The organism is Rhodopseudomonas palustris, assembly GCF_003591005.1.
GTDB classification, from domain to species: domain Bacteria; phylum Pseudomonadota; class Alphaproteobacteria; order Rhizobiales; family Xanthobacteraceae; genus Rhodopseudomonas; species Rhodopseudomonas palustris_K.
The window spans coordinates 1-55,095 of sequence record NZ_QYYD01000017.1 but is presented as its reverse complement, the minus strand read 5'-3'; the positions used below and the strand labels follow the sequence as shown (position 1 = coordinate 55,095).

55 protein-coding genes, 1 tRNA gene, 1 pseudogene and 1 riboswitch (1 of these 58 only partly in view) are annotated in these 55,095 nt (G+C 65.7%); of the genes and pseudogenes, 25 read left to right on the top strand and 32 right to left on the bottom strand.

Annotation, left to right across the window (positions count from 1 at the left end; translation table 11 throughout):
• The 3 genes from lysA to argH form a co-directional block, all read right to left on the bottom strand.
• Positions 1-1,190 carry the 5' portion of a diaminopimelate decarboxylase gene (gene lysA, locus D4Q52_RS16815; RefSeq protein ID WP_119857724.1) on the bottom strand. It extends 76 nt beyond the left edge of the window, so the window shows 1,190 of its 1,266 coding nt (coding positions 1-1,190); it begins with the start codon at positions 1,188-1,190; its stop codon lies off the left edge, out of view.
• A gap of 6 nt (positions 1,191-1,196) precedes the next feature.
• Positions 1,197-1,451, bottom strand: coding sequence for an LPS translocon maturation chaperone LptM (gene lptM, locus D4Q52_RS16810; protein ID WP_119857723.1), 255 nt, complete (start codon positions 1,449-1,451; stop codon positions 1,197-1,199).
• Between the two features lie 91 nt (positions 1,452-1,542).
• Complete coding sequence (argH, locus tag D4Q52_RS16805) at positions 1,543-2,928, bottom strand: argininosuccinate lyase (RefSeq protein ID WP_119857795.1); 1,386 nt, start codon at positions 2,926-2,928, stop codon at positions 1,543-1,545.
• Between the two features lie 113 nt (positions 2,929-3,041).
• Between argH and tlpA the strand changes: the two genes are divergently transcribed.
• Positions 3,042-3,707, top strand: a complete 666-nt coding sequence (tlpA, locus tag D4Q52_RS16800) for a thiol:disulfide interchange protein TlpA (protein ID WP_119857722.1) — start codon at positions 3,042-3,044, stop codon at positions 3,705-3,707.
• 105 nt (positions 3,708-3,812) lie between these two features.
• A complete protein-coding gene (locus D4Q52_RS16795; protein WP_119857721.1) occupies positions 3,813-4,163 on the top strand; it encodes a DUF1428 domain-containing protein in 351 nt (116 codons plus the stop codon).
• Between the two features lie 15 nt (positions 4,164-4,178).
• Here the strand turns inward: D4Q52_RS16795 and D4Q52_RS16790 are convergent, their stop codons facing one another.
• Positions 4,179-4,379, bottom strand: coding sequence for a hypothetical protein (locus D4Q52_RS16790; protein ID WP_182915345.1), 201 nt, complete (start codon positions 4,377-4,379; stop codon positions 4,179-4,181).
• A gap of 23 nt (positions 4,380-4,402) precedes the next feature.
• Positions 4,403-5,248 carry an NAD(P)H-dependent oxidoreductase gene (locus tag D4Q52_RS16785; protein WP_119857720.1) on the bottom strand — a complete coding sequence of 282 codons (846 nt, stop codon included), beginning with the start codon at positions 5,246-5,248 and terminating at the stop codon, positions 4,403-4,405.
• 93 nt (positions 5,249-5,341) lie between these two features.
• Between D4Q52_RS16785 and D4Q52_RS16780 the strand changes: the two genes are divergently transcribed.
• Entirely contained in the window at positions 5,342-6,256 is a 915-nt protein-coding gene (locus D4Q52_RS16780) for a LysR family transcriptional regulator (RefSeq protein WP_119857719.1), read from the top strand.
• 107 nt (positions 6,257-6,363) lie between these two features.
• Here D4Q52_RS16780 and D4Q52_RS16775 read toward each other — a convergent pair whose 3' ends face one another.
• From D4Q52_RS16775 to D4Q52_RS16755, 5 genes are all read right to left on the bottom strand, one after another.
• A complete protein-coding gene (locus tag D4Q52_RS16775; RefSeq protein ID WP_119857718.1) occupies positions 6,364-7,245 on the bottom strand; it encodes a 3-hydroxybutyryl-CoA dehydrogenase in 882 nt (293 codons plus the stop codon).
• A gap of 157 nt (positions 7,246-7,402) precedes the next feature.
• Positions 7,403-8,353, bottom strand: coding sequence for an electron transfer flavoprotein subunit alpha/FixB family protein (locus tag D4Q52_RS16770; protein WP_119857717.1), 951 nt, complete (start codon positions 8,351-8,353; stop codon positions 7,403-7,405).
• A 1-nt stretch (position 8,354) separates the two neighbouring features.
• Complete coding sequence (locus D4Q52_RS16765; RefSeq protein WP_119857716.1) at positions 8,355-9,104, bottom strand: electron transfer flavoprotein subunit beta/FixA family protein; 750 nt, start codon at positions 9,102-9,104, stop codon at positions 8,355-8,357.
• A gap of 100 nt (positions 9,105-9,204) precedes the next feature.
• Positions 9,205-9,777, bottom strand: coding sequence for a cob(I)yrinic acid a,c-diamide adenosyltransferase (locus D4Q52_RS16760; protein WP_119857715.1), 573 nt, complete (start codon positions 9,775-9,777; stop codon positions 9,205-9,207).
• Between the two features lie 63 nt (positions 9,778-9,840).
• Positions 9,841-10,035 carry a twin transmembrane helix small protein gene (locus tag D4Q52_RS16755; protein WP_119857714.1) on the bottom strand — a complete coding sequence of 65 codons (195 nt, stop codon included), beginning with the start codon at positions 10,033-10,035 and terminating at the stop codon, positions 9,841-9,843.
• A 119-nt stretch (positions 10,036-10,154) separates the two neighbouring features.
• Between D4Q52_RS16755 and D4Q52_RS16750 the strand changes: the two genes are divergently transcribed.
• The gene (locus tag D4Q52_RS16750; RefSeq protein WP_119857713.1) at positions 10,155-11,048 is read left to right on the top strand and encodes a YihY/virulence factor BrkB family protein; all 894 of its coding nucleotides are present in this window, start codon (positions 10,155-10,157) and stop codon (positions 11,046-11,048) included.
• Here D4Q52_RS16750 and D4Q52_RS16745 read toward each other — a convergent pair.
• Positions 10,975-12,195: an ATP-binding protein gene (locus tag D4Q52_RS16745; protein WP_119857712.1), complete on the bottom strand. Its 1,221-nt coding sequence runs from the start codon at positions 12,193-12,195 to the stop codon at positions 10,975-10,977. The two genes, D4Q52_RS16750 and D4Q52_RS16745, sit on opposite strands and share 74 nt — an antisense overlap.
• Positions 12,196-12,286: 91 nt before the next feature.
• Positions 12,287-13,168 (bottom strand): tRNA glutamyl-Q(34) synthetase GluQRS, encoded by an 882-nt coding sequence (gene gluQRS, locus D4Q52_RS16740; protein WP_119857793.1) that lies wholly within the window; start codon positions 13,166-13,168, stop codon positions 12,287-12,289.
• A gap of 126 nt (positions 13,169-13,294) precedes the next feature.
• On the opposite strand from gluQRS, the gene D4Q52_RS16735 reads away from it, so the two are divergent.
• Positions 13,295-13,951, top strand: coding sequence for a DNA-3-methyladenine glycosylase family protein (locus tag D4Q52_RS16735; protein WP_182915348.1), 657 nt, complete (start codon positions 13,295-13,297; stop codon positions 13,949-13,951).
• A gap of 410 nt (positions 13,952-14,361) precedes the next feature.
• Here the strand turns inward: D4Q52_RS16735 and D4Q52_RS16725 are convergent, their stop codons facing one another.
• Positions 14,362-15,414, bottom strand: coding sequence for an N-acetyltransferase (locus D4Q52_RS16725; RefSeq protein WP_119857709.1), 1,053 nt, complete (start codon positions 15,412-15,414; stop codon positions 14,362-14,364).
• Between the two features lie 122 nt (positions 15,415-15,536).
• Between D4Q52_RS16725 and D4Q52_RS26810 the strand changes: the two are divergent.
• From D4Q52_RS26810 to D4Q52_RS16710, 3 genes and pseudogenes are all read left to right on the top strand, one after another.
• Positions 15,537-15,680, top strand: a pseudogene (locus D4Q52_RS26810) (DNA-3-methyladenine glycosylase 2 family protein); the annotation flags it as partial.
• A gap of 378 nt (positions 15,681-16,058) precedes the next feature.
• Complete coding sequence (locus D4Q52_RS16715) at positions 16,059-16,412, top strand: PRC-barrel domain-containing protein (RefSeq protein ID WP_119857708.1); 354 nt, start codon at positions 16,059-16,061, stop codon at positions 16,410-16,412.
• Positions 16,413-16,547: 135 nt separating this feature from the next.
• The gene (locus D4Q52_RS16710) at positions 16,548-18,239 is read left to right on the top strand and encodes an alpha-amylase family protein (RefSeq protein ID WP_119857707.1); all 1,692 of its coding nucleotides are present in this window, start codon (positions 16,548-16,550) and stop codon (positions 18,237-18,239) included.
• Between the two features lie 309 nt (positions 18,240-18,548).
• Here the strand turns inward: D4Q52_RS16710 and D4Q52_RS16705 are convergent, their stop codons facing one another.
• Complete coding sequence (locus tag D4Q52_RS16705) at positions 18,549-20,165, bottom strand: alpha-amylase family glycosyl hydrolase (RefSeq protein ID WP_119857706.1); 1,617 nt, start codon at positions 20,163-20,165, stop codon at positions 18,549-18,551.
• A gap of 453 nt (positions 20,166-20,618) precedes the next feature.
• On the opposite strand from D4Q52_RS16705, the gene D4Q52_RS16700 reads away from it, so the two are divergent.
• Entirely contained in the window at positions 20,619-21,143 is a 525-nt protein-coding gene (locus tag D4Q52_RS16700; RefSeq protein WP_119857705.1) for a hypothetical protein, read from the top strand.
• A 244-nt stretch (positions 21,144-21,387) separates the two neighbouring features.
• Positions 21,388-22,011 carry a hypothetical protein gene (locus D4Q52_RS16695; RefSeq protein WP_119857704.1) on the top strand — a complete coding sequence of 208 codons (624 nt, stop codon included), beginning with the start codon at positions 21,388-21,390 and terminating at the stop codon, positions 22,009-22,011.
• A 60-nt stretch (positions 22,012-22,071) separates the two neighbouring features.
• Here the strand turns inward: D4Q52_RS16695 and D4Q52_RS26535 are convergent, their stop codons facing one another.
• From D4Q52_RS26535 to D4Q52_RS16665, 7 genes are all read right to left on the bottom strand, one after another.
• On the bottom strand, positions 22,072-22,209 hold the full coding sequence (locus D4Q52_RS26535; RefSeq protein WP_182915344.1) for a hypothetical protein: 138 nt from the start codon (positions 22,207-22,209) through the stop codon (positions 22,072-22,074).
• Positions 22,210-22,377: 168 nt separating this feature from the next.
• On the bottom strand, positions 22,378-23,394 hold the full coding sequence (locus D4Q52_RS16690; RefSeq protein ID WP_182915343.1) for a ketopantoate reductase family protein: 1,017 nt from the start codon (positions 23,392-23,394) through the stop codon (positions 22,378-22,380).
• A gap of 20 nt (positions 23,395-23,414) precedes the next feature.
• Positions 23,415-24,167 carry a class II aldolase/adducin family protein gene (locus D4Q52_RS16685; protein ID WP_119857702.1) on the bottom strand — a complete coding sequence of 251 codons (753 nt, stop codon included), beginning with the start codon at positions 24,165-24,167 and terminating at the stop codon, positions 23,415-23,417.
• Positions 24,168-24,232: 65 nt separating this feature from the next.
• Positions 24,233-24,994: an ABC transporter ATP-binding protein gene (locus tag D4Q52_RS16680; protein WP_119857701.1), complete on the bottom strand. Its 762-nt coding sequence runs from the start codon at positions 24,992-24,994 to the stop codon at positions 24,233-24,235.
• Positions 24,991-27,855, bottom strand: coding sequence for a branched-chain amino acid ABC transporter permease/ATP-binding protein (locus D4Q52_RS26965; RefSeq protein WP_119857792.1), 2,865 nt, complete (start codon positions 27,853-27,855; stop codon positions 24,991-24,993). The genes D4Q52_RS16680 and D4Q52_RS26965 overlap by 4 nt, the downstream gene beginning before the upstream one ends.
• Before the next feature lie 107 nt (positions 27,856-27,962).
• The gene (locus D4Q52_RS16670) at positions 27,963-29,108 is read right to left on the bottom strand and encodes an ABC transporter substrate-binding protein (RefSeq protein ID WP_119857700.1); all 1,146 of its coding nucleotides are present in this window, start codon (positions 29,106-29,108) and stop codon (positions 27,963-27,965) included.
• Between the two features lie 297 nt (positions 29,109-29,405).
• On the bottom strand, positions 29,406-29,882 hold the full coding sequence (locus tag D4Q52_RS16665) for a MarR family winged helix-turn-helix transcriptional regulator (RefSeq protein WP_119857699.1): 477 nt from the start codon (positions 29,880-29,882) through the stop codon (positions 29,406-29,408).
• Positions 29,883-30,337: 455 nt separating this feature from the next.
• On the opposite strand from D4Q52_RS16665, the gene D4Q52_RS16660 reads away from it, so the two are divergent.
• The 8 genes from D4Q52_RS16660 to D4Q52_RS16625 are packed head-to-tail and all read left to right on the top strand — an operon-like array spanning position 30,338 to position 35,864.
• A complete protein-coding gene (locus D4Q52_RS16660) occupies positions 30,338-31,498 on the top strand; it encodes an acyl-CoA dehydrogenase family protein (protein ID WP_119857698.1) in 1,161 nt (386 codons plus the stop codon).
• A 53-nt stretch (positions 31,499-31,551) separates the two neighbouring features.
• Entirely contained in the window at positions 31,552-32,823 is a 1,272-nt protein-coding gene (locus D4Q52_RS16655) for an aromatic ring-hydroxylating oxygenase subunit alpha (RefSeq protein ID WP_119857697.1), read from the top strand.
• Positions 32,824-32,837: 14 nt separating this feature from the next.
• Entirely contained in the window at positions 32,838-33,335 is a 498-nt protein-coding gene (locus tag D4Q52_RS16650) for an aromatic-ring-hydroxylating dioxygenase subunit beta (RefSeq protein ID WP_234831226.1), read from the top strand.
• Between the two features lie 8 nt (positions 33,336-33,343).
• Entirely contained in the window at positions 33,344-34,093 is a 750-nt protein-coding gene (locus tag D4Q52_RS16645) for an SDR family NAD(P)-dependent oxidoreductase (RefSeq protein ID WP_119857695.1), read from the top strand.
• Between the two features lie 8 nt (positions 34,094-34,101).
• Positions 34,102-34,614 (top strand): flavin reductase, encoded by a 513-nt coding sequence (locus D4Q52_RS16640; protein WP_234831225.1) that lies wholly within the window; start codon positions 34,102-34,104, stop codon positions 34,612-34,614.
• A 15-nt stretch (positions 34,615-34,629) separates the two neighbouring features.
• Positions 34,630-35,196: a nuclear transport factor 2 family protein gene (locus D4Q52_RS16635; RefSeq protein WP_119857693.1), complete on the top strand. Its 567-nt coding sequence runs from the start codon at positions 34,630-34,632 to the stop codon at positions 35,194-35,196.
• Positions 35,197-35,232: 36 nt separating this feature from the next.
• Complete coding sequence (locus D4Q52_RS16630; protein ID WP_119857692.1) at positions 35,233-35,640, top strand: DUF4440 domain-containing protein; 408 nt, start codon at positions 35,233-35,235, stop codon at positions 35,638-35,640.
• The gene (locus D4Q52_RS16625; RefSeq protein WP_147407815.1) at positions 35,637-35,864 is read left to right on the top strand and encodes a hypothetical protein; all 228 of its coding nucleotides are present in this window, start codon (positions 35,637-35,639) and stop codon (positions 35,862-35,864) included. Before D4Q52_RS16630 ends, D4Q52_RS16625 begins: the two co-directional genes overlap by 4 nt.
• A 117-nt stretch (positions 35,865-35,981) precedes the next feature.
• Here D4Q52_RS16625 and D4Q52_RS16620 read toward each other — a convergent pair.
• Positions 35,982-36,055 (bottom strand) — tRNA-Gly (locus D4Q52_RS16620).
• A 205-nt stretch (positions 36,056-36,260) separates the two neighbouring features.
• Here D4Q52_RS16620 and D4Q52_RS16615 point away from each other — a divergent pair.
• Positions 36,261-36,839 carry a methylated-DNA--[protein]-cysteine S-methyltransferase gene (locus D4Q52_RS16615; RefSeq protein ID WP_182915342.1) on the top strand — a complete coding sequence of 193 codons (579 nt, stop codon included), beginning with the start codon at positions 36,261-36,263 and terminating at the stop codon, positions 36,837-36,839.
• Positions 36,840-36,848: 9 nt separating this feature from the next.
• Here the strand turns inward: D4Q52_RS16615 and D4Q52_RS16610 are convergent, their stop codons facing one another.
• Together D4Q52_RS16610 and D4Q52_RS16605 are read right to left on the bottom strand one after the other, a co-directional pair.
• Positions 36,849-38,297, bottom strand: a complete 1,449-nt coding sequence (locus tag D4Q52_RS16610; protein ID WP_119857689.1) for an MATE family efflux transporter — start codon at positions 38,295-38,297, stop codon at positions 36,849-36,851.
• Between the two features lie 113 nt (positions 38,298-38,410).
• Positions 38,411-39,451: a hypothetical protein gene (locus D4Q52_RS16605; protein ID WP_119857688.1), complete on the bottom strand. Its 1,041-nt coding sequence runs from the start codon at positions 39,449-39,451 to the stop codon at positions 38,411-38,413.
• A gap of 143 nt (positions 39,452-39,594) precedes the next feature.
• On the opposite strand from D4Q52_RS16605, the gene D4Q52_RS16600 reads away from it, so the two are divergent.
• The gene (locus D4Q52_RS16600) at positions 39,595-40,938 is read left to right on the top strand and encodes a PQQ-dependent sugar dehydrogenase (protein WP_119857687.1); all 1,344 of its coding nucleotides are present in this window, start codon (positions 39,595-39,597) and stop codon (positions 40,936-40,938) included.
• A gap of 77 nt (positions 40,939-41,015) precedes the next feature.
• On the top strand, positions 41,016-41,660 hold the full coding sequence (locus tag D4Q52_RS16595; protein ID WP_119857686.1) for a Uma2 family endonuclease: 645 nt from the start codon (positions 41,016-41,018) through the stop codon (positions 41,658-41,660).
• A gap of 94 nt (positions 41,661-41,754) precedes the next feature.
• Here D4Q52_RS16595 and D4Q52_RS16590 read toward each other — a convergent pair whose 3' ends face one another.
• The gene (locus tag D4Q52_RS16590; protein ID WP_119857685.1) at positions 41,755-42,363 is read right to left on the bottom strand and encodes a Uma2 family endonuclease; all 609 of its coding nucleotides are present in this window, start codon (positions 42,361-42,363) and stop codon (positions 41,755-41,757) included.
• A gap of 64 nt (positions 42,364-42,427) precedes the next feature.
• A complete protein-coding gene (locus D4Q52_RS16585) occupies positions 42,428-43,534 on the bottom strand; it encodes a 2'-deoxycytidine 5'-triphosphate deaminase (RefSeq protein WP_119857684.1) in 1,107 nt (368 codons plus the stop codon).
• Between the two features lie 102 nt (positions 43,535-43,636).
• Positions 43,637-43,716: riboswitch (SAM riboswitch) on the top strand.
• Between the two features lie 75 nt (positions 43,717-43,791).
• Between D4Q52_RS16585 and D4Q52_RS16580 the strand changes: the two genes are divergently transcribed.
• On the top strand, positions 43,792-45,018 hold the full coding sequence (locus D4Q52_RS16580) for an O-succinylhomoserine sulfhydrylase (protein ID WP_119857683.1): 1,227 nt from the start codon (positions 43,792-43,794) through the stop codon (positions 45,016-45,018).
• 621 nt (positions 45,019-45,639) lie between these two features.
• Positions 45,640-46,287, top strand: a complete 648-nt coding sequence (locus D4Q52_RS16575) for a L,D-transpeptidase (protein WP_119857682.1) — start codon at positions 45,640-45,642, stop codon at positions 46,285-46,287.
• Positions 46,288-46,302: 15 nt separating this feature from the next.
• Here D4Q52_RS16575 and D4Q52_RS16570 read toward each other — a convergent pair whose 3' ends face one another.
• From D4Q52_RS16570 to D4Q52_RS16560, 3 genes are read right to left on the bottom strand one after another with little or no spacing between them, the layout of a single operon-like run.
• Positions 46,303-47,271 carry an SGNH/GDSL hydrolase family protein gene (locus D4Q52_RS16570; RefSeq protein ID WP_119857681.1) on the bottom strand — a complete coding sequence of 323 codons (969 nt, stop codon included), beginning with the start codon at positions 47,269-47,271 and terminating at the stop codon, positions 46,303-46,305.
• 1 nt (position 47,272) lies between these two features.
• Positions 47,273-48,058 (bottom strand): SGNH/GDSL hydrolase family protein, encoded by a 786-nt coding sequence (locus D4Q52_RS16565; protein WP_234831224.1) that lies wholly within the window; start codon positions 48,056-48,058, stop codon positions 47,273-47,275.
• Positions 48,055-49,320: an OpgC domain-containing protein gene (locus tag D4Q52_RS16560; protein WP_119857679.1), complete on the bottom strand. Its 1,266-nt coding sequence runs from the start codon at positions 49,318-49,320 to the stop codon at positions 48,055-48,057. The genes D4Q52_RS16565 and D4Q52_RS16560 overlap by 4 nt, the downstream gene beginning before the upstream one ends.
• A 316-nt stretch (positions 49,321-49,636) precedes the next feature.
• On the opposite strand from D4Q52_RS16560, the gene apaG reads away from it, so the two are divergent.
• Positions 49,637-50,029, top strand: coding sequence for a Co2+/Mg2+ efflux protein ApaG (gene apaG, locus D4Q52_RS16555; protein WP_119857678.1), 393 nt, complete (start codon positions 49,637-49,639; stop codon positions 50,027-50,029).
• Between the two features lie 105 nt (positions 50,030-50,134).
• Here the strand turns inward: apaG and D4Q52_RS16550 are convergent, their stop codons facing one another.
• The 3 genes from D4Q52_RS16550 to D4Q52_RS16540 all read right to left on the bottom strand — a co-directional run bounded on the left by D4Q52_RS16550 (position 50,135) and on the right by D4Q52_RS16540 (position 53,679).
• Entirely contained in the window at positions 50,135-51,148 is a 1,014-nt protein-coding gene (locus tag D4Q52_RS16550; RefSeq protein WP_119857677.1) for an Hsp33 family molecular chaperone, read from the bottom strand.
• Positions 51,149-51,529: 381 nt separating this feature from the next.
• Entirely contained in the window at positions 51,530-52,468 is a 939-nt protein-coding gene (argF, locus tag D4Q52_RS16545; protein ID WP_119857676.1) for an ornithine carbamoyltransferase, read from the bottom strand.
• A complete protein-coding gene (locus tag D4Q52_RS16540; protein WP_119857675.1) occupies positions 52,468-53,679 on the bottom strand; it encodes an aspartate aminotransferase family protein in 1,212 nt (403 codons plus the stop codon). Before D4Q52_RS16540 ends, argF begins: the two co-directional genes overlap by 1 nt.
• A 458-nt stretch (positions 53,680-54,137) precedes the next feature.
• On the opposite strand from D4Q52_RS16540, the gene D4Q52_RS16535 reads away from it, so the two are divergent.
• Positions 54,138-54,647 (top strand): GcrA family cell cycle regulator, encoded by a 510-nt coding sequence (locus tag D4Q52_RS16535; protein ID WP_119857674.1) that lies wholly within the window; start codon positions 54,138-54,140, stop codon positions 54,645-54,647.
• Positions 54,648-55,095: the final 448 nt, after the last annotated feature.

Sequence of the window (55,095 nt, the reverse complement as noted above, 5' to 3'; positions counted from 1 at the left end):
TCGTCCTTGACCAGGACTTCCGGCACCAGCGCGCGGGTGTTGTAAGTACACGCCTGGACGGCGCCGTAGGCGCCGGCCGTCATGATGGCGATCAGGTCGCCGGCTTTCAGCTCCGGCAGCTTGCGATCGAGCGCCAGGTAATCGCCGGTCTCGCATACCGGGCCAACGACGTCGGCGACCATCGTGGCGCTGCCCGGCGCCGGCTCGGCCACCGGCAGGATCTCGTGATACGCCTCGTACAGCGTCGGCCGGATCAGGTCGTTCATCGCGGCGTCGATGATCACGAAGGTCTTGCCGTCGCCGTGCTTCACATAGATCACCTGCGCGACCAGGATGCCGGCATTGCCGACGATCATCCGGCCCGGCTCGAACAGCAGCGCGCAGCCCAGATTGTGCGTCACGCGCTTGACCATCTCCGCATAGGCGAACGGCTCGGGCGGCGCGTCGCGATCCTCGTAGTACGGGATGCCGAGGCCGCCGCCGAAATCGACGTGGCTGATGGTGTGACCGTCACCGCGCAGCACATGGACGAATTCGGCGACCAGCCTGAATGCCGCTTCCATCGGCGCCAGGTCGATGATCTGGCTGCCGATATGCACGTCGACGCCGCTGATCTGGATGCCGGGCAGCTTGGCGGCACGGGCATAAACCTCGCGCGCATGCGCCAGCGGAATGCCGAACTTGTTCTCGGACTTGCCGGTCGAGATCTTGGCGTGCGTGCCGGAATCGACGTCCGGATTGACCCGGATCGAAATCCTGGCGGTGCGGCCCATCTCGACCGCTAGCCGCGATAGCAGTTCGAGTTCAGGCTCGGACTCGACGTTGAGGCACTTGATGTCGTGGCCGAGCGCGGCGCGCAGTTCAGCCTCGGTCTTGCCGACGCCGGAGAACACGATCTTGCTCGGCGGAATGCCGGCCGCCAGCGCCCGCTGCATCTCGCCGCCCGACACCACGTCGGCGCCGGCGCCCAGCTTCGCCAGCGTTCGCAGCACCGCCTGGTTGGAGTTCGCCTTCATGGCGTAGCAGATCAGCGCGTCGGTCCCGGCGAAGGCTTCGCTGAACACGCGGTAGTGCCGCTCCAGCGTCGCGGTCGAGTAGCAGTAGACCGGCGTGCCGACCTCGCGCGCCAGCACGGCAAGGCTGACGCCTTCGGCGTGCAGCACGCCGTTGCGATAGTCGAAATGGCGCATCGCTAATCAGTCCAGCAGCGGGTCGAGAATGATGCGTTTCTTTTGGCCTTTGCCGGCGACCGGCGGCGCATTGGTGCCGTAGGACGGGTCGAACACGTCGCCTTTGGCGGCCGGCGCGGCAGACGCCGTCGGCGCGCCGGGCGTATCGGCGGCGCCGGCCGGAAGATCCAATCCGCCCTTGCGGCCGCAGCCCGCGAGGGCCAGCGTCGCCGCGGCGATCACAACAAGCGCCCATCGGGATGGGCCGGCAGTGCGGTTCACGTCGATTTCCCCAATTGCGGCGGCACCATACAAAGATTGCCGGGCTCTGGCGAGAGCCGGCGCGCAACACCGGGCGGCGGCCGACCCAGGATCAGCGGGATTTCTGCTCTTTTTCGAGGCGCTTGAGCCAGCTCTTGGCCTGGGCGCGAACGTTTTTCGGCGCGGTGCCGCCATAGCTGGTGCGGCTTTTCACCGAGGAGTCGACGCTGAGCACCGCCAGCGCGTCCTTGGTGATGCGCTTTTCCACCGCCTGCATCTCTGCGAGCGGCAGTTCGTGCAACGCCACCCCGGCCTTGGCGGCGAGGCCGACGATGCGGCCGGTGACGTGATGGGCGTCGCGGAACGGCATCTTCAGCGTCCGCACCAGCCAGTCGGCCAGATCCGTCGCGGTGGCATAGCCTTCGCCGGCGGCGGCGCGCATCTTGTCCGGCTCGGGCACGATGTCGCGGACCATGCCGGTCATGGCGCGGATCGCCAGCGACAGCGCCGCAAAGCCTTCCATGGCGCCCTGTTTGTCTTCCTGCATGTCCTTCTGATAGGCCAGCGGCAGGCCCTTCATCACGATCAACAGGCCGTTCAGCGCGCCGATGACGCGGCCGGTCTTGGCGCGGACCAGTTCGGCGGCGTCGGGATTGCGCTTCTGCGGCATGATCGACGAGCCGGTCGTGAACTTGTCGGAGAGCCGCACCAGTCCGACCAGCGGCGAGGTCCAGATCACGATCTCCTCGGCGAAGCGCGACAGATGCACCGCGCAGATCGACGCCGCCGACAGCGTCTCCAGCACGAAGTCGCGGTCCGACACCGCATCCAGCGAGTTGGCCATCGGCCGGTCGAAGCCGAGCTTCTGCGCCGTCGCATGGCGGTCGATCGGGAACGAGGTGCCGGCCAGCGCCGCGGCGCCGAGCGGACTTTCATTGAGCCGCTTGCGGGCGTCCTGGAAGCGCCCGCGGTCGCGCGCCGCCATCTCCACATAGGCCATCAGATGATGCCCGAAGGTCACCGGCTGCGCGGTCTGGAGATGCGTGAAGCCCGGCATCACGGTGTCGGCGTGCTCGAGCGCGCGCTCGGCCAGCGCGTGCTGGAATGCCGCCAGCGCCGCGTCGGTCTGGTCGAGCACGTCGCGAACATACAGCCGGAAGTCGGTCGCGACCTGATCGTTGCGCGAGCGCGCGGTATGCAGCCGCCCGGCGGCCGGGCCGATCAGCTCGGACAGCCGGCTCTCGACATTCATATGAATGTCCTCGAGCGCACGCTTGAACGTAAATTTGCCGGCGCCGATCTCTGACAGAATCGTGTCTAGACCCTTGCCGATATTTTTCGCATCGTTCGCGGTGATGATGCCCTGCGCGGCGAGCATGGCGGCATGGGCCTTGGACGCGGTGATGTCCTGGGCATAAAGATGCCGATCGACGTCGATCGAGACGTTGATCTCTTCCATGATGGCGTCGGGGCTCTCGGCGAACCGGCCGCCCCACATCTTGTTGCTTTGTTCGCCGCTCACTGCCTGCTGCTCACGATCATGCCCGCCTCACCTTTGCCTCAACCCCACCAGCCGGCGATTGCGTCCGCGCTGCCGAGTCCGAGTGCCCGATGACTGATAGCCGACCCGACCTCGTCCCGCCACGCCGCAAGGGCCGCAAGACGTTGATTTTGGCCGCGATGGCCGTGCTGGTGGTCGCCGGAGCAGCGGGGGTATACGGGATCGGCGCCCTGCAGCGCAATGCAGGCGATCCCACTTGCCGCCCCGCCGTCGCGCTGGCGCAGCAGCTGAAGCCGCTGACTCGCGGCGAAGTCGCCGCCGTGACGGTCGCGACCAAGCCGCTGAAGCTGCCGGATCTGGCGTTCGAGGACGGCAGCGGCCAGCCCAGGAAGCTGTCGGATTTCCGCGGCCGCACCGTGCTGGTCAACCTGTGGGCGACCTGGTGCGTGCCGTGCCGCAAGGAGATGCCGGCGCTCGACAATCTGCAGGCCAAGCTCGGCAGCCCGCAATTCGAAGTGGTGGCGATCAACATCGACACCCGCGACCCGGCCAAGCCGAAGAAGTTTCTCGACGACGAAAAGCTGACCAAGCTGAACTTTTTCAGCGACGCTTCGGCCCGGGTGTTTCAGGAGCTGAAAGGCGTCGGCCGCGCCCTCGGCATGCCGACTTCGGTGCTGGTCGACGGCGAAGGCTGCGAACTCGCCACCATCGCCGGTCCGGCCGAATGGGACAGCGCCGACGCGCAGGCCTTGGTGAAGGCCGCGCTGCCGAAGTAACTGCCGCGACAATCAGCCCCGGCAGTCGCGATGTCGGATTTCTGTACGCTCGATCGTCCTGCTGAGAGCCGCCTGCGCGGCGCAGACAGATCGGGAGGAGAACAGATGTCCTATGTCGACGGCTTCGTCGTGCCGGTGCAAAAGGCCAAGCTCGCGGACTACAAGAAACTGGCGCGCATGGCCGATAAGGTGTTTCGCGACCACGGGGCGATCGATTATCGCGAGTGGGTCGCCGACGACGTGCCGCCGGGCAAGATTACGTCGTTTCCGCGCAGCGTAAAGCTGAAGCCGGACGAGGTCGTGGTGTTTTCCTACATTGTCTACAAGTCACGCAAGCAGCGCGACAGGGTGATGACGAAAGCCATGCAGGACCCGCGGCTGGGCGGCATGGATCCGAAGCTGATGCCATTCGACACCAAGCGGATGTTCTACGGCGGCTTCAAAAAGCTGGTGTAGCAGTCGGCTGGAGAATCAGGCGGTGACGTTGAGGTTGCCGCCGACGCCGGCGCCGACATTGGCGAGCGACGGCGCTCCGCCCTGGCCGATGCCGAGCAATGTCTGCACCGTGTCGCGCTCCATCCGCGCGTTCGACGCCTGGATCGTCGTCGCGATCTGCATCTGCGTGCTCGACGCCTGCATCGCAAGCGCCGCACTGACCATGCTCATGTCCATGACCGCAACCTAGCGACGAGGCGTTAACAATCCTTGGCTTTGTCGCCCGCAGTCGTTCCGCGGTCGATAGCAGGATGCGCTGTCGGGCCCTCTCCGAGGTGGAGCGCAAAGCCATTCGTACCTGGAGCGCCCAGGCCGGCGCGCAGCTCCATGCTGGGGATCAGATAGTCGCCGCCGTTCTGGCGCCGGTACGGGATCGGCGGCGCGGTCGCCAGCGTGCGCATCCGTTCGCGCAGTTGCTCGGCTGTGGCTGCGAACTTCGCCTCGTCGATGCGGCCGGCCTGGTACGCGACGAACGGCGGCAGCACGTCGAAGCCCGGGTAGAACAGAATGCCGTGATTGATCGGAAACAGCAGGTCGTCGATTGGGCCGTTGACGCCGCGGGCGCCGTAGTGCGTCTCCCAGCCGCCGGTGGTGACGATCAGCATCGCGCGCTTACCGGCGAGGTTGCCTTCGCCATAGCGGTCGCCCCACCGCTTGTCGCTGTGCTCGCCGACCCCATAGGCGAAGCCGCGGGCATAGACGCGGTCAACCCAGCCTTTCAGGATCGCCGGCATGCTGAACCACCACAGCGGGAATTGCAGGATCACCGCGTCGGCCCAGCGCAGCTTGTCGATCTCGCCCTGGACGTCCGGCGTCAGCTCGCCGGCCTTGAACGCCGCTTTGGAGGCGTCGGAGATCGCCAGCCGCTCGTCGGCCGCGAGCGTGGGGAAATCGGCGCGGTCGATCGCCGCCTTCCAGCCCATGGCATAAAGGTCGGAGACCTGCACCTCATGGCCCAGGCACTGCAGCTCCGCGACCGCGACGTCGCGCAATGCGCCGTTCAACGAGCGCGGTTCGGGATGGGCATACACCAGAAGAACGTTCACGGCGGGCTCCTTGTTTGAACACTCGAAGCTTCGACGTAGACGCGCGACGACTATTCCAGAAGCCATTGGATTTCGATATCATTATGCCGAGAAATGGATAAATCAGCCGTCACGATCGAGCGCATCCGCACCTTCGTTCGGGTTGCCGAACGCGGCAGCCTGTCGGCGGTCGCGCGCGACCTGAATGTCGGCCAGTCCACCGTGACCCGTCAGTTGCAGGAGCTCGAGGCGGCGATCGGCGCGCCGCTGATGAGCCGGACTACGCGCCGGTTGACGCTGACCGAAGAGGGCAGCCGCTATTACGCCCGCGCGGTGCAGATCCTGCGGCTGGTCGAACAGGCCAGCGACGAAGCGCTCGGCTCATCGGGAGCGCCGGCCGGCACTATCCGGATGTCGTGCACGGCGTCGTTTGGCGTGCTGCACGCCAGCCGGCTGATCTTCGCGTTTCAGGCCCGCTATCCGGACATCGGCATCGATCTCGGCCTCACCGATCATCGCATCGATCTGGTCCGCGAGGGCGTCGACCTCGCGCTCCGCCTGGCGCCGCTCACCGACAGCTCACTGAAGCTACGGCCGCTCGGCCAGAGCCAACGTCTCATGGTGGCATCGCCGGACTATCTGGCGGCTCACGGCCGGCCGACGACCCCGCAGGATCTGTCGCGCCATCAAGGCATCCGCATGCTGAACGTTGCCGGCAGCGATATGTTGGTGCTCGAAGGGCCGGACAGTGAGACGCACCGCGTGCCGTTCGGCGGCCGGCTTCGAATCGACCATGGCCTTGTGGCCCGGGAGGCTTTGATCGCGGGGCGCGGCATTGCGGCGTCGCACCGCTGGCTGGTCCACGACTTGCTGGCCGACGGCCGCCTCGAAGTAATCCTGCCGGAGTATCGCCTGCCGCCGGTGCCGCTCAACCTGCTGATCGTGCCCGAGCGCGCCGATATCGCGCGCGTGCGGTTGCTGATCGACTTTCTGGCGGAGCAGATCAAGACCGTGCCAGGGATCGAATGAACGATGACCCCAGATAGTTCGTCATGCCCGGACTTGTCCCGGCCATGACGGAAGTAACTGATGATGACTTGCCGCCCGGTCTGGCAGGCCGGCAAGAAGCGCCGCGCTCAGCGCGTCGGGACCGGCTTCTCGCCGCGGTAGTCGTAAAAGCCGCGGCTGGCCTTGCGGCCGAGCCAGCCCGCTTCGACGTATTTCACCAGCAACGGGCACGGCCGATATTTGGAGTCGGCGAGGCCCTCGTGCAGCACCTGCATGATCGACAGGCAGGTATCGAGGCCGATGAAGTCGGCCAGCTCCAGCGGGCCCATCGGATGATGCGCGCCGAGCTTCATGGCCGCGTCGATCGCCTCGACGTTGCCGACGCCTTCGTACAGCGTGTAGATCGCCTCGTTGATCATCGGCAGCAGAATGCGGTTGACGATAAAGGCCGGGAAATCCTCCGAAACCGCGATCTGCTTGCCGAGCTGAGCGACGAACGCCTTGGCGGTTTCGAATGTCGCGTCGTCGGTGGCGATGCCGCGGATCAGCTCGACCAGCTCCATCAGCGGCACCGGATTCATGAAATGAATGCCGATGAAACGCTCCGGGCGGTCGGTCGAGGCGGCGAGCCGGGTGATCGAGATCGACGAGGTGTTGGAGGCAATGATCGCCTCGGGCTTCAGCGTCGCGCACAGGTCGTGGAAGATCTTGCGCTTGACCTCTTCCTTCTCGACCGCGGTTTCGATCACCAGATCGCAGTCCGCCAGGCCTTCGAGTTGTTCGGTCGCGGTGATGTTTGCGAGCGCCTGCTTGCGCTGCTCGTCGGTGATGACTTTCTTGGAGACCTGTCGCGACAGATTGCCGTTGATGGTGGCCATTGCCGACTTCAGCCGATCGGCCGCGACGTCGTTCAGTACCACGGCGAAACCACCGAGCGCGGCAACATGCGCGATGCCGTTGCCCATCTGCCCCGAGCCGATTACGCCGACCTTCTTGATTGTGAACGCCATCTGTCATCTCGTTGAGGCTCGGTCGCGCAACGCGCCTGACCGGCCTATGGTGGCCTTGTCCGCACCGGGCATCCGCCGGCTGGAGAGCAGTATCGCAACAACACTTATAATATGACAACGGATCCGGCCGTGGCCGGATCCGTCTGCCAGCTGGCGATCACTTGCCGAGCTTGCCCAGTTGTTCGGTCAGTTCCGGCACCGCCTGATACAGGTCGGCGACCAGGCCGTAATCGGCCACCTGGAAGATTGGCGCGTCCTCGTCCTTGTTGATCGCGACGATCACCTTGGAGTCCTTCATGCCGGCGAGATGCTGGATCGCGCCGGAAATGCCGATCGCGACATAAAGCTCCGGCGCCACGACCTTGCCGGTCTGACCGACCTGCCAGTCGTTCGGCGCGTAGCCGGCGTCCACCGCGGCGCGCGAGGCGCCGACACCGGCGCCGAGCTTGTCGGCGAGCGGTTCGATATATTTGGTGAAGTTCTCCCGGCTCTGCATCGCACGGCCGCCGGAGACGATGATCTTGGCCGAGGCCAGCTCCGGACGATCACTCTTGGCGACTTCCTCGCCCACGAAGGTCGACAGGCCGGGATCTTCCGCCGCCGCCACGGACTCCACGGTGGCGCTGCCGCCCTCGCCGGTCGCCTGGAAGGTCGAGGTGCGGACGGTGATGACCTTCTTGGCGTCCTTCGACTTCACGGTCTGGATCGCGTTGCCGGCATAGATCGGCCGCTCGAACGTGTCGGGCGCCACGACCTTGATGATCTCCGACACCTGCATCACGTCGAGCAATGCTGCGACGCGCGGCATTACGTTCTTGAAGCGGGAGGTCGCTGGCGCCACGAGGGCGTCGTAGTTGCCGGCGAGCGAGACGATCAGCGCGGCCATGGGCTCGGCAAGATCGTGCCCATAGGCCGGACCTTCGGCGACCAGCACCTTGGCGACGCCCTGCAGCTTGGCGGCGGCTTCCGCGGCCGCCTTGGTGCCTTCGCCGCCACCGGCGACGAGGACGTGAACTTCGCCACCCAGCGCAGCGGCCGCAGTCAGCGCCTTGTTGGTCGCGTCCTTGAGCTCGGCGTGGTCGTGTTCGGCAATCAGCAGCGTGGCCATATCAGATAACACCCGCTTCGTTCTTGAGTTTCGAGACCAGTTCGGCGACGTCCTTGACCTTCACGCCGGCCTTGCGGCCACTCGGCTCGACGGTCTTCAGGACTTCCAGACGCGGCGCGATATCGACGCCGTAATCTGCCGCGGTCTTTTCCGCGATCGGCTTCTTCTTGGCCTTCATGATGTTCGGCAGGCTGGCGTAGCGCGGCTCGTTGAGCCGCAGGTCGGTGGTGACGATCGCCGGGCCCTTCAGCCGCAGGGTCTGCGAGCCGCCGTCGACTTCGCGCGATACCTTGAAGTCCGAGCCTTCGACCTCGAGCTTGGACGCGAAGGTCGCCTGCGACCAGCCGAGCAGCGCGGCCAGCATCTGGCCGGTCTGGTTGCTGTCGTCGTCGATCGCCTGCTTGCCGAGGATGATCAGTCCGGGCTGCTCTTCGCCGGCGATGCCCTTGAGGATCTTGGCGACCGCGAGCGGCTCGACGTTGCCGTCGACCTTGACCAGGATGCCGCGATCGGCGCCCATCGCCAGACCGGTGCGGAGCGTCTCGGACGCCTGCGCAGGGCCGATCGAAACGACGACCACTTCGGTCGCCTTGCCGGCTTCCTTCAGCCGCAGCGCTTCCTCGACTGCGATTTCGTCGAACGGATTCATCGACATCTTGACGTTGGCGAGTTCAACGCCCGATCCGTCGCTTTTGACCCTGATCTTGACGTTGTAGTCGACCACCCGCTTGACCGGCACCAGAACCTTCATCGATCCTCTTTCGTTTTCGCTGGGTTTACTTGTCGTGGCGGCGGAACCTAAAGCCCCGGATATCGGCGGTCAACGCGGCTGAGCCGAAAACGACCCAAACCTAGCGGTTTTGACCCGGAACCCAGAGCACGTCGCCGGCACCGTCATTATTCACCGCGCGGCTGGCGACGAACAGGAAATCCGACAGCCGGTTGACATACTGCACGCCCGCCGGATTGACCCGTTCTTCCGGTCGCGCCGCCAGTTCCACCATCACGCGTTCTGCGCGGCGGCAAATCGTGCGCGCCAGATGCAGATAAGCAGCGCCGGGCTGGCCGCCAGGGAGCAAAAACGAGGTCAGCGGCGCGAGCCGCTCGTTCAACTGATCGATTTCGGCCTCAAGACGTTCCACCTGCGTCGAAACGACCCGCAGCCGCTCGGCCTTGCCGTCCCGGTCCGGGACCGCCAGATCGGCGCCGAGGTCGAACAGATCATTCTGGATCCGCCCCAGCATGGCATCGATCTCCGGGAGGCCGCCGAGATGCACCCGCGCCACTCCGATCGCCGCGTTGGTTTCGTCGACCGTGCCATAGGCGGCGATGCGCAGATCGTATTTCGGCCGCCGCTCGCCGCTGCCGAGCGCGGTGGAGCCGTCGTCGCCGGTCCGGGTATAAATTCGATTGAGAACGACCATGGCGCAAACCCTCGGCGAGCTACCGGCTTGTCGGAAAGAAGAAGAATGGGGACCGACTGTTGGCTAGCGGCCCAGCGCCCAGATCGCAAGCATCGTCACCACAATCGCCGCGAACTGCAGGAGGACGCGCATCCGCATCAGCTTTTGCGACCGGTTCGGCGAGCCGCCCCGCATCATATTGATGAGGCCGAGCAGCAGAACAAGCGCCACCGCGCACAGCGCAATCGGGAGTAGAAGCGTGCTCAGAAACGTCGCCATTCTGGTCTCATAGCACCGCCCTCTTAGCTGCGCCACCCGGCCAGGCGCAACGAAGTCGATTGGAACGGGTTGGTACCCGATGCTACACTCCCGCGCCGCAACCGTCAGTCAGGTGACCTGTGAGGCATATCCGCTACGTCTATGCGGTCGTGATGGACGCGTTCTATACGTTTCTAGCCGATGACGGGTGGGCGATCGCCAGCCATATTGCGCTGTCGTCGCTGATGGCGCTTTTCCCTTTTTTGATCGTGCTGACCTCGCTGGCCGGCTTCGTCGGCTCGCGGGAGCTGGCCGACAAGGCGGCGGAGCTGATGCTGGACATCTGGCCGGCGCAGGTGGCCAGCACGCTGTCGGGTGAAATCCACGACGTGTTGACCACCACCCGCGGTGGCGCGCTGACCATCGGGTTGCTGCTGGCTCTGTACTTCGCCTCCAACGGCGTCGAGAGCCTGCGCGTCGCACTCAACCGCGCCTATGCGGTGATCGAGGTCCGGCCCTGGTACATGTTGCGGCTGGAATCGATCGGCTACACGCTGGTGGCGGCGTTCACGGCGCTGGCAATGGCGTTTCTGATCGTGCTGGGCCCGCTGATCCTGGCGACCGCGCGGCACTACGTTCCGCTGATGGTTGAGGACAATCAGATGCTGCTGACCGTCGCCCGCTACGGCATCGCGGTCGGCGCGCTGACCGTCGCGCTGTTCATCCTGCACGCGCGGCTGCCCGCCGGGCGCCGCTCGATCCGGCAGATCGTGCCGGGCATCGTCTTCACCATCGTGGCCTCGGTGCTGTCCGGCGTCGGCTTCGGCATGTATCTGGCGCGGTTCGCCAACAACTACGTGACGATGTATGCCGGGCTCGCCTCGGTGATCATCGCGCTGGTGTTTCTGTATTTCATCGCCGCGATCTTCGTGTATGGCGGCGAACTCAATGCCGCGATCATCAAGTCGCGGCTGCCGGACGGCGTGACGCTGCAAGCAGCGCAGTTGCGAGCGCGCGCGGAGAAACCGGCTTGAGCAGGAACGCGTCGGCCCCCGCCTGGCGCGCTGCTGCCTCGTCCTGTTCGCGCCCCGAAACGCCGATGATCGGCACCCCGCCGAGCGGCGGTGCGAGCGCCCGGATGTTGCGGATCGCCTCCGGACCACTGATGCCGGGCAGCACCATGTCCATCAGCACCGCGTCGTAGTCGGCGTGGGCCAGGCGCTCCGGCGCCGCTTCGCCGCTGCCGACGAATTCGGTGTGATGGCCGAGCTCGGTCAGGATGGCGTTGAGCACGACCCGGCCGAATGGGTTGTCCTCGACGCTGAGCAGCCGCAGCGGTCGGCTCCAGCTGCCGGCCGAGGCAAACTCGTCGGACGTTGCCAGTTTCGGCGGTTTGGCACGGGCCAGTTTGACCGTGAGGGTGAACACCGCGCCGCCTTTGGGCCGCTGCGTCACCGCGACATCGCCCTGCATGGCGCGGGCGATCTGGCGGACGGACGACAGGCCGAGGCCGGCGCCGCCGAACCGCGATGCGATGCTGACATTGGCCTGCGAGAACGGCCGGAACAGCCGCTTGATCTCGGCCAGGGTCAGGCCGATGCCGCTGTCCGAAATGGCGAAGCTGACCAGCACGGCGTCTTTGCCGGCACCGGCGGAGCTGACCTTGAGGGCGACGTCGCCGTGCTCGGTGAACTTCACCGCGTTGTCGATGAGATTTTCCAGCGCCGCCCGCAGCCGTACGGCGTCGCCGACGACGAAGGCCGGCAGCCGCGACGAGATCGTCACCGCGGCGCGCAGCCCCTTGGCGGCGGCGCGGCCGGACAGCGAATCGCCCGCATGACGCGCCAGTGCGCGCAGATCGAAGAAGTCGTGACGGGCCCCTAGCCCGGTCGCGCCCAGCCGCGCCGCGTCGACGAACAGGGTCGCCAGCCCGGACAGATGCTCGGCGCCGGCCTTGATGGTGTCGACCCAGCGGCGCTCGCGTTCGCCGAGGTCGGAGGTGGCGAGCAGATCGCTGACTGCCAGGATCCCCGTAAGCGGCGTGCGAACCTCGTGAGCAAACGCCGCCAGCGCCGTCTCGACCATACTGGAGGTCTCGGCCTTCTTGTTGCGCGCGCGTTTGAGCGGCGCCCGCTTGAGCGCCGTTCGCCCGCTCCGCAGGGCGCGCGACTTCACTGCCATAGCTCCCCCACCCAAACGGGCGGCACCATGCCATGAGGCCGTTAACAGAGTCACCGTTGAAAACGGCGGCAGGCCCGGCGGCGCGGCACAATTAGGAGGCAGCCGGCAGCCCGACCATGCGTCTGATTTGCTCGGGCGTGACGCCATCGGCGCGCAATTCGCGCAGCCCGGTCGCGGCGGTGGATTTCGACAGCTTGCGCCCGTCGGAATCGCGGATCAGCCCGTGGTGGCGATAGCGCGGTGCCGGCAGCCCGAGCAGCGCCTGCAGCAGCCGGTGCACGCTGGTGGCCCAGAACAGATCGGCGCCGCGCACCACCTCGGTCACGCCCTGCAGCGCGTCGTCGATCACCACCGACAGATGGTAGCTGGTCGGCGTCTCCTTGCGGGCGATGATGACATCCCCCCAATCCAGCGGCCGCGCGGCCACTATCCCGGCCTCGCCGCCGGGGCCTTCGCCGAGCTCGCACCAGTCCAGCTCGCCGGCGATCTGGCGCGCGGCTTCGATGTAGAGCCGGAGCGCGTAAGGGGCGCCCGATGCCTGCGCCCGCGCCTGCTCCGCCGCGCTCAGTCGCTTGCCGGCGCCGGGATACAGCGGTGCACCGTCAGGATCGCGCGGCCACGGCGCGTCCGCGTCCTTGGCGGCGACCAGCCGAGCGATGTCGGCGCGGCTTTCGAAAGCCGGATAGATCAACCCGCGCGCCGCAAGCTGCTCGACGGCGTCGCGATAAAGATCGAGGTGATCCGACTGCCGCCGCACCTGCGGCTCCCAGGAGATGCCGAGCCAGGCCAGATCCTCATAGATCGCCTGCTCGTAGTCAGGCCGGCAGCGGCTGGCGTCGATGTCCTCGATCCGCAACAGCAGCCGGCCGCCGACGGCCCGCGCCAGATCGGCGTTCAGCAGCGCCGAATAGGCGTGGCCGAGATGCAGGTAGCCGTTCGGGCTCGGCGCGAAACGGAAAACGGGTGGCGGCATCGAATCCTTCGCCGTCATTGCCGGGCTTGATCCGGCAATTTATCGGATGACAGTGTCTTCTTACGATAGCGGATGGATGCGCGGGTCAAGCCCGCGCACGACGCCCGCGGAAAGCCCTACCGCCCGATGACCATCCACCTCGACACCCAGGACGACCTCGAAGCCGCGATCATGACGCTGGTGAAGCAGGACCCGCGGCTGCGCCCGGTGCTGAAGACCGCCGGCATGCCGCCGCTGCGCAGACGCGACCCCGGCTTCAAGGGCCTGGCGGCGATCGTCTGCGGCCAGCAATTGTCGGTGGCGAGCGCGGCGGCGATCTGGACGCGGGTCAGCGATGCGTACGATCCGTTCGACCACACGGCGATCAAGCGGGCGCGCACCGACCGGCTCGGTCGGCTCGGCCTCTCGGCCGCGAAGATCAAGACGCTGAAGGCGCTCGCCAAGGAATTGCACGACGAGCGACTCAATCTGGATGTCCTCGCCAATGAGGACGCCGATGTCGCGCATGCGACGTTGACGGCGCTGCACGGCATCGGACCGTGGACGGCCGACATCTATTTGCTGTTCTGCCTCGGCCATGGCGACGCCTGGCCGGCGGGCGATCTGGCGGTGCAGGAAGCGATGCGGATCGGGCTCGGGCTGAAGGCACGGCCGACGCCGAAGCAGATGGCGCCGCTCGCCGAACCCTGGCGGCCGCTCCGCGGCGCGGCGGCGCATTTGTGGTGGGCGTATTATCACGCGGTGAAGAAGCGCGAGGGCGTGATCATTAGGACTACGTTGTAACGTCAAGCTATATCGCCAACGAATATTGCTCAGACACCCGACGTGCAGGCTGTAGTTGGTCATCGAGATACATGTAAGATTGTGGAGCCGTGAAATTTGCTATCAGCTTAGACGGATTAATTGGGCGAGAGTACTCTCGAACATCCCCTATGGCTAATGCGACCGCCCTAGTTCGTCCGGAAAAATAATCCCAGAAAAAAGCTTCACTTATGCCAGCGTATTCTTTTGTGCGGCTCCACAAGCGAGACGGCTCGTCCGACAATATCTCAACAACGTCAAACTCGCCCACAATTTTACATACCGGACTCGTTACATAAACGACAACGATCTTTACCCGATCATCCTTGAATGCCGACTTTCTGAACTCAAAGCGCTTCTCTCCTTGGAAAATTCGCGCTGCGAATTCCGGCTTAATCGACAATAAGACGCGCATTGACCTCACCCAACTCCATAATTCTATCGAACTGTTCCCGCGTCAGGGGCTTCAAATCCCAACGAGGCTGCTCTGGAATTCCGACTTCATCCAAGAGTCTGCCCCGAATCGTCCTACGTTCGAAGGCGGCGTTATAGGTCATCTTTACAGCATAAACCCGCTGCTCTTTAAAGAAATCGCGCAATTCATCCCTAGTGAAGACACTGTGAGGCAGTGCAAATCGCACGAACGACTTCTCATCTGGAAATTCCTTCTTTGATCTGACTTCCTCCACTACACACACTGAGGTCACGACGGAACGGAAACGGGCCTGCCCTTCACGATCCGTGGTTCGATAAATTACAACGACATCCCCCGGCTTCATCCTAGTAAGAGCGAGCTTAGCAATGTAAATCTTATGAATTGTATTTGTGTACGACACGTCTTCGAGAATGTCGGACTTCTCATTCCGAAGAATTGAATCTGGAAAAAGCTGCGTGTGATAATCTGGATAGACAGCTAACAAGAAAAATTTGCGATCCTTGACGTGTACGAACGGATAGTCCTTTACGATATCGCCGACAAATACCCCCATATCTCGTACGAGAACCAACTCCTCTCCATTTTTCGAAGTCTTGACGCCCGACACAGCAAATCCGTAACGTTCCAAGAGCTTGATAAGCGCCTTATGCTGAGGAAAGACCGTCACGTATATTTCGGTGACGTTTGCATCGATCGCGTGATCGAAGATCTTTTTTATCACTCGCTCGCCCAACTTTGTCCCATGGGCGTCGATTTTCAGCGTACCAACCTTAAGCCGAGCCGCAGCCTTCCGCGGCGGGTCGACGTCATCGAGCTGACCAACCTCTTTCTTGAGGTACACAAATCCAGAGAGCTTTCCCGACGACGTCTTCACGGTGTACGCTGGCTCGGCAACTTTCGCCTTCTTTGCAAACCAGCTGTCAAACTCTTCATAATCTGCTCTCAGAGAATCAAAAAACGGATCTTTTGGATCGATCTTATCGAAACTTATCCGCTCCAAACCAGCCACTTGAGCCCCCCCGAATCACTAAAAAGAAATTTGAAATCTAATCACAATTCCAGGTTGATAAAGACAGCAATTACTCCTAGTCGGGTTACATAGTCGTTGCCCGGGAAGGGACGTCGATTACCAGGAGACGCGGCACGGTCAAGCAGACAACGCCGCTCGCCGAACCCTGGCGCCCGCTGCGCGGCGCCGCGGCGCATCTGTGGTGGGCGTATTATCACGCGGTGAAGAAGCGCGAGGGGGTGATTGCGGGCAAAGCGGCCTCGTAGCCCGCATGCAGCGAAGCGGAATGCGGGGTTAAGGTCCGCGACTGCGCTGCGCTTCATCGCGGCTGCAGGAAATTTGAGTACTTCACAAACGACAAGGCGCGCCGACGGTGTCCGCCGACGCGCCCCTCGTTCTCGCTGGTTCCCAGGCGCCGGGGCGCCCTGGCTGAGCGGCTCAATCAGGAGCCAACCTCAGCGGGCGTCCCCAGCGAGGTGACAGCGTTTCGAGTGAGACACTGGATCACCTCCTTTCGTTGTTTCATGAAGCCTCAAGATAGGAGTGATTCTTCGGTTTGCAAAGCCCCCGCGCGCTGCCGATCGCCGAGTCGCGGAACAGGCACGGGATCTGTTGGTTGTTCCCGCTCACAGGGAGAAGCCAGCATGACAGCGGAAGCAGACGAAACCGTCAGCCTGATCGGCAGCGACAAGGTGCAGGGTACCGTGGTGTACGGCGCCGACGGCGAAAAGATCGGCAGCATCGAGCGGGTCATGATCGAAAAGGTCAGCGGCAAGGTGTCCTACGCAGTGCTCAGCTTCGGCGGCTTTCTCGGCATCGGCGACGACCACTATCCTCTTCCGTGGCACTCGCTGAAGTACAATGTCGAGCTCGGCGGCTATCAGACCATGATCACCAACGATCAGCTGGAGAACGCGCCGCACTACGCCCGCGACGACGAGTACGACTGGAAGGGCGCCCGCAAGGTCGACGATTATTACGGCGTGGCGCTGACCTAACAGGCCTCCGTAGGGTGGGCAAAAGGCGCGCAAGCGCCGTGCCCACGCCTGCGGGCCCTGCTTGTGTCCGTATGGGCACGCTTCGCGTTGCCCACCCTACGATATCGCCCTTCCCCCAGCCTCTGCGCGCATTCGATGATCGACGATCTCTGGTACAAGAACGGCGTGATCTATTGCCTGTCCGTCGCGACCTATATGGACGCGAACGGCGACGGCGTCGGTGATTTCCGGGGGCTGCTGCGGCGGCTCGACTATCTGTCCGGCCTCGGCGTCACCGCGATCTGGCTGATGCCGTTCCAGCCGTCGCCCGGCAAGGACGACGGCTACGACATTTCCGATTACTACAGCGTCGATCCGCGCTACGGCACGCTGGGCGACTTCGTCGAATTCACCCATGGCTGCAAACAACGCGGCATTCGGGTCATCATTGACCTGGTGGTCAACCACACCTCCGATCAGCATCCGTGGTTCAAGGCGGCGCGCGCCGACAAGAATTCGCCGTATCGCGACTGGTACGTCTGGTCGGACAAGAAGCCCGCCCATGCGGATCAGGGCATGGTGTTTCCCGGCGTGCAGAAGACCACCTGGACCCACGACAAGCAGGCGAAGGCTTGGTACTTCCACCGCTTCTTCGAATTCCAGCCCGATCTCAACACGGCCAACCCGCATGTTCAGGCGGAAATCCTGAAGATCATGGGGTTCTGGATCCAGCTCGGCGTCTCCGGCTTCCGGATGGACGCCGTGCCGTTCGTGATCGCCACCAAGGGACCGAAAGTACGCAGGCCGGTCGAACAGTTCGACATGCTGCGGACGTTTCGGGAATTCCTGCAATGGCGCAAGGGCGACTCGATCATCCTGGCCGAAGCCAACGTGCTGCCCGAAGACGATTTCGAGTATTTCGGCGACGACGGCGACCGGATGCAGATGATGTTCAACTTTCACGTCAATCAGCATCTGTTCTACGCGCTCGCCTCGGCCGACACCCGGCCGCTCGCCAAGGCGATGGCCGAGACCAAGCCCAGGCCGGCGACTGCGCAGTGGGGCTTGTTTCTGCGCAACCACGATGAACTCGATCTCGGCCGGCTCACCAAGGCGCAGCGCAACACGGTGTTCGCCAAATTCGGCCCCGACAAGTCGATGCAGCTCTACGACCGCGGCATTCGCAGGCGGCTGGCGCCGATGCTCGGGGGCGACGCGCGGCGACTGCGGCTGGCTTACAGCCTGATGTTCACACTGCCCGGGACGCCCGTGCTCCGCTATGGCGACGAGATCGCGATGGGCGACGATCTGGCATTGCCGGAGCGCGGCTGCGCCCGCACGCCGATGCAGTGGTCGACCGAGCCGCACGGCGGCTTCACCAAGAGCGACCAGCCGGATGTGCCGGTGATCGACCAAGGTCCTTACGGTTATCAGCACGTCAACGTCGCGCAGCAACGCCGCGATCCGGAATCGATGCTGAACTGGACCGAGCGCATCATCCGCATGCGCAAGGAGGTTCCCGAGATCGGCTGGGGCGACTTCAAGGTGATCTCGTCACGCAATCCCGCGGTGCTGATCGTCCGCTATGACTGGCGCGGCAACTCGGTGTTGTTCGTGCACAACCTCGACGAACGGCCGCACGAAATCTCGTTTGCGACCGGCCTGCCGGGCGAAGCCGGCGCGCGGCTGATCGACTTGCTCGGCGACGACCACAGTACGGCGGCTTCAAACGGGCGGCACACGGTCATGCTCGACGCCTACGGCTACCGCTGGTACCGCGCTGGTGGACTCGATTATCTGCTGAAGCGGAGCGACATCGACAACGCGCAGTCCGGCCATCCGGGCTGACCGGCAGACGCAACGGCCGCGCTGTTCACCAGGGCCAATGCGCCTGAGCAGTTAGCCTCCATCCATTCAGCACGAGGCTGCCTCTCGTCGCTTTTCCTTCCGCCCCACTTTCCGTCATTCCGGGGCGCGCGCACTTGCGCGCGAACCCGGAATCCCGACGTTGTGGAAACGACGGAAGGTGCAGAACATTTCGGGATTCCGGGTACGCGCGGAGCCCGTCATCGGGCCAGCCAAAGGCCGGACCCGGTGGCGCGCCCCGGATTGACGGGCGCGGCGCGAGGCGAAGAATTTGCCGCCTACAAGCCGACGTTATACCACGGGCTCGGGCGCCGGGCCGATGATCACGCCTTCGTTGCCGCGCAGATCGAGCGTGCCGCCGACGCGCTCCCCGGTGCGGTCCATCAGGGTCGACAGCAGCACCTCGCCGTCAAGCCCGAAGGCGTTAGACGCCGCCGAAATCGGCTCGTCGCCCAGATTGAGGCCGATCAGCAGCGAGTGACCTTCGTGCTGACGTCGATACAGTAGCAGGTCGCCTTCCGCGGCGAGCGGCTGATAGTCGCCCTGCGCCAATTGAGGCGAGCTCCGGCGCAGCCGCAGCAGCGCGCGATAGAGATTGAGGATCGACTGATTGTCGGCCCGCAGATTGGCGACGTTGTCGTGCACTGCGTCTTTCGCCAGCGGCAGCCACGGCTTGCCGTCCGTGAAGCCGGCGTTTGGTGAGGCGTCCCATTGCATCGGCGTGCGGCAGCCGTCGCGGCCCACCCCGATGCCAGGCACGTTCTTCTCGAACGGATCCTGCACGTCCTCCGGGGCAATCGGCACCTGGGGCATCCCGATCTCGTCGCCGTAATACATCGTCGGCGTGCCGCGCAGCGTCAGCAGCAGCATCGCGGCGACGCGGGCCTGCGCCTCACCGACCCGGCTCGCGACCCGTGGCCGGTCGTGATTGCCCAGCACCCAATTCGGCCAGGCGCCCGGCGGCAGCGCCCGCTCGTAACGGTCGATCAGAGCGGCGATCTCGCGCGCATTCCACGGCGTCCCCAGCAGCGCGAAATTGAACGGCAGCTGCGCGCCGTTGAGCTCCTTGCCGTAATAGGCGACCAGCCGCTCGATCGGCAGATAGATCTCGCCGATCAGCAGGCGGTGGTCGAACTCCTCGAGCACGGCGCGCATTTCAGCGACGACGTCCAGCGTCTCGATCTGATCGGTGGAGTGCACCGGCATCAGCGCGGCGTGCGGCGGCAGTCCCGGGCCGAAATCGGGATTGGGCGGATTATCGCGAAACTGATCGTCCTTGATCAGGTGCCAGATCACGTCGACGCGAAAGCCATCGACGCCCTTGCGCAGCCAGAACCGCATCGCCTCGTAAATCGCAACGCGAACGTCGGGGTTGCGCCAATTGAGGTCAGGCTGCTGTTTCAGGAAGGCGTGGTAATAATATTGGCCGGTCGCCGCGTCGAACTCCCAGGCGCTGCCGCCGAATTCCGACAGCCAATTGTTCGGCGGACCGCCATCCGGCGCCGGGTCGCGCCACAGATACCAGTCCCGCTTCGGGTTGTCGCGGGACGAGCGGCTCTCGACGAACCACGGATGCCGGTCGGACGAATGGTTCGGCACCAGATCGAGAATGACCTTGAGGCCGCGGGCGTGCGCGGTCAGAATCAGCGCGTCGAAATCCGCCATGCTGCCGAAGATCGGGTCGATCCCGACATAGTCGGCGACGTCGTAGCCGAAATCGGCCATCGGCGACGGAAAGATCGGCGACAGCCACAGCGCATCGACGCCGAGGTCGGAGAGATGGTCGAGCCGGTCGATGACCCCACGAAGGTCGCCGATGCCGTCGGCATTGGAATCCTGGAACGAGCGCGGATAGATCTGGTACAGCACCCCACTCGCCCACCAGGACGGGCTCGACACGCTCTCCATCGGCTTTCCTTTTCTTGTTGTGCGTCACACAAAGCCCGGCTGGCCGGCCTTGTTCCGGCGGCGGCCGATTTCGTCTGATGGCACAGGGATGCGTCGGCGGCGTGAACACCTGTCCGGAAGACCCCGGACAGAACTGTGCCCGGCGATCGGCTAGAGATTCCGCGACCACTTTGCATCCGCAAGCTGCGGAGGCGCGACCCGGATCGACCTACCCCCTAGCCATACCAATGGATGATGCTGCGGTAATCAAATCCGGCGAACAGATTGATCCTGAGCAAGCGAGTTGACGCCACGCTTACTTAGTTTGCTGCGACGCGTTGTCACCGGTAATCCAATGCGCAAATTGGCTTGCTGCAACGTGATTATATGCGAGATTGGGAACTGGGTTCCGGCGTTGGAATTGTCGGTGAATACTGAGATTCCTTTGCCCCACCACGATCGAGGAAGGTAAGCATGACGCAAATTGTGAAAGCATACGACGACGCGAAGAAGGCTCAGGCGGCGGTCGCCGAGCTGAAGGCAGCTTCGTTCGACAATGCCGAACTGATCAGCCGCAACGGTAGCGGTACTTTGGTAAGCGTGGACCCGCCGTTCGGCAAGGGCGGGCAGGCCGAAGCCATTCTCAATCGCCATGGCCCGTCGAGCGCGACACCGAGCTACGCCAGCGCTCCGCTGAGTTCGTCCGCCAACCTGACCGGCGCGCCGCGCCTGACCGAGTCGCGCACCACGCTCGGTGGCATCTTTCCGGAGCTGACCAGTTCGAACTTCTTCCTGTCGTCGATCTTCGGGCCGTTGCTATCGGCGTCGCAGAAGCCGTTCTCGTCGCTGGCTGCGAGTCAGAAGCCGTGGTCGTCGCTGACTTCGAGCCAGAAGCCGTTCTCGCAGCTCTCAGCCAATCAGAACGGTTCGGCGAAGCTGATCAACGATCCGGCGCCGTTCTCGTCGATGCTCGGTCTGCCGGTACTGCTCAGCCGCTGAACGAACTCACAGATTACGGCCTGATCGGCAGCGCCGGGCTCACGCCCGGCGCTTTTGTCTGCAAGTGCGAGTACCTGCACCCCAGAATCCGCTTGCGTGGCGGTCCACCTTCCGGAATCAATCAGTTCCCGAGGGCTGAAGATGCGAATTAGTTCAATTCGACATGCTGATCGGGAGCGCCGGCGACCAGATCCTGGGCGCTGCGTGATGTCCTGCATGACCGACCTCACATTGGCGGTGGGCCATGCTTGAGCTCAGCATCCTGGGCGTGATGTCCATCGCTGCCGCATACTGGCTGGCGTTGTGGCTGGTCGGGCGGCATGAGGACGTGCTGTACGGCTCGTTCGTGATCCCGATGCCGGTGGCTGGCGAGCCACGTCCCCAATCGAACCGCGCGGAGTGGCCGCCCGAATTACCGCGCCGTCCGCGCATCGCGGCAAACACCGCCGCTCCGGCGGGGACGATCGCCACCGAGTTGCGGTCCGCATCGGCGGAGCAGGCGGCGGCCTCACCCGAGGTACTAGCGCCGGCCGCCGCCGGCCGACAACAGCTGCCGCTGCGTGCAGCCATGGCCAAGCCGGACTCTATCAAGCCGGCCGTGACCAACCCGGCCGCTCCGAACGCAAGGCCGCAAGCCAACGTCAGCGCTGCCGCGACGATCCCACCGGCAGCCGCGCCTGTGGCGCAAAAGGCGGCCGCGCCCGTGGCGCAAACGATTGCGTCGACGGCCGCGCCTCCGCCGTTCGCGGTCAATGCCGGCGCGCTGCGGCGGTCCTTGCCCGCGGCTCACACTCCGCCAGCCACCGATGTACTGGCGTCCTTGCTCGAGACCATCAAGCGGGACCTCAGCGAAGCTACCCGTCGCTGACGTCATCCCGCCGAGCGGAAGGCCATTGCCGCTGGCGACCGCCATCGGCTCGTTGCGCTGTTACTTCTGCCGGGGCGGCAGCACCGCGCGGGCGTGCTGATGATCGGCCTCGTGACAACTCATGATTACAACACCGAACAGGATGACAGCGGTGGACAGGGCCGCGGCCGCGATCAGCAGCATGTCGAAGTTCATCATGATCGTGATCCCCCTGCATGAGATGCAGTGGCCGCAGCATCGCGCTGCTGCAGCCAAACGACGTTGATGCCGATCAACTCTGGGCTTGGTCTTTGGCGTGAGGCACGTCCAGCCATTGGCATGTACGCTGAGAGGCAATGCACCCACGCGGGCACTCACTCGTCCGCCTCAGCGGGAGCGGACGTGCAGCCTGAGCAGCGCCGCGACGGCGCGCAGATTCGGCATCGGGTGGTCGAGCAGTTCGGCCAGCTGCAGCGGCGCCTGCGCGATCGCGCCGAGCTCCGGCTCGCGGCCGTGGCGGACGTCCTGCAGCATCGAGGTGGCGAACGGCCCGGCGCTGCGCAGCACCGCGATCAGTTCGTCGATCTCCGGATCGACGCCGCGGCCACAGCGCGCGGCAAGGCCCGCGACCTCGCCGGCGATATCGGTGGCGATCCGCAGCGCCTCAGCATCATGGCCGAGCTGCTCCAGCGTCGCGCCGGTCAGCGCGGTGACGACGTTCGTGGCCGCATTGCGGATCAGCTTGCGCCACACCGCGCGGCGGATATCCGGCTCGACCCGAACCGCGATGCCGGCTGCGGAGAATTGCGCCGCGATGGCTGCAATCGGCGGCACGCCGCCGACCGCGCCGAGCTGCAAGTCCTGCCGGCCGCTGACGATGACGTGGCCGCTGCCCAGCATTGTGACGCGGCTGTACACGACGCAGCCGATCAGCCGCTCCGGCGCGAACAGCGGCAGCAGCGCGCCGTCCGGATCGACAGCTGCCAGCGACCGGCCGCCAAGCGGCGCGCGTTCGCCGAGGCCATACCACCACGGCAGGCCGTTGATGGCCGGCATCAGCAGCGCATCCGACCGCATCGCCTGCGCCAGCCGCGGCAGCAGCGCCGGCAGCGCGCCGGCTTTGACCGCGACGATCACCAGGTCGTAGGCCGACAGATCTGCGAGATTGGCCAAAGCCGGCCGGAACGCCAGATCGAGGTCGCCATCGCGCAGCGTCAGGCCGTGTGCGGCAATGAAGGTCTGCCGGGCGCCGCGCGCCAGTACGCCGACCTCGTGGCCGCCGGCGGCAAGCCGCACCGCCAGCGCGGTGCCGATCGCGCCGGCGCCGACCACGCACAGTTTCAGGCGAGTAGCGGACGCCACCGATGCCCCGGTGGCGCCCGCGCCTGGCACGCTGTCGCTCATGGCGTGTGCAACGCCCGCGTTCAGAACGCCGGCCCCTGCGCCTTGGTCATGCGGCGCACCGCGGCGTCGAAGAACAGCCGCGCGAAACTGCTTTCGGCGATCAGATCCTTCGAGCTGTCGACGCATTGCTGTTTGACCTGATCCGGAAGCGGCGTATCCGGGCCGGGAATGCCGCCGGCCGCGCACTGGATTTCGCAGGCACGCTGCACCGTCCACAGCAGCATGAAGGCGCGCGGAATATCCGGCGCACCGACCGCGACGCCGTGGCTGCGCAGGATCAGCACGTCGCCCTGGCCGAGGCTCGCCAGCATGCGCTCGCGCTCGTCGTCGTACAGCGTGATGCCCTCGAAGGTGTGATAGCCGACGCGCCCGGTCAGCTGCGCGCCGTAGAAGCTGTCATGGCTCAGCCCGCCCGCCTTCTGCGCCACCGCCGACATCGGCGTGGTGTGGGCGTGCAGCACGCAGTGCAGATCCTCGCGCGCCGAGTGGATGGCGCCGTGCAGCGCAAAGCCGGCCGGGTTCGGCCTGTAGTTGGAGGTGCCGACCAGCTCGCCGGAGACGTCGACGGTCAGCAGATTGTCCGGCGTCACCTCGTTGTAGTTGAGGCCGAACGGATTGACGAGATAGCGCTTCTCGGCGCCGGGCAGCCGCACCGAGACGTGGTTGAAGATCATCTCGGTCCAGCCGAAGAAATCGATCAGCCGGTAGCACAGCGCCAGCTCGGTGCGGAGCTGGGCTTCGGTCATATGGTCCAACTTGGCATGCGCGTTCATGAGCGATCGCTCCTGGTTGCTACGAAGTCCGTCCCCGCCGGAGCGACGCTTCGGCGGGCCGCGTGTCAGTGAGCGTCGGCCGCAGCGGCGGTGCGCACGCCCAGATAGGAGGCGATGACGTCCGGATTGGCCGCGATCTCGGCGGCCGGGCCTTCCAGCACGAAGGCGCCGGATTCCATCACATAGGCGTAGTCGGCGATGCGCAGCGCCGCTTTGGCGTTCTGCTCGACCAGCAGACACGACATGCCGCGATCGCGCAGTGTCGCAACGGTCCGCAGAATGTCGCGGGTGATCAGCGGCGCCAGCCCGAGGCTCGGCTCGTCGAGCAGCAACAGCTGCGGCTTCGACATCAGCGCCCGGCCCATCGCCAGCATCTGTCGCTCGCCGCCGGACAACGTCTTGGCCGCCTGCGCCTTGCGCTCGCGCAGCCGCGGCATCAGCGCGTAGACTTCTTCAAGCCCGGCCTCGAGATCGCGGTGGCCCTGCTGATAGCGGGCGAAGCCGCCGAGCCGCAGATTGTCCTCGACGCTCATCGGCCCGAACAATTCGCGGGTCTCTGGGATCAGCGTGACGCCGCGCCCGACCAGGGCTTCGACGGTCGGCTGCTCGGCGGCGGGTTCGCCGAAGAAGCTCAGCGCGCCCTTCACCGGCAGCAGCCCCATCAGGCCGCTGAGCAGCGTGGTCTTGCCGGCGCCGTTGGGGCCGATGATAGCGATGATCTGGCCGCGGCGGACGTTGAGACTGACGCCATGCACGACGTCGACGCGGCCGTAACCGATGTTGATGCGGTCGGCCTGCAACAGGAGATCGCTCGTCGTCGCGGTCATTCGGCGCCTCCGAGATAGGCCTCGATCACGGCCGGATTGCGCTGGATCTCGCATGGCGTGCCTTCGGCAAGCTTCTGGCCGAACTGCATGACGACGATGCGGTCGGCGAGGTTCATGACGAAATCCATGTCGTGCTCGACCACGATCACCGCGATGCCCTCGGCCTTGAGCTGCTTCAGGAGGCGCGCCAGCGCCTGCTTTTCGAGATGGCGCAGGCCGGCGGCGGGTTCATCCAGCAGCAGCAGGCAGGGATCGGAGGCGAGCGCGCGGGCGATCTCCAGGACGCGCTGCTGGCCGAGCGACAGGCTGCCGGCAGTTTGCGTGGCGCTACTCTCCAGCCCGACGCGGCCGAGCTGGCGGAGCGCCTCGCCGATCAGCCGCGCTTCGGCCTTTCGGTCGAGCCGCAGCGCCGCCGCGGCGAACGAGGTATCGACGCGGGCGTGGGTGCCGAGCGCGGTGTTCTCCAGCACGGTCATTTCGGGAATGATGCGGACGTGCTGGAAGGTGCGGCCCATGCCGTCGCGCGACAGCGTCCGCGGGAAGTAGCTGCTCTCGCGGCCGAGGAAGTGCACAGTGCCGCTCGACGGCCGCTGCACGCCGGAGATCAGGTCGAACAGCGTGCTCTTGCCGGCGCCGTTCGGGCCGATCAGCGCCAGGATCTCGCCGGCCCGGGCATCGAGGCTGATGTCGCGGTTGGCGGCGATGGCGCCGAAATTCTTGGAGACGCCGCGCACCGCCAGCACGGTCTCGCCCGGCTGCGGTTTGTCGCGCGCCGGCAGCGGCGCGGTGTCGGTCGACATCGACCACGCCTTCGGCAGCCGCATCCCGGTGAGATCGAGCAGCGCCGGCCAGATGCCGCGCGGCAATAGCTGCAGCATCGCCATCGCGACGATGCCGAAGATGATCACCTGGAAATCGCCCTGCATGCCGAGCAGCAGCGGCAGGTTGGTCTGCAGCCACTGATTGGCCAGCACCACGATGCCCGAGCCGACCAGCGCGCCGCCGATCGAGCCGGCCCCGCCGATCACCGCCATGAACAAATATTCGATGCCCTGGTTGAACGAGAACGGCGACGGGTTGAGGAAGCGCTGATAGTGCGCGTAGATCCAGCCGGCCAGCGCCGCCAACAGACAGGCGATGACGAAGGCGGCGATCTTGGCCTTCCAGGTGTCGACGCCGAGGCTCTCGGCCATGATGGTACCGGACTTCAGCGCGCGGATGGCGCGGCCAGGGCGGGAGTCGAGCAGATTGGTCATCGCCAGCTGCAACAGCAGCAGCGCGCCCCAGATGCCGACATACCAGGCCTTCGGACTGTGCATGGCGTAGCCGGCGATGGTCAGCGGCGGGATGTTGGTCATGCCGGCCTGGCCGCCGGTCTGCGGCAACGCGGCGAACAGATAGTAGGCGACGACCGCGAGCGACAGCGTCGCCAGCGGCAGATAGTGGCCCGACAGCCGCGCGGTGATCAGCGAGCCGAACAGCGCCAGCACGAAGGCGACCGCGAGCGCCAGCGGCAGCGTCAGCCAGGGCGACAGGCCGTAGGTAGAGGAGACGTAGCCGGTGATGTAGGCGCCGATGCCCACATAGGCGGCCTGGGCGAACGAGGTCAGCCCGGCGACGCCGGTGAGCAGCACCAGGCCGAGCACCACGATGGCGGCGAGGCCGACATAGTTCAGCAGCGCGATCTCGTAGTCCGAGATCAGAACCGGCGCGGCCGCGACGGCGAGCACGAAGGCGACGCCGAGCCCGGTTTTGATGCGGCGGCGGAGCTGCAGCGCCTGCGGCGACAAATTGGCCTGCGCCGGCAGCGGCTCGGCGCCGTGATCGTCGTCCTCCTTGATGCGGTGCTGGCGCAGCGTCTGCACCAAGAGGATCGGGATGATCAGGCTGAAGACGATGACTTCCTTATAGGTCGAGGCGAAAAACGACGAATAGCTCTCCAGCAGGCCGATCAGCAGCGCGCCGAGTGCCGAGATCGGATAGCTGGCCAAGCCGCCGAGGATGGCGCCGACGAATCCCTTGAGGCCGAGCAGGAAGCCGGTGTCGTACAGGATCGTGGTGGTCGGCGAGATCAGCACGCCGGCCAGCGCCCCGATGAAGGCGGCGACCAGGAACGAGGCGCGGCCGGCCAGCGAGGTGGAGATGCCCATCAGCCGCGCGCCGGTGCGGTTCAGCGCCACCGCCTGCATGGCCTTGCCATAGAGCGTGTGCTGCGAGGCGAAGTACAAAGCGGCAATCACCACCACGGTGACGCCGAGGATCAGCAGCGTCTGGCCGGCGATCGGCACGCCCATCACCGGAAAGGTGATGTCGAGCAGCGGCGCCGAGCGCTGGCCGCTCGGGCCGAAGATGTACAGCGCCAGCCCGGTCATGACGAAATGCAGCGCCACCGACACGATCAGCAGCACCAGCACCGAGGCGTCGGCGAGCGGCTGATAGACGATGCGGTACAGCAGCGGGCCGGCGGCAGTGATCACCGCGATCGCGATGACCGCTTTCAGCAGCAGCGGCAGATCGAAGCTGGTGGCCGCATAGGCCAGCGCCAGCACGATCAGCGCGCTGGCGACGCTGCGCAGGCTCGCGAGCAGCAGCGCCGTCGGCCGCTGCTTGCGCCAGCCGCCGACGAGATCGAGCACGATATGCAGCGCGATCAACAGGCCGAGCAGTGGGATCGTGCCCGGCCGCTGGCCGTCCTGCAGCGTCACGAAGGTCAGCGCTCCGTAGGAGACGAATTCGCCCTGCGGCACGAAGGTGATGCGGGTGACCGAGAACAGCACCACGATCGCCACCGCCAGCAGCGCATAGACCACGCCGTTGGCGATGCCATCCTGAGCCAAGAACAGAGCGACGACGAGATTCACGAAGATCCTTTCGGGCGGCGCGAGCGGGGCGTCGTCTGCCGGGCGATGGTCGAGCGACACTGAGCTCGCCGCGGACCGCGTGATGCGATCCGCGGCGCGCGCGGCTGTTACTTCAGCAGCTGCCAGGCACCGTCCTTCACCGTGATGGTGACGATGCTGCGCTTGTCGAAGCCGGAGTGATCGGCCGGCGTCATGTTGTAGACACCCTGCGCGCCGGTCAGCTCCTTGACGTTCTCCAGCGCGTCGCGCAGCGCGGCGCGGAATTCAGGCGTGCCCGGCTTGGCCTTGGCGGCGGCGATCGGCACGGTGCGCTCGAGCAGCAGGCCGGCGTCCCAGACGTTGGCGCCGAAGGTGCCGGGCGCGACGTTGTAGACCTTGGTGTAGGCGTCGATATAGGCCTGGCCCGAGGCCTTCGACGGCACGTCGTCGCCGATCTGCGACTGCACCAGCATCGGGCTCGCGGCCAGCACGGTGCCCTCGACCTTCTTGCCGCCGAGCTTGAGGAATTCCGGCGTCGCGGCGCCGTGGGTCTGGTAGATCTTGCCCTTGTAGCCCTGATCGACCAGCGTCACTTCCGGCAGCACGGTCGTCGCGCCGGCGGCGCCGACCAGCACCGCGTCGGGCGAGGCCGACAGGATCTTCAGCGCCTGCCCGGCCACCGACGTATCGGAACGGCCGAAGGTCTCTTCGGCGACCAGCTTGATGCCTTCCTTCTCGATCACCGCCTTGAACGCCTTGGCGAAGTTGGCGCCGAGCGGATCGTTGGTGCCGATGAAGGCCACCGTCTTGACGCCGTTCGTCTTCATGTGCGCGACCAGCGCGTCCATGACCAGATTGTCGTTCTGGGTGGTCTTGAACACCCACTTCTTCTTGTCGTCCATCGGCAGCACCACCGCGGTGGAGCCGACCGGGGCGAGCATCACGGTCTGGGCGTCGGCGATGAACGGCAGCACCGCGACCGCGTTGGGCGAGCCCGACGGACCGATGATGGCGTCGACCTTGTCCTCGATCAGGAACTTCTGGACGTTCTTGGTGGCCTGCGTGGGATCGCTGTTGTCGTCCATGTAGATGTAGTCGACCGTGACGTCGCCGATGGTCTTCGGCAGCAGCGCCACCGTGTTCTTCTGCTGCAGGCCGACAACCGAGATCGGCCCGGTCGACGACGCGATGACGCCGATCTTGACCTGGGCCATCGCCGGGCCGGCCAGCGCCGTCAGGATCGCCGCGGCCGCGAACGCCTTGAATGTCTGCATGAGTCCCTCTTCCGATCCGTCGTTGCGGGGCCGCCACCGGCTTCGCGGCTACGGCCGCTCGGGTCAGGCGCGGAGGTCTGCAGAGGGTTTTAACGCGACTAATTCCCGTCTGCATGACGGGTCCAATTAGTGAAATATTCCAGCGAACAATCAAGCAACTTATAGCGGCGGCCTGCACATAATCTCGCGAGCATTTGCTGCTTTCGCAGTCAAATCGCCTGCGATCGGCGCAGCCGCGGAGCACCGCCCGGCGCCGGCTGATCGGCGAAAACGATCGCGATTCCCGAGGCTTGCGCGCTACGGCGAGAGGTTGTCGTAGATCTTGACCGACAGCGTGTTGAGAAGCTGCACCTCGGCCTTGGTCAGCCCGCGCAGCGCTTCCTTGAACAGGTAAGCGACCTTGTCGCGCACCAGTTCGAGCACCTGCTCGCCCGCTTCGGTGATGAACACTTCGGTCGAGCGGGCGTCGGTGCTGGAGGTGCGGACCGTCACCAGACCGTCGTCGGTCATCCGGTTGATGATCTTGGCCATGGTGGAAATATTGACCACCGCCTCGTCGGCGATCTGCGACACGGTGACCGGCCGCCCTTCGATCAGCAGCATCAGCACCCGCCATTTCGGCACGTCGAGGCCGGCGGGTTTCAGGATCGCGTTCATCCGCGCCGAATAGCGCGCCAGCATCCGCACATTGTGGAAGAACGGCGAGCGGTTGCTGAGAAAGCGGCTGTCGTCGGCCCGGATTCTCCGCTTCATGCCGTCGTTCTTGCTCTGCATCTGTCCGTCCTGGCTGGTCTGATCGGTTCGTGGCGGCGGCGCAGCGCCGCTCGCTGCATCGCCGTGACACTTCCCGAGATCGTGGAAAATGACAATATCTCGGCAGGCTCATCGACAATTATTCCAGACACCGCGGCATGCCATCGCGCGAAAAAACACGATCAGTTCCCGCTGAGTCCGAGCTACGCGCCCGCCCGCCGACGACCCGTGCAGCCCCGCTTGCGCACCGAGGGACGTGCGCCGCAGCATCACGCGATTGCCTGTCCGGTTCGCACGATGAGCAGATCACGTGCAGGCAAACGCCCGAAATTGATGCGCGGACGCTCGATAATTCACTGGAATGTTCGAGTAGTTCATGATTGTCTTTTGCAGGTAGCGAGACGGTCGACGCCGACGATCGCAGGCATCGAACCTCCTCACAGCGCGGACGCAGCGCCAACCGCAAAGAGGACACCATGACCGACGTCGCCAGCGTGATCCACTTGAAGCCGGCCGCGCCGGTCGAGGATTTCGGCGCGCTGATCGCCGACATCCGCGCCCGCCGCGCCGAATTCAGCGCGCAGCAGCACGTTTCGCAGGACATCATCGAACGGCTGCGCAAGGCCGGCATCTACCGGGCGATGGTCGCCCGGATGTTCGGCGGCGACGAGAAGAGCCCGGCCGAGTTCTGCCGGATGATCGAGAAGATTGCACAGGCCGACGGCTCGACCGGCTGGGTCGCGAGCTTCGGCGCCGCCGCCACGTATCTGGCCGCGCTGCCCGAGCCGACGCTGCGCAAGCTCTACGCGAACGGCCCCGACGTGGTGTTCGCCGGCGGCCTGTTCCCGCTGCAGCCGGCCAAGCGCACGCCCGATGGCTTCCTCGTCAACGGAACCTGGAAGTTCGGCAGCGGCTCGACCGGCGCCTCGCTGATCGGCGTCGGCATCCAGGTCGAGGGCGATCATTCCGGCGGCCTGCCGCGGGTCGCGGTGATGCCGGCCGACAAGGTCGAGATCCGCCCGAACTGGAACGTCATCGGCCTCGAAGGCACCGGCAGCCACGACCTCGTCGTCAAGGACGTGGTCGTGCCCGAAGAGTGGACGCTGATCCGCGGCGGCGCTGCCTCGGTCGACGCCGACATCTATCGCTACCCGTCGCTCGGCCTCGCCGCGCAGGTGCTGGCCGTGGTCGGCCTCGGCGTCGCCCGCGGCGCGCTCGACGATGTGATCGAGATGGCGGGCGGCCGGGTGTCGATCACCGGCGCGCCGAAGCTCGCCGATCGCGGCTATGTGCAGGTCGCGGTCGCCAAGGCCGAAGCCGAACTGCGCTCGGCCCGCGCCTTCTTCTACGAAGCGACCGAGGAAGTCTGGGACATCGTGCGCGCCGGCGACAAGCCGTCGGTCGAAACCACCACGGTGCTGCGGCTCGCCGCCAGCCACGCGGCCAAGACCGGCGCCACCGTCGCCCGGATGGCGACCGAGCTCACCGGCACCACCTCGATCTATCAGGGCCACCCGCTGGCCCGCGCGCTGACCGACAGCTTCGTGGTGGCGCAGCACGCCTTCCTCAACGAAGGCACGCTGCAGAGCGCCGGCCGCGTGCTGCTCGGCCTGCCCTCAGTGCCCGGCTTCCCATGATCCCGCGTCTTCATCCCGCTTCCGCCGATTTCCCAGCGACAAGGACCTGACCGATGACCAGCCTCGCGGAGCTCACCAGCAATCCGGACGAATTGATCCGCAAGGATCGCGTCCGCACCCCGCTCTACACCGACCCGGCGATCTTCGAAGCCGAGATGACCAAGATCTTCCACAACACCTGGGTCTGGGTCGCGCATGTCAGCGAGATCCCGAACAACGGCGACTTCAAGATGGCGCAGGTCGGGCTCGAGCCGGTGATCGTGGTGCGCGATCGCAAGGGCCAGGTGCACGTCCACCTCAACCGCTGCCGGCACCGCGGCGCGACGCTGTGCGAAGTACGCAAGGGCAAGACCTCCAGCCTGGTCTGCCCGTATCACGGCTGGGGCTACTCGCTCGACGGCAAACTGCGCGGCGTGCCTTACGAAAACGGCTACGACGAAACCTCACTCGACCGCAGTCAACTGTCTTTGAAGTCGCTCCGCGTCGAGGACTACAACGGCCTGATCTTCGCGACCTTCCGCGACGACATCGAACCGCTCGCCGACTTCCTCGGCCCCGCCAAGAAATGGATCGACCTGTTCATGAAGCAGGGCGGCGGCTATCCGGTGAAGACGCTCGGCGAACACAAATTCCGCTTCCCCGGCAACTGGAAGATCCAGCTCGAGAACACCACCGACGCCTATCACTTCCCGCTGGTGCACAAATCGTTCCTCACCGCGGTCGACAAGGAAACCGAGCAGCAGCTCGACATGCTGAACAATGGCGGCTTCGTCGAGGATCTCGGCAACGGCCACAGCGTGATGGTGATGATCCCCGAACTGATCGACCTCGACGACAATCTCGAAGCGCCGATCCCGGAGAAATTCGCCGACCTCGCCAAGGAGCTGGCCGCGGAAGGCTACTCCGACACGGAAGTCCGCCGCATCGTCCGCGCCGTCGGTGGCTCCGGCTTCAACATCAATCTGTTCCCCAACCTCGCCTGCTCGATGGCGTTCTTCCGCGTGCTGCAGCCGGTGTCGGTGAACGAGACCGAGATCCGCCACATCGCGATCGGCATGGACGGCGGCCCGGCGGCGGCGAACCGCGCCCGTATCCGGCTGCACGAATTCTTCCAGGGCCCGATGGGCTTCGGCAGCCCCGACGACGCCGAAGTGTGGGACCGCGTCCAGCACGGCGCCCAGGGCGGCGAGGACATGTGGATCATGCTGAACCGCGGCTTTCCGAAGGAAGAGAGCCTGCCGGACGGACGGCATCGCAGCGACGTCAGCGCCGAGACCGGCATGCGCGCCGCTTATGATCAATGGAAGCGGATGATGACGGTCTGACCATGAACATCGCCATGACAATCCCCACCACCACCGCTGCGACCATCACGCTCGCCGAGGCGATGGAATTCGCCTGGTATGAAGCCGATCTGCTCGATCACGCCGTCTATGACGAGTGGCTGTCGCTGTGGACCGACGACGCCCGTTACATCGTGCCGATCGAGCCCGGCGTCACCGATTTCGAGAACGCCGTCAACTACGCCTATGACGACCACGAGATGCGCAAGAAGCGCGTCGACCGGCTGCTCAGCGGCCAGTCGGTCTCGGCCTCGCCCGTCGCCCGCACGGTGCGCTCGCTGTCGCGCTTCCGGATGCTCAAGACCAGCGAGACGGTGTGCGAGCTACGCTGTGCGCAGATCATCACCGAATTCCGCCGCGGCCGCGAGCGGACCTACACCGGCGACGTGGTGTTCGAACTGGTACGCGGCGAGTCCGGGCTGAAGATCCGCCGCAAGGTGATCTGGCTGATCAACTCGACCGAGGCGCTCGGCGGCATCGGCTACATCCTGTGAGTGCTGTTGTGACAAAAGGCGCTCGCGTCGCGCTGGTCACCGGCGGTGGCGGCGGCCTCGGCGAACTGATCGCCGCGGCGTTGCACGGCGCTGGTTATCGGGTGGCGATCGGCGACATCGACGAAGCGGCGGCTCACGCCGTCGCGGCACGGCTCGATGCCGGCGGTGCGACGGCGCTCGGGCTCAAGCTCGACGTCCGCCGTAAGAGCGATTTCGACGCCGCGCTTGCGGCGACCCTGGCGCGCTGGAACGCCGCGCATGTGCTGGTCAACAACGCCGCCGTGACGGTGGCGCGGCCGGTGATGGAGATTTCGCCGGAGGAATTCGACGAGGTGATCGCCGTCAATCTGCGCGGCACTTTCCTCGGCTGCCAGGTGTTCGGCGCTTACTTCCGCGACGCCGGCCACGGCCGCATTGTCAATATGGCGTCGCTCGCCGGCCAGAACGGCGGCACCGCCACCGGCGCGCACTATGCCGCCTCGAAGGGCGGCATCGTCACGCTGACCAAAGTGTTCGCGCGCGATCTCGGCAAGTCCGGCGTCACCGTCAACGCGATCGCGCCCGGCCCGCTCGATCTGCCGATCGTGCACAAGACCGTGCCGGCCGAGCGCTTCGCCGAGTTCAAGGCGAACATTCCGGTCGGCGACATCGGCGATCCCGCCTTCGTGGCGCAGATCGTGCTGCAGCTCGCCTCGCCCGAATCCGGTTTCGTCTCCGGCGCGACCTGGGACGTCAACGGCGGCCTGTTCATGCGATGAGGGCGGCGATGATGACCACGGTCGAACGCAGCGAGTTTCGCGAGGCGATGAGCCGGCTGGGCGCAGCCGTGAACATCATCACCACTAATGGCCCGGCCGGACTGCATGGCCTCACCGCATCGGCCGTGTGCAGCGTCACCGATGATCCGCCGACGCTGCTGGTCTGCGTCAACCGCGCCTCCAACGTCCACGCCGCGCTGTCCGCCAATGGCGTGCTGTGCGTCAACGTGCTGGCGAGCCGGCATCAGTCGCTGTCCAATCTGTTCGGCAAAGGCGGAATCTCGGTCGAGGACCGCTTCGCCGGCGCCGAATGGCGTGTCCTGAGCACCGGCGCGCCGGCGCTCGCCGATGCTGTCGTCAGCCTCGATTGCAGCATCGCGCAAGTCACCGACGTCGGCACCCACAGCGTGTTCTTCTGCCGCGTGCAGGCGATCGCGCTCGGCGCCCATCCCGAAGGCCTGATCTACTTCAACCGCGCCTATCACGACCTCGCGCCGGCGCGCGACGTCTGCCACTCGTAACGAGGCTTGTATCACATGACCATCGACCAGCTCGCCGCGACCGTGCAGGCGCTCCAGAACCAGGTGGCGACGCTGACCGCCGAGGCGGAGATCCGCCGCATCCAGGCGCGCTACATGTTCCTGTGCGACACGCCCTGCCCCGAATTCGGCGTTGAGGACGATGCCGAACGGATCGAGCGCATCGTCGATCTCTACGCCGAGGACGCGATCTGGGAAGGCGTCGGCGCCTATTACGACAATCAGTTCGGCCGCAGCGTCGGCAAGGCCGCGATCCGCAAGCACTTCCAGGGCTTCTGGGGCCAGAAGCGCGACCCCGCGCTGGTGCTGAACGTGCACTATCTCACCTCGGAGCAGATCCATGTGCGCGGCGACGAGGCCGACGGCCAGTGGGTGCATTGCCAGCCCTGGGTGTTCAGCGACGGCTCGTCGCTGCTACGCTCCAGCCGCCTCAACAACCTGTTCCGCAAAGAGAACGGCGTCTGGAAAATCGCCCGCACCCGCACCGAGAACCTGTTCGTGGCACCGCTCGAGGCGGGCTGGGCCGAGAGCGTGCCGGAGAAATCCGTGCTGATGCGGCCCTGAGCGATTACGCTGCATTCAAAAATTGAAGGACTTCCGATGACCACCACTCTGTCATTCGCCGACGCCGTTCCGCTCGAGGCCGACGCGCTGCACCGCCTGCTGCAGGCCTGGTTCCGCGCCGAAGGCAGCGACGATCCGGCGGCGATCCGCGCCCGGTTCGACGAAGGGTTCAACATGATCACGCCGGCCGGCAAGGTGCTGCCGTTCGAGGCGTTCTCCGCAGGCCTGCCGGCGATGCGCGGCTCGCGGCCGACGCTGATCATGGAGATCAGCGAGGTCGTGGTGCGCTATCAGGACGACAAGACCGCCGTCGTCACCTATCGCGAACGCCAGATCCAGGACAGCGGCACCACCGACCGCCTCTCCACCGCGCTCTTGATCCAGCGCGACGACCGGCCGACGCCGGTGTGGCGGCATCTGCAGGAGACCTGGATCACCCCGTGACCGCCGTCACGCCCGAAACGACGAAGCGACCGCAGGGATCTCCGATGGCCGACGCCGAGATGTGGAAGACCTATCGCTACAACGGCTTCCGGGTGATAGTCATCCAGCAATGGGACGACCCGTTCGGCCGCCGCATGGTCCGCATCGAAAGCCTCGACGACGGCGGCGAACACGCGACCGGGATGTTGGAAGCGGATTTCTTGAAGGATGCGGAGGCGGAGTAAAGGCGGGCGATCAGGTCGTCCGATTGCAAAGAACCCAAACTAAGAGCCGAATTTGCGGTCCCATATTTTGGCTTTTCGGGAAAACCCAAGGCACGAAGTGACCGGCGGACAAGCCGCTGGAGCGGGCGAAGGGAATCGAACCCTCGTATGCAGCTTGGGAAGCTGCCGTTCTACCATTGAACTACGCCCGCGCGCCTGGCGCGAAAGCCGGGCCGCGAAGCGGCCGGTCCCTCTGATTAGCCGAGACGGCCGCTTTCGCCAAGAGCCTGCGGCGCGATCCGCTGACGCGGCCTTGCCCGGCTTTCGCGATGCACCGCGGCCGACCGGCCGGCCAGCCATTAACAGTTTGCTAAGAATCCAGATGCGCGCGTAAAGGCCATTGCTATAGTCGGAGGCATGGCGGGGGCTGCGTACACGATCTTCGACACGTTGATGGGCCGGTGCGGGATCGCCTGGAGCGATGGCGGCGTTCTCGCCGTGCAGCTCGCCGAGAGCCGCGAGATCGACACCCGCCGCCGCTTGCTGCGGCAATGTCCCGACGCCCGCGAGAGCCGGCCGTCGGTGGAGATTGCCGCCGCGCTCGGCGGCATTGCCGCAACGCTGCGCGGAGCGCCGCATGATTTCTCGGACGTGCAGCTCGACCTCGGCGACCTGCCGGCGTTCGATTGCCGCGTCTACGAGGCGATCCGGTCCATTCCGCGCGGCCAAACCGCCACCCACGCCGATCTCGCCAAGCAGGCCGGCTCGTCCGGCGCGCTCGATGCAGTCGACCACGCCGTCCGCCGCAATCCGTTCGCGCTGATCGTGCCGTGCCACCGCGCGCTGCCGGTCGCCGGCGACACCCGCGGCATCTGCGCCAATGGCGGCGTCATCACCCGGCGCCGGCTGCTGGCGATGGAGGGCGCGCTGGCGGCCGGCGGTCCGAGCCTATTCGATGTGCTGCTGACCGCCGCGCCGCGCCAGCCGGAGCGCTGAGGAGCAGCCTCAGTCGAGCATCGGCGGCGCCATCACCGCCATTTTCTTCGGCTCCCACCGCGTCACCAGCACGCTGACAACGCAGCCGAGCCCGAGTAGCACCATCGAGGCGGCGGCGAGCGCGAAGAAATTACCGGCACTGCCGTGGTTCACCATCAGCAGCCAGCCGCCGATCACCACGAAGATCAGCCGCGCCGATTGCGCCAGCACCGGGCCGAGCACCTTGGCGGCGCCCTGCGCCGAAAAATACAGCGAGATCGATAGCCCGATGAACGCGTAGAACGGCGCCGCCACCTGCAGATAGCGCTCGCCAGCGAGCTTGACGGCCGCGTCGCTGGTGAACAGGTCCACCCACAGATGCGGGAAGAACGCGATCGCGGTGGCGACGACGCCGACCGTTAGAAACGACACCAGCGCCGCGATCCAGGCGATGCTGCGCGCCCGCTTGATCCGCCCGGCGCCGATCGCCATACCGATCATCGGCACCGAGGCGATGCCGACCGCAAAAGCAAGCGACGTCAGCATGAATTCGAGCCGTGCGCCGATGCCGAAGCCGGCCAGAACGGCCGTGCCGAAATGCGCCAGCATGTGGGTGAAGATGATGATGCTCAGCACCGACTGCAGCGGCGTGAAGCAGGCCACCGCGCCGACCTTGAGGATGTCGACGAACATGCCGCGCCGAATCCGCAGCGTCCGAAGGCTCGGCTGCACGCGGGCGCGGCCGGAGAAGATGTACCAGGCCATCACCGCCATGCCGATCGAGAATGCAGTCAGTGTGCCGGCGGCGACGCCCGGCATGCCGAAGCTCGGGATCGGCCCAAGGCCCAGCCCGAGCACGCCGCCGAGCACGACCTGCAGCATCGCCGAGAGCAAAATGATCAGCGACGGCAGCTTCATGTTGCCGGTGCCGCGCAGGATCGCCGCCAGCGTGTTCATCAGCCACGGCACCACCGCGCCGGCGAAGAAGATGTGCACGTAGCCGATCGCCTGCGCCAGCACATTGCCGCGGCCGCCGAGCAGTTCCAGCGCCTTGGCGCCGAACAGCAGCATCACGAGCGTGGAGACGAGGCCGAGGCCGAGCCCGATCAGCAGCGCATGGATCGCCAACGCGGCGGCGCGGTCGTGATCGCCGGAGCCGAGCGCGCGGGCGATCGCCGAGGCGACACCGCCGCCCATCGCCCCGCCCGACATCGTCATGACCAGGATCACGAACGGAAACACCAGCGCCATCGCGGCCAGCGCCTCGGTGCCGAGCCGGCCGATATAGGAGGTCTCGGCGATCACCACGCAGGTGCCGGCCGTCAGCGCCAGCATATTGGGCCAGGACAGCCGCAGCAGTGTCGGCAGGATCGCGTCGTCGAGCAGCGGATTCTTCGGTGGAGGCGGCGGCGCGGCGCCGGGCCGCAGCAGCGGCTCGGCCGCAACGGGCGGCAATTCGGCGACGGCGACGTCGGACATCGTTTCCTCCCGGCCCGATCTCAATGCCGCGCCTTGCCTTCGTTCCTAGCATCGATCCGGCGCAAAGCGAGGCCGTGCGACGCATAGGTGAAAGACGGGAACATCAGGACGGCTCAGCGCACCGACCAGACCAATGGCGAGGCGCCCACTTCGCTCGACAACCGTGCGGTGATCCGCCGCCCGCAAGCCGCCGCCAGCCCCTCGACCAGACCTTCCAGGATCCGGATGCAAGCCGGATGGGCATCGCCGATGCCGTCCAGCAGCGTCCAGCGCGCCTGGCGCAGATCGAAGCCGTCGCCGGTGTCGTGCAATCCGACGTCGTCGCCCTGTGCGGCGAGCAGCGCTTGCAGCAGCCGCGCGAACCCTGCGGCATCGCGGCCGGTTTCGCCGAGCCCGGGAGCAAGCTCGTCATACGACTGCATACCGATCAGCTTGCCGGTGAGCTGCAACAGATACGAGGCATCGACCGGACCGAACAATTGCACCGCGACCGGTGCGGCGGTGCGGACATATTCCATCGCGTAGTTGCGATAGGCTTTCTCCAGCCGCGGCCGTGGCCAGCTCTCGACCGGCAGCGCCGGCGCCTGCGCCGGGTCGAACAGCGGCGCCTCGAGATGCCGGGCGAATACCACACGCTGGTCCGGCTCGAGCGGGTGATCGTAGTCGAAGTAATAGCCTTCGAGGCCGTCCTGGCCGTCGACGCTCTGCTTGGTGCAGACAAAGCCGAGGCTGGGGTGGCCGAGCGCGATGCCGTTGTTGCCGTGCCAGCCGCGCAGCATCGCCTTGGACACCTCGCCCGGCACGCCGCAGATCGCGGTGCCGCGCCAGATCCAACGCGGCGGCGGGTAGCGAATCCATGCCTTGCGGTCGCTCTCAACCATATATTCGACATGCACGCCGCCGATCCAGTTCGACAGATAGTGATACTGCGCGGCCGCGACCGCCGGCGGCAGGTGCGCGAGGCCGAGCTTGCTGAGCCCCGCGACGAACCGCTCCTGCTGTTGGCGGCGAAACACATTGAACACGAATTCGGCGGCGTCCGACGTGCCGCGCCGACTCACCAGCGTCAGCACCAGCCCGGTGAAGCAGGCGTGGTACAGATCGGCCACGCTGCGCCAGCGGCGCCACTGCGCCTCGCGTTCGGCGTCGGACATTTCGTCTCCCGTTCCCGCGGCGTTGTTGTCATTTTGTCGCTGCGTCACCGCAGCAGGCCGCCTCACAGATTTTTCATGGCCTGTTGTCGAACGCAAGCCGGGCTGCGCTATTGGGGTGGCATGTTCCTGAGTGGAGAGACGTGATGCGACGACCCGTGACGATCAGCCGTATTGCCTTGTGTGTCGCGGTAGCGCTGCCGCTGGCGGCCTGCGGCGACCAGACCCAGCTCGCCCAGGGTGAGGATTACGGCCCGTCGCCGAAGCTGCCGGAGCCGAACAGCCAGCTGCTGCCCACCGTCAACATCGCCCCGGCGGTCCGCTTCGCCGAGGGCGCCAAGCCGAAGCCTGCCGAGGGCATGGCGGTGGCTGCCTTTGCTCAGGGGCTCGACCATCCGCGTACGTTGCATGTGCTGCCGAACGGCGACGTGCTGGTCGCCGAGACCAACGCGCCCGAACGCCCCGAGCAGGGCAAGTCCATCAAGCGCATCGTCGCCGAATATGTGATGGGCCGCGCCGGCGCACGCACACCGAGCGCCAACCGCATCACGCTGCTGCGCGACGCCGACGGCGACGGCGTCGCGGAAATCCGCTCCACCTTCCTCGACGGCCTCAACTCGCCGTTCGGCATGGCGCTGGTCGGCAGCGACTTCTACGTCGCCAACACCGACGGCATCATGCGCTTCACCTACAATCCGGGCGACACCCGCATCACGACGCCCGGCACCAAGCTCGCCGATCTGCCCGGCGGCCCGCTCAACCATCACTGGACCAAGGACCTCATCGCGAGCCCGGACGGCAGCAAGCTGTATGCGACCTCCGGCTCCAACAGCAATGTCGGCGAACACGGCATGGACCAGGAGGTCAATCGCGCCGCGGTGCTCGAAGTCGATCGCCAGAGCGGCGCAACGCGGGTGTTTGCTTCGGGCCTGCGCAATCCCAACGGTCCGGCCTGGGAGCCGCAGACCGGCAAGCTGTGGGTCGTCGTCAACGAGCGCGACGAAATCGGCAGCGACCTTGTGCCGGACTACATGACCTCGGTGCAGGACGGCGGCTTCTACGGCTGGCCATACAGTTACTTCGGCCAGAATGTCGAGGAGCGGATCAAGCCGCCGCGGCCGGACCTGGTGGCAAAGGCGATCAAGCCGGACTACGCGCTCGGCAACCACACCGCCTCGCTCGGCCTCGCCTTCAACACCGGCGATCTGTTTCCCGCCGAGATGAAAGGCGGCGCCTTCGTCGGCCAGCACGGCTCGTGGAATCGCAAGCCGCATTCCGGCTATAAGGTGATCTACGTGCCGTTCAAGGACGGCCAACCCTCCGGCCCGCCCCGCGACATCCTCACCGGCTTCCTCAACGACAAAGGCGAAGCGCTGGGCCGCCCGGTCGGCGTCGCGATCGATCGGCGCGGGGGCCTGCTGGTGGCGGACGACGTCAGCAACTCGGTCTGGCGGGTGACGCCGACGGGACGGGAGCAGGCGGCGCGGTAGGACCGAGCCGGCACCGGTTGAGGCCGCGGGGCGGCAGGCATATGGTCGAGCTTTCAAGACCTCGCCAGGAGGATCCCATGGGCCTCGCCCTTCAGGACCGACTATCCGGCCGGATGACCGGCGCGGAGTTTCGGCTGTTTCAGCAGAGCCGTCCTGACCACGAGCGATGGGAGCTGATTGCCGGTGCTCCCGTGATGATGACACCCCCGACCATTGCTCACAACTGGATTGCGACGAACCTCAGCCGACTGCTCAACGAGGCGCTGGCAGCGCATGATCCCAGCCGCATCGCCATCCAGCGGACCGGCATAGAACTCGGCACAGGCGACTTCCGGCCGGAACCCGACGTATGTGTGATCGAAGCGGACTTCGGCCTAGGGCAGCGCTTCGTTGAGCGCGTCTACCTCCTCGCCGAGGTGGTCTCGGCGAGTGACGAGGTTCTCGCCGTGCCAGGCACACAGGAACGCTGGATCGAGGCCAAGCGCAAAATCTATCGCGCGCATCGGCCTTGCGAGGCTGTGCTGATCGTACGGCAGGACCGCATCGAAGCAGAGATCGACCTCAGGATCGGTGATAACTGGCAGTCATCGACGCTGAGCGGCGGCGAAACCGAACTGCATCTTCCCGCGTTCGGCCTGCAGTGCGGGCTCGGCGACCTCTACGACGGCACACCGCTTCGGCCACGCAGCCAGGCAATCAGCACCTGTTCGACGACTCCTTGAGCTTCCTCCACTCAGGCGTTGATCGTTCCAACGCACGGTGCGCCTGTGCAATCGAGCGGCTGACGTAAAACCGATGCGGCTGCGCCGGCCACGACTACGTCTCACCATCTCGTCCGTTCGAATCCTCGACAAGCCGCGGACGCTCACGAAACTGTAGCCCGTCGTAGACTTCGGCGAGCGTCGGGCGCACGCCCAGTTTCGGCAGATCAAGGGCGGCATCCAGACCCTTGAAGACTTCATTGCTCCAGCTTCGATCGTCGCCGCGGCGATAGAGGTGTGCGCTCGGCATCTCGGTGTCGATGAACAGAATATAGTCCAGCGACGCGAGCGTCTGATACTCAGCGAGTTTCACCGTCACGTCGAATCCGCTGGTGGTCGGCGACAACACCTCGACCAACAAGGCCGGCTTGTCTGCGACGAGAGATTCATCTTCTGGCTTGCCGCAATCGACGCCGAGATCGGGCATGCGGCGAGTCGCGACTGAGGTCGCCACATAGGTATCACCGGTGAAAGTCTGGCAGGGGCCGCCCTTGATTTGGGCATGGATGGCCGCAGTGAGATTGACGACGATCGCGTCGTGGCGACTGCCTGCGCCGGCCATCGCGAACACCTCGCCTTCGACCAGCTCATAGCGTTGGTCCTGCCCGACGACCCAAGCGAGGAACCGGCCGACGCTGATCTTGGCGGCAGGTGAAGGTCTCATTCGGTAAACATAGCATTCGACCGACAGCGCGCCAAGATGAGGGCCACGGCAGCAGCTGAAACGCCTACACCTTGAAATGCTTGCTCAGCTTCAGGCTCTGGCCCTGATAGTTCGAGCCGATGCGTTGGCCGTACATCGCATCGGGGCGGGACAGCATTTTTTCGTAGATCAGGCGACCGACGATCTGGCCGTGTTCGAGGATGAACGGCACCTCGCGCGAGCGGACTTCCAGCACTGCGCGCGAGCCGAGGCCGCCGGCACCTTCATAACCGAAGCCGGGATCGAAGAAGCCGGCGTAGTGCACGCGGAATTCGCCGACCAGGGGGTCGAACGGCACCATCTCAGCCGCGTAGTCCGGCGGCACTTGCACCGCTTCCTTCGAGGCCAGGATGTAGAACTCGCCGGGGTCGAGGATCAGCGTGCCGTCCGGCCGCGCCGCGATCGGCTCCCAGAACTCGCCGACCGGATAGCCGCCGCGGCGGTCGATATCGACGACGCCGGTGTGGCGCTTGGCGCGATAACCGACGAAGCCGTTGGAATTGACGCCCGACAGATCGACGCTGAGCGCGACGCCGCCATTGAGGTCGGCGTCGTCGGCATCGACCAGCCGCTCGGCGTCGTGCAGCGCGTCGAGTTCATCGGCATCGAGCGCGGCGCGGCCGACGCTGAAGCGGACCTGCGACAGCCGCGAGCCTTCGCGCAGCAGCACCGGGAAGGTCTTCGGGCTGATCTCCGCGTAAAGCGGGCCGTGATAGCCGGCTCCGATCATGTCGAAGCGGCGGGTGCCGTCGGCGATTACGCGGGTGAACACGTCGAGCCGGCCGGTCGAGCTTTTCGGATTGGCAGCGGCGACGATATTGCGCGGCAGCGCCAGGCTTTCCAGCAGCGGCACGATGTAGACGCAATTGGTCTCCAGCACGGCGCCGTCCGACAGATCGATCTCGTGCAGCTTCAGCTCGTCGATCCGCTCGGCAACGGTGCAGTCCGGCCCGGGCAGAAAGCTGGCCCGGACACGGTAGGCGATTGGGCCGAGCCGCAGGTCGAGGCTGGCCGGCTGGATCTGGCTCTCGACGAATGGATATTCCGGCAGGATCAGGCCTGCTTCCGCCATCGCCGCGATCATGCGGTCGGGCAAAATTCCATCGGCATCGGGCGGCAACGCGAACGGCACGGCGATCCTCACGGCGGGCGGGCCGCCAGACGCGGAACAGACTGGATTTCTCCGGTTATCCGAACGCTGCCTTGACGGGAAGTGTGCGGAGGATTATGAGCCGACTTATCCCGTGGTGATTTGAGCCGGCCGGCTTGCAGCCACGTTAAATAAGTCGCTAAACAGGCCGGGGACAGTGCGCTCCCGGCCCGAGGGTTGATCCCCAGGCCGGTTTTTTTGTGCCCACGTCGCCCGGCGTGGTCACGAAGGGAGACCACATGTCCGAGACTACCACCCCGGCTGAGAAGCCTTCGATCGCCATCCCCGAAACCGCCCATTTCCGCCGCGAAACCCGGCTGGTGCATTCCGGTAGCCTGCGCTCGCAATATGGCGAGACGTCCGAGGCGATCTTCCTCACCCAGGGCTTCGTTTACGACAGCGCCGAGCAGTGCGAAGCGCGCTTCACCGGCGACGACGCCGGCTTCCAGTATTCGCGCTTCTCCAACCCGACCGTGTTCAGCTTCGAGCAGCGCATGGCCGAGTTCGAGGGCGCCGAGGCGGCGCGCTCGACCGCCACCGGCATGGCGGCGGTGACGGCCGCGATGCTGGCGCCGCTGCGCGCCGGCGATCATGTCGTCGCCTCCAAGGCGATGTTCGGCTCCTGCCGCTACGTGGTCGAGGACCTACTGCCGCGCTACGGCATCGAGTCGACGCTGGTCGACGGGCTCGATCTCGATCAGTGGCAGAAGGCGGCGCGGCCGAACACCAAGACGTTCTTCCTTGAAAGCCCGACCAACCCGACGCTCGACGTGCTCGACATCGGTGCGATCGCCGAGATCGCGCATGCGGCCGGCGCGCGGCTCGTGGTCGACAACGTGTTCGCAACGCCGATCTGGCAGAGCCCGCTCGAACTCGGCGCCGACGTCGTGGTGTACTCCGCGACGAAACACATCGACGGCCAGGGCCGCTGTCTCGGCGGCGTGGTGCTGTCGTCGCAGGCGTTCATCGAAGAACATATCCAGATGTATCTGCGCCAGACCGGCCCGTCGCTGTCGCCGTTCAACGCCTGGGTGCTGCTCAAGGGCCTCGAGACATTGAGCGTCCGGGTCCGGCAGCAGACCGAGACCGCAGCGGCGATTGCCGACGCGCTGGCAGGCCATGCGAAGGTGCCGCGGCTCGTGTATCCCGGTCGCGCCGATCACCCGCAGGCCGCGACGGTGAAGAAGCAGATGGGCGCCGGCTCGACGCTGGTCGGCTTCGAGGTGAAGGGCGGCAAGGCCGAGGCGTTCCGCTTCCTGAACGCGCTGAAGCTGATCCGGATCAGCAACAATCTCGGCGATGCCAAGAGCCTCGTGACGCACCCGGCAACGACGACGCATCAGCGCCTCAAGCCGGAAGCCCGCGCCGAGCTTGGTATCAGCGAAGGCTTCATCCGGCTGTCGGCCGGCCTGGAGCACAAGGACGATCTGATCGAGGATCTGATCGCCGCGCTGGAGAAGGTGTGAGGCAGAGACGCTGAACGGCTGCTAAGCAAAGCCCGGTCGTCACTCTCGTCATGGCCGGGAAGACGCCCGGCTTCGCCGAGCTCCTCAGAGTCTGACTCAAAACCACGGCCGACTTCTCGGCCACATTTTGCGGTCGGCTAATTAGCTCACAAACTCCGTCATGGCCGGGCTTGTCCCGGCCATCCACGCCTTGACTGGATTTCCGGTCGCAAGGCGTGGATGCCCGGCACAAGGCCGGGCATGACGCGTGGAGACGGACATGCCCAAATTTAAAGGGCGCATTTCTGGCCAAGCTCTCAGGATGAGGACTCAGCGCTTGTGGAGAGGGCGAGAGCGCTTCGATCAACCGATGAACCGCGTCAGCCCTGATCGGCGGCCAAGTGCTCAGCTGAGCACGTGTAGTTCGTGACAACAAAAGCACACACGGAACCCACGGGCGTCGACATGCCGCAGTTGCGAAGGGTCGCGACGGCCGGTGGTGATGCTATCACCTGCGAGCTGCCTCGGTGACGACGCAGCGATGGTCCGACCACGTCGCGGCCGCGCCGACGCCGCGCTCGCGCAGAAGGCGATGGCCGGTGTAGCCGTCACCAAGCAAAATCAGCGAATTCGATCATCCCCATGCAACTCCCCGTCCTGCTTGTTCTCGCGACCGCCGCGCTCGCCCTCGGCGGCTGCGTCACCAACTCCCAATCACCGATCGGCGTATCGCCGTCATTGGTCAGCCCCGCGGCCGCGGCCCGCTATGCCGCGATCGACACCGAGAGATTTCCGATCGACGGCATCGATCCCGCTGATCTGAATCCGACCTATGTGCGACAGGTGGTCGACTACAAGGGAAGCGAGCGGCCCGGCACCGTGGTGGTCGAACCGCGCAAGCGGTTCCTCTATCTGGTGCTGGAGAACGGTCAGGCGCTGCGCTACGGCGTCGGTGTCGGCAAAGCCGGACTGGCTTTCACCGGCACCGCCGAGGTCGGGCGCAAGGCCGAGTGGCCGAACTGGGCGCCGACCGCCAACATGATCGCGCGCGAGCCGGATCGCTACGGCAAGCTCGCCGGCGGCATGTCGGGCGGCGTCAACAATCCGCTCGGGCCGCGCGCGCTGTATCTGTATCGCAACGGCAAGGACACGATGTTTCGCATTCACGGCACCACAGAGCCGTGGACGATCGGCGAAGCGGTGTCGTCGGGCTGCATCCGGATGCTCAATCAGGACGTCGTCGATCTGTACGAGCGGGTCCCGGCCGGCACGCGGGTGGTGGTGCGCTGAACCGGAGGCTTCGCCTCACATCGGCCGATAGGCCCGGATGTCCGCGGGCACAGTGACGCCGAGCTTGATCTGACCGACCGAGCGGATGATGTCGTCGGCCAGCAGCTGCGCGAAGCAGGCGTAGCCCCAATCGTTCATGTGTAGTCCGTCGGCGATGACGAAGCTGTCGAACGGCAGCGCCTGCTTTTCGTGCCATTCCTTCATCACTTCGAAGCGCGGGAAGATGCCGACGCGGCGCAGTTCGGCGAGCCGGCCGAGCGCGGCGATCATCTTTCCGGCGCTCTCGGCGCGCTCGTTGACGCGCGGCGCGTATTGCGGGTCGACCAGCACGATGTCGGCGCCCGCGGCCTGGATCGCCGCGATGCCCTCCTCGACCAGCTTGCCGGTCTCGGTCGGATCGAGGTTGCGCAGGATGGCGTTGGTGCCGACCTGCCAGATCACCAGATCCGGCTTGGCGTCGAGCACCGTGCTCTTCAGCCGCGCCATCATCTCGGGCGCGTCCTCGCCGCCCTTGCCGCTATTGATCACGGTGATATCGGCGGTCGGATAGTGGCGGCGCAGGCGCTGGGCGAGACGGTTGGGATAGTTGTAGGCGGGCGAGGTCGAGCCGTAGCCTTGGGTCGAGGACGAGCCGAACGCCACGATCACCACCGGCTCGCCTTCGGCCAGCTTGCGGGCGACATGAGGCAACGAGCCCATCGACTTGCTGGCGCCCTTCGGCGGCAGGCACGGCACGCGGGTGAGGATGTCACCAGCCTGCTTGGCGGCCTGCTTGACCTTGTCGATCGCCTGACCGGCGATGCCTTTCTGAGCCGGAGCGGCGGGCGTCGCGGGCTCCGCGGCATGGTCTGGCGTGGTTTCGGTCGCGGCCGGCGCAGGCTCGGTGTGGGCGGTCTGCGCGAAGGCACCGGACATCAGAACACCGAACGCCATCGCCGCCCACAGACTGAGGGCGGCGGACTTTACGCCAACTCGTCTCCTCATCTTAACGCAGCGTCCTCAGCTCCGACGGGTTGATATGCGTCGCATCGAGCACGAAAGTCGAGAGCGCCCGCGCCAGGCAGCCGTGCACCCGCATCGCCAGATCGATCCCCGGCGATGGACTGAACAGGTCGAACTCGCCGGTCTCGTTCCAATGCCGCATCAACGCGAAGCGGTCGAACAGCGGCACGTCGTGCTCCTGCGCCACCACCCGCATGTTGTCCAAATAGGGCGTGGGGTTGATCATGGTCTCGGTGCGCGGACTGTATTGCAGATTCATCAGAATGACGTCGGCGCCGGCCTTCTGCGAGGCTTCGATGCCCTCGCTGAGCGCGTTGCGAAAGTCTTCCGGATCGATCGAGCGGATCGCATCGTAAGTGCCGGTCTGCCAGATCACCAGCGACGGCTTGCGCTCGGTGACGAGCTGACCGATTCCCGAGGCGACCTCCGCGGCCGTGCGCTTCATCCGCATTTCGAGCGAGACGTTGACGGCGATCCCCGGGAGCTTGTCGCGCAATAGCGTCTGCAGCCGTGCCGGATAGGCCGTACTCTCGGCCGAGCTGATGCTGGAAGAGCGGCTGCCGATCACCAGAATATCGAGCTTGCGGTCGTTTCTCAGCCCCGACACCACCCGGCCGATCGTCAGATCGGTGGCAAGCAGATAGGCCGGCGCCTCGCAGCCGGCTGACGCGACCTCAGGCGCAGCGATCGCCGGCCCGCCGGCCAGCGCCAGACCCAAGCTCAGCACCAGCGCACGCAGTCGTTTAGGGCTGGCCGTTCTGGCCATCATGCATCGCCTCCCGCGAGGTCGGCATCAGGGCTTCCCTTCGGGGTTCCACCTTTGGCCACCTCATTCTTGTACCACGAAAAAAGCCACGCTGCGGCGGACATGATAACCACCCCGGTCAGGCTGACAAAGAAATGCATGACGGCACCGCCCGAAATCTCGGCCAGCACGAAGTAGCCGGCGAAGGCGAGGAAGATGCCGATACAGAAGATCTCCAGCGAGTGCTGGCCGCACAGGATCAGCGGCCGCAGCCAGATCGAGTTGAGCCCACGCCAATCTCGATGCAGGAACCGCACCGTGATGGCTGCCAGCGCCAGGAAGTGCGCAAACCGCAGCACGTCCAGGTTCGGCTTGTCGATCGGGTACATCCACTGCTCGAGCCATTTCGGCAGGGTGTGGAACAGCTGCGGCATATGCCAGGTCAGGGTGACGAAGAACGCCGCCAGCAGATAGGCCGCCGACACCCACAGGGTGATCGGCGACGCCAGCACCCGCGCCAGGCGCTGTGCCCCGCCCATCGCGCACCAGACGCCGAACACGAACAGCAGCTGCCATGCGTAGGGATTGAACGCCCACACGCCGCTCGGATAGGCGGTGAGATGCAGGTCGAACTGCCAGGTCGCGGCGTACAGCGCGGTCGCCAGCGCCAGCGCGATGTCGGGCGAGCGCCGGGTGATCCACAGGATCGCCGGCAGGAAGAACATCAGCACGATGTACAGCGGCAGCACGTCCATATTGACCGGACGGAACCGCAGCAGCAGCGCCTGCACGATGGTGACGTCGGGCTGCTTGAGGAAGTCCAGAATGCCCATTTCCTCGGTATAGAGCGGGTTCTGGAAGCTGGTGGCGACGTAGGAGATCTCCGCCAGGAAGATCGTGAACAGGAACACGTGGGCGACGTAGATCTGCCAGACCCGCTTCATGATCCGGGCCGACGCCACCACAAAACCCTGGTCGCGCATCGCCCGGCCGTACACGAAGGCTGCGGTGTAGCCGGAGATGAAGATGAAGATCTCGGTTGCGTCGGAAAAGCCGTAGTTGCGGATCGTCAGCCAGGTCAGCACGTTGGCCGGCAGGTGATCGATGAAGATCAGCCACAGCGCGAGGCCGCGGAACAGGTCGAGCCGCAGTTCGCGCTTCGGCGCCGGCTTGCGCGGCGCGGGCTTGGGCGGTGCCGCAGGTGGCGGCGCGACTTCGGTCTGCGGCTCGAGGACCACGGGCGACGCTTCAACGACCGGTTCGGCGACGGATGAGGCGGGAGTCATGGTGCTCCAGGCAGGCGCAGCGCCGCGCCCCTTTTGGCGCTGATATACCAGCCTGCCAAGCGGCAGGCGAGACGGTGTGACGGCAGATCAGGCGGCGGCGGGTTTGCTCACTTCGCAACCACCGGCGCCTGCGGATCCCTTCGACAATGCTCGGTTTGAGGCGCATTGTCGGTGCGACCCGGCGTCGCCGCGGAACTAGGCCGCAACTATGTTGAAACCGCGGCTCGCCTGCGCCGTAGACTGAAAATCGTTCCGAGCCGCTGGTTTCAGATTGGGATTTTGCGATATGATCGCGTTGCAAGCTGGATCGAGCCTGATGTACCGCGCCATAACCCGCCAGATCGAGGTGACCGTCGAGCCGAACTACCTGCCGGAGCGGTCTTCGGCCGAGAACCGACAGTTCTTCTGGTCCTACACCGTGGTGATCACCAATTCGGGCGACGAGACCGTGCAGCTGCGCACCCGGCATTGGGTGATCACCGACGCCTCCGGCCGTACCCAGGAAGTGCGCGGCGAAGGCGTGGTCGGCGAGCAGCCGGTGCTCGCGCCCGGCGAGCGCTTCGAATACACCAGCGGCGTCCCCCTCCCCACCGCCTCCGGCTTCATGGCCGGCCGCTACCAGATGGAAAGCGAAACCGGCGAACGGTTCGAAATCGACGTCCCGGCGTTCTCGCTGGACAGCCCGGAAGGCAAGCGGACGTTGAATTGAGACAGAGCCGTTGAACTGTAGGGTGGGTTAGGCGCGCAGCGCCGTAACCCACCATCGTCGCGGCGAGAGATGTCGGTGGGTTACGCGCTTCGCCGCCAACCTGCCCTACGAGTCCGAGGGCTCCACCCCCGCCTCTTCCGGCGTAAATTCATATACCGAACTGCAGAACTCGCAGGTCACCACGACCTTGTCGTCCTTGACCATGTCGGCGCGGTCCTGCGGGGAGAAGCGGGACAGCATGCCGGACACCGCCTCGCGCGAGCAGGAGCATTGCGCGCGCAGCGGCAGCGACGAGAACACGCGGACGCCGCGCTCGTGGAACAGCCGATACAGCAGCCGCTCGCCGGACAGGTCCGGATCGATCAGCTCGATGTCCTCGACCGTGCCGATCAGCGACTGGCCTTCGACCCAGGCGTCGTCCTCGGTGACGGCGTGAACTTCGGCGCCCTCGGGCGCGTCGCCGGGATGCAGATCGGGCTGGCGCGCGCGCTCCGGCGCCTTCGGCAGAAACTGCAGCAGCATGCCGCCGGCGCGCCAATGATGCCGGCCGCCTTCGCCGCCGCGCCATTCCTCGCCGACCGCCAGCCGCACCTTGGTGGGGATCTGCTCGGAGCGCAGAAAGTATTCGTGCGCGGCTTCTTCCAGCCCGCCGCCATCGAGCGCGACCAGGCCCTGGTAGCGGCTCATGTCCGGGCCCTGGTCGATGGTCATCGCCAAATGGCCCTTGCCGAGCAGCGCGCCGGAGCTCAGCCCCGGCTCCAGCCGGCTCTCGTCGAACCGCGCATAGGCGCGCAGCCGGTCGGGCGCCTGGAAGTCGACGATCAGCAGTGACACCGGACCGTCGGTCTGGGTCTGCAGGATGAAGCGGCCCTCGAATTTGAGCGCCGAGCCGAGCAGCGTCGCCAGCACCACGGCTTCGCCGAGCAGCTTGCCGACCGGCGTCGGATAGGCGTGCTTTTCGAGCAGTTCGTCGAGCGACGGCCCCAGCCGCGTCAGCCGGCCACGCAGATCGAGCGCGCCGACCTCGAACGGCAGCACGCTGTCGTCGATCGGAACGGCCGACGGCGCACGGACGGGGGGCATTTCGGGGGTATGGGGATCAGGGGTCTGTGAGGTCATGGGCGCTTATCTGGGGGCGGAGGGCGAAGAGCGAAAGGGCTGGATGGCGGTGCGGAATGGCAGCGATGCGCGGAGCAGGCTTTCGTCTCCCTCCCCCTTGCGGTGAGCAAACGCATCCAGGCTCTCGTGACATCTGAAGCGGCGATCTGGCGCTGCCTATCCCCATGTCGTCCCCGCGCAGGCGGGGACCCATACCCCGCAGTATCTCGGTTGAAGCGAGGCAGACGCCATTCTTCGCTTGAAAGGCCAGGGGATATGGGTCCCCGCCTGCGCGGGGACGACGAGTTTTGGATTCAGCATGCGAACAATAGGGGTCTGTGCGGTCGCCTCCCCCGGTTGGGATCGGAGCCGCGGCCGCTTTGCTCGCATGTCAGACAGTAATTACGCCACCGCGCCCAAACACCACGCCAGGATGCCCTTCTGCGCGTGCAGGCGGTTTTCGGCTTCGTCGAACACCACCGATTGCGGGCCGTCGATCACCTCGTCGGTGACCTCCTCGCCGCGATGCGCCGGCAGGCAATGCATGAAGATCGCGTCCTTGTGGGCGAGCGACATCAGCTTGGCGTTGACCTGATAGGGCTTGAGCAGATTGTGGCGGTGCTCGCCGTCCTTGTCGCCCATCGACACCCAGGTGTCGGTGACAACGCAGTCGGCGCCGCGCACCGCTTCCTCGGGATCATTGCCGAGCGTGACCGCCGCGCCGCTCGCCTTGATCCAGTCGCGCAGCGCCTTGTTGGGCGCGAGTTGCGGCGGGGTGGCGATGTTGAGCTTGAAGTCGAAGCGCTGCGCGGCGTGCGCGAACGACGCCAACACATTGTTGTCGTCGCCGGTCCAGGCCACCGTCGCGCCCTTGATCGAGCCGCGGTGCTCCTCGAACGTCATCACGTCGGCCATCACCTGGCACGGATGCGACTTGCGGGTCAGGCCGTTGATTACCGGAACGGTGGCGTTGGCGGCAAGTTCGAGCAGCGCCTCGTGATTGAGGATGCGGATCATGATGATATCGACGAAACGCGACAGCACCCGCGCGGTGTCGGAGATCGTCTCGCCGCGGCCGAGCTGCATCTCCTGCCCCGTCAGCATGATCGACTCGCCGCCGAGTTGGCGCATGCCGACGTCGAACGACACCCGGGTGCGGGTCGAGGGCTTGTCGAAGATCATCGCCAGCGTCTTGCCGGCGAGCGGCTTGTCGTCGATCGCGCCCGCCTTGCGCTTGGCCTTCATCGACACCGAGGCCGCCAGCATGTTGCGCAGCTCGGAGGTCGGCACTTCGGTGAGATCGAGGAAATGCCGCGGGGCCTTGATCTTGGCGTTGCTCATCACACCGCCTCCCGCTGCGCCGCCTGGCCTGTGAGCACCACGCAGGCGCGCTCCAGCCGCGTCACCGCTTCTTCGATCTCGGCCTCGCTGACGATCAGCGGCGGCAGCAACCGGACGACGTTGTCGCCGGCGCCGACGGTGAGCAGGTTCTGATCGCGCAAGGCGGCGACCAGATCGGTCGACGGCACCACGGCCTTGACGCCGATCAGCAGCCCCTCGCCGCGGACTTCGCTCAGCACCTGCGGATATCGATCGACGATGCCGGCGAGCTTCTGTTTCAGCAGCAGCGAGATCTTCTTCACATGGTCGAAGAAGCCCGGCTTCAGCATCACGTCGAGCACCGCATTGGCCGCGGCCACCGCCAGCGGATTGCCGCCGAAGGTCGAGCCGTGCGAGCCCGGCGCCATGCCGGAGGCGGCCTCGGCGGTCGCGAGGCACGCCCCGATCGGGAAGCCGCCGCCGAGCGCCTTGGCGAGCGACATCAGATCCGGCGTGACGCCGATCCGCTTATAAGCGAACAGCTCGCCGGTGCGGCCCATGCCGGTCTGCACTTCGTCGAAGATCAGCAGCAGGCCGTTGCTGTCGCACAGCTCACGCAGAGCGCGGAAGAACGCGGTCTCGGGCGAGCGCACGCCGCCCTCGCCCTGCAGCGGCTCGATCAGGATCGCCGCGGTGGTCGGGCCGATCGCCTTCTTGACCGCCTCGATGTCGCCGAGCGGCAGTTGGTCGAAGCCGCTGAGCGGCTCGCCATAGCCCTCGAGATATTTGGCCGAGCCGGTCGCGGCGAGCGTGCCGAGGGTGCGGCCGTGGAAGGCGCCCTCGAAGGTGATGATCCGGGTGCGCTCCGGATGGCCTTTCGCGAAGTGATAGTGCCGCGCCATCTTCAGCGCGCACTCCATCGCCTCCGCGCCCGAATTGGCGAAGAACACGTAGTCGGCGAAGCTCTGCTCGCACAGCCGCGCGGCGAGCCGCTCGCCGTCCGGGCTCTTGAACAAGTTCGACATGTGCCACAGCCGGGTGGCCTGCTGCTGCAGCGCCTCGACCAGATGCGGATGGCAATGGCCGAGCGAATTGACCGCGACGCCGCTTGTGAAATCGAGGTAGCGCTCGCCGTCGGTCCCGTGCAGCCAGACGCCCTCGCCGCGCTCGAAGGCGACATCCGCCCTGGCGAATACCGGCAGAAGATGGGACGTAGAAGCTGCGCTCGACATGGCCGATCCGATCGGAAAAGCGGGCCGCCGGCCGGACCGCGATCAGCGCGGTCGGGCCTGACGTACCCCGGAAACGAAACGTGCCGCCTTTCCAGGCGGCACGTACGGACATTCTAAGTGCGCTGAAGTCACTGTCAACCGGGGCTTGGAACGACATTTGGCGGGGCCGCCTCAGCATTGCCGCTGTGACGGTTATGACTCAGTCGACGAGAAGGTGTGGACGCACCAGGTCGGACGCTTGCGCGTGAGTCACGGCATATTGTAGCGTTTTCTTTGTCGGGTACGACATCTCGTGCACGGTTTGGTAATCCTTTCTTGAGCTCTCGGCGAGTGCGATTCGTCCGGACAGCAAGGCTGTCCGGCGAGGGCTAAGGGATTCTGCCGGCAAGACATTTGGACGACCTCGCAGCCGCGGTTCCGCGCTGGATCAGCGCTTCGCGGCAGGAAGGGATAGAACGATGACGGCATTGACCTGGACGGACGAGCGCGTCGAGCAGTTGAAGAAATTATGGGAAGGCGGGCTATCGGCGAGTCAAATTGCCGCAGAGCTCGGCAACGTGACGCGTAACGCCGTGATCGGCAAGGTCCACCGTCTCGGCCTGTCGGGCCGGGCCAAGAGCCCGTCCTCGGCGGCGCCGCGGCAGCGCAAGGCGCGCCCGGCCCAGCATATGATGCGGGTGACGAGGCCAGTGGCGCGCGGCAACACCGCGCTGGCACACGTGTTCGAGGTCGAGGCCGAGCCCGATCCGGTGACCTACGACAACGTCGTGCCGATGAACCAGCGGCTGTCGCTGCTGGAACTCAACGAGGCGACCTGCCATTGGCCGATCGGCGACCCGAGCAATCCGGAATTCTTCTTCTGCGGCGGCAAGTCGCTGCCCGGCCTGCCCTACTGCGCCCACCACTCGCGCATCGCCTACCAGCCCGTCGGCGACCGCCGCCGCGCCCAGCCGAAGCCGACGCGTTAGACGAAACGACGCCTGCACAAAGCTGCAGGCAAACACCGCTCGCGCAGCGCACCGCTGCGCCACCGGCGAGGCTGTCACCGCCCGCGCAGGCGGGCGACCCAGTAGTCCAGAGCGCCAGTTACTTCTCACAACCGTCAAGATCCTCTTCCCTCTCCCCTTGTGGGAGAGGGTGCCCGAGCGCAGCGAGGGCGGGTGAGGGGTCGCCAGGAGCGATGCGCCGCCCCCTCACCCGGCCGCATGCATGGCAAGCGCCGAGGGCTGCCCTCTCCCACGAGGGGAGAGGGCGCTGACATCGGCGCTACATAAATAACGTTGGCGCTCGGCGCCTCGCTCAAAGACTGTCATCGCCCCCCCACCCGGGGGGGCCAGCCCGGGGGGATAGGAAAGTGCCTGATTTTAAGGGCGCATTTACGGCCGAGCTCTCACAATGAGGACTCAACGGTTGTGA

Excerpts from the sequence above, each read along its gene's own strand:
- argH (WP_119857795.1), bottom strand. The coding sequence starts at position 2,928 with ATGTGGGGCGGCCGGTTCGCCGAGAGCCCCGACGCCATCATGGAAGAG.
- tlpA (WP_119857722.1), top strand. The coding sequence starts at position 3,042 with ATGACTGATAGCCGACCCGACCTCGTCCCGCCACGCCGCAAGGGCCGC.
- D4Q52_RS16795 (WP_119857721.1), top strand. The coding sequence starts at position 3,813 with ATGTCCTATGTCGACGGCTTCGTCGTGCCGGTGCAAAAGGCCAAGCTC.
- D4Q52_RS16790 (WP_182915345.1), bottom strand. The coding sequence starts at position 4,379 with ATGGACATGAGCATGGTCAGTGCGGCGCTTGCGATGCAGGCGTCGAGC.
- D4Q52_RS16780 (WP_119857719.1), top strand. The coding sequence starts at position 5,342 with ATGGATAAATCAGCCGTCACGATCGAGCGCATCCGCACCTTCGTTCGG.
- D4Q52_RS16775 (WP_119857718.1), bottom strand. The coding sequence starts at position 7,245 with ATGGCGTTCACAATCAAGAAGGTCGGCGTAATCGGCTCGGGGCAGATG.
- D4Q52_RS16770 (WP_119857717.1), bottom strand. The coding sequence starts at position 8,353 with ATGGCCACGCTGCTGATTGCCGAACACGACCACGCCGAGCTCAAGGAC.
- D4Q52_RS16765 (WP_119857716.1), bottom strand. The coding sequence starts at position 9,104 with ATGAAGGTTCTGGTGCCGGTCAAGCGGGTGGTCGACTACAACGTCAAG.
- D4Q52_RS16760 (WP_119857715.1), bottom strand. The coding sequence starts at position 9,777 with ATGGTCGTTCTCAATCGAATTTATACCCGGACCGGCGACGACGGCTCC.
- D4Q52_RS16755 (WP_119857714.1), bottom strand. The coding sequence starts at position 10,035 with ATGGCGACGTTTCTGAGCACGCTTCTACTCCCGATTGCGCTGTGCGCG.
- D4Q52_RS16745 (WP_119857712.1), bottom strand. The coding sequence starts at position 12,195 with ATGGCAGTGAAGTCGCGCGCCCTGCGGAGCGGGCGAACGGCGCTCAAG.
- gluQRS (WP_119857793.1), bottom strand. The coding sequence starts at position 13,168 with ATGCCGCCACCCGTTTTCCGTTTCGCGCCGAGCCCGAACGGCTACCTG.
- D4Q52_RS16735 (WP_182915348.1), top strand. The coding sequence starts at position 13,295 with ATGACCATCCACCTCGACACCCAGGACGACCTCGAAGCCGCGATCATG.
- D4Q52_RS16715 (WP_119857708.1), top strand. The coding sequence starts at position 16,059 with ATGACAGCGGAAGCAGACGAAACCGTCAGCCTGATCGGCAGCGACAAG.
- D4Q52_RS16710 (WP_119857707.1), top strand. The coding sequence starts at position 16,548 with ATGATCGACGATCTCTGGTACAAGAACGGCGTGATCTATTGCCTGTCC.
- D4Q52_RS16705 (WP_119857706.1), bottom strand. The coding sequence starts at position 20,165 with ATGGAGAGCGTGTCGAGCCCGTCCTGGTGGGCGAGTGGGGTGCTGTAC.
- D4Q52_RS16700 (WP_119857705.1), top strand. The coding sequence starts at position 20,619 with ATGACGCAAATTGTGAAAGCATACGACGACGCGAAGAAGGCTCAGGCG.
- D4Q52_RS16695 (WP_119857704.1), top strand. The coding sequence starts at position 21,388 with ATGCTTGAGCTCAGCATCCTGGGCGTGATGTCCATCGCTGCCGCATAC.
- D4Q52_RS26535 (WP_182915344.1), bottom strand. The coding sequence starts at position 22,209 with ATGATGAACTTCGACATGCTGCTGATCGCGGCCGCGGCCCTGTCCACC.
- D4Q52_RS16690 (WP_182915343.1), bottom strand. The coding sequence starts at position 23,394 with ATGAGCGACAGCGTGCCAGGCGCGGGCGCCACCGGGGCATCGGTGGCG.
- D4Q52_RS16685 (WP_119857702.1), bottom strand. The coding sequence starts at position 24,167 with ATGAACGCGCATGCCAAGTTGGACCATATGACCGAAGCCCAGCTCCGC.
- D4Q52_RS16680 (WP_119857701.1), bottom strand. The coding sequence starts at position 24,994 with ATGACCGCGACGACGAGCGATCTCCTGTTGCAGGCCGACCGCATCAAC.
- D4Q52_RS16670 (WP_119857700.1), bottom strand. The coding sequence starts at position 29,108 with ATGCAGACATTCAAGGCGTTCGCGGCCGCGGCGATCCTGACGGCGCTG.
- D4Q52_RS16665 (WP_119857699.1), bottom strand. The coding sequence starts at position 29,882 with ATGCAGAGCAAGAACGACGGCATGAAGCGGAGAATCCGGGCCGACGAC.
- D4Q52_RS16660 (WP_119857698.1), top strand. The coding sequence starts at position 30,338 with ATGACCGACGTCGCCAGCGTGATCCACTTGAAGCCGGCCGCGCCGGTC.
- D4Q52_RS16655 (WP_119857697.1), top strand. The coding sequence starts at position 31,552 with ATGACCAGCCTCGCGGAGCTCACCAGCAATCCGGACGAATTGATCCGC.
- D4Q52_RS16650 (WP_234831226.1), top strand. The coding sequence starts at position 32,838 with ATGACAATCCCCACCACCACCGCTGCGACCATCACGCTCGCCGAGGCG.
- D4Q52_RS16640 (WP_234831225.1), top strand. The coding sequence starts at position 34,102 with ATGATGACCACGGTCGAACGCAGCGAGTTTCGCGAGGCGATGAGCCGG.
- D4Q52_RS16635 (WP_119857693.1), top strand. The coding sequence starts at position 34,630 with ATGACCATCGACCAGCTCGCCGCGACCGTGCAGGCGCTCCAGAACCAG.
- D4Q52_RS16630 (WP_119857692.1), top strand. The coding sequence starts at position 35,233 with ATGACCACCACTCTGTCATTCGCCGACGCCGTTCCGCTCGAGGCCGAC.
- D4Q52_RS16615 (WP_182915342.1), top strand. The coding sequence starts at position 36,261 with ATGGCGGGGGCTGCGTACACGATCTTCGACACGTTGATGGGCCGGTGC.
- D4Q52_RS16610 (WP_119857689.1), bottom strand. The coding sequence starts at position 38,297 with ATGTCCGACGTCGCCGTCGCCGAATTGCCGCCCGTTGCGGCCGAGCCG.
- D4Q52_RS16605 (WP_119857688.1), bottom strand. The coding sequence starts at position 39,451 with ATGTCCGACGCCGAACGCGAGGCGCAGTGGCGCCGCTGGCGCAGCGTG.
- D4Q52_RS16600 (WP_119857687.1), top strand. The coding sequence starts at position 39,595 with ATGCGACGACCCGTGACGATCAGCCGTATTGCCTTGTGTGTCGCGGTA.
- D4Q52_RS16595 (WP_119857686.1), top strand. The coding sequence starts at position 41,016 with ATGGGCCTCGCCCTTCAGGACCGACTATCCGGCCGGATGACCGGCGCG.
- D4Q52_RS16590 (WP_119857685.1), bottom strand. The coding sequence starts at position 42,363 with ATGAGACCTTCACCTGCCGCCAAGATCAGCGTCGGCCGGTTCCTCGCT.
- D4Q52_RS16580 (WP_119857683.1), top strand. The coding sequence starts at position 43,792 with ATGTCCGAGACTACCACCCCGGCTGAGAAGCCTTCGATCGCCATCCCC.
- D4Q52_RS16575 (WP_119857682.1), top strand. The coding sequence starts at position 45,640 with ATGCAACTCCCCGTCCTGCTTGTTCTCGCGACCGCCGCGCTCGCCCTC.
- D4Q52_RS16570 (WP_119857681.1), bottom strand. The coding sequence starts at position 47,271 with ATGAGGAGACGAGTTGGCGTAAAGTCCGCCGCCCTCAGTCTGTGGGCG.
- D4Q52_RS16565 (WP_234831224.1), bottom strand. The coding sequence starts at position 48,058 with ATGATGGCCAGAACGGCCAGCCCTAAACGACTGCGTGCGCTGGTGCTG.
- D4Q52_RS16560 (WP_119857679.1), bottom strand. The coding sequence starts at position 49,320 with ATGACTCCCGCCTCATCCGTCGCCGAACCGGTCGTTGAAGCGTCGCCC.
- apaG (WP_119857678.1), top strand. The coding sequence starts at position 49,637 with ATGTACCGCGCCATAACCCGCCAGATCGAGGTGACCGTCGAGCCGAAC.
- D4Q52_RS16550 (WP_119857677.1), bottom strand. The coding sequence starts at position 51,148 with ATGACCTCACAGACCCCTGATCCCCATACCCCCGAAATGCCCCCCGTC.
- argF (WP_119857676.1), bottom strand. The coding sequence starts at position 52,468 with ATGAGCAACGCCAAGATCAAGGCCCCGCGGCATTTCCTCGATCTCACC.
- D4Q52_RS16540 (WP_119857675.1), bottom strand. The coding sequence starts at position 53,679 with ATGTCGAGCGCAGCTTCTACGTCCCATCTTCTGCCGGTATTCGCCAGG.
- D4Q52_RS16535 (WP_119857674.1), top strand. The coding sequence starts at position 54,138 with ATGACGGCATTGACCTGGACGGACGAGCGCGTCGAGCAGTTGAAGAAA.